This window comes from Rehaibacterium terrae (assembly GCF_014202935.1).
In the GTDB taxonomy this organism is placed as follows: domain Bacteria; phylum Pseudomonadota; class Gammaproteobacteria; order Xanthomonadales; family Xanthomonadaceae; genus Rehaibacterium; species Rehaibacterium terrae.
The window spans coordinates 56,336-111,423 of the sequence record NZ_JACHHX010000006.1; the positions used below are offsets into that span (position 1 = coordinate 56,336).

The 55,088-nt window shown below is 69.7% G+C and carries 51 protein-coding genes, 9 tRNA genes and 1 other RNA gene (1 of these 61 cut by a window edge); 20 read left to right on the forward strand and 41 right to left on the reverse strand.

Going from position 1 to position 55,088, the window contains the following annotated elements:
• The 4 genes in view from HNQ58_RS05630 to HNQ58_RS05645 are tightly spaced (at most 9 nt apart) and all read left to right on the forward strand, a layout consistent with a single transcriptional unit that may run on beyond the window.
• Positions 1–392: the final stretch of an AAA family ATPase gene (locus HNQ58_RS05630; RefSeq protein ID WP_183947858.1), read on the forward strand. 562 nt of this gene lie to the left of the window's left edge; only the last 392 of its 954 coding nucleotides appear in the window; its start codon lies beyond the left edge, outside the window; the stop codon is at positions 390–392.
• A 9-nt stretch (positions 393–401) separates the two neighbouring features.
• Positions 402–1,364, forward strand: coding sequence for a DUF58 domain-containing protein (locus tag HNQ58_RS05635; RefSeq protein ID WP_246417080.1), 963 nt, complete (start codon positions 402–404; stop codon positions 1,362–1,364).
• Positions 1,357–3,336: a transglutaminase TgpA family protein gene (locus HNQ58_RS05640; RefSeq protein WP_183947859.1), complete on the forward strand. Its 1,980-nt coding sequence runs from the start codon at positions 1,357–1,359 to the stop codon at positions 3,334–3,336. The genes HNQ58_RS05635 and HNQ58_RS05640 overlap by 8 nt, the downstream gene beginning before the upstream one ends.
• The gene (locus HNQ58_RS05645) at positions 3,333–3,854 is read left to right on the forward strand and encodes a Slp family lipoprotein (protein WP_183947861.1); all 522 of its coding nucleotides are present in this window, start codon (positions 3,333–3,335) and stop codon (positions 3,852–3,854) included. The genes HNQ58_RS05640 and HNQ58_RS05645 overlap by 4 nt, the downstream gene beginning before the upstream one ends.
• Positions 3,855–3,911: 57 nt before the next feature.
• Here the strand turns inward: HNQ58_RS05645 and HNQ58_RS05650 are convergent, their stop codons facing one another.
• The 4 genes from HNQ58_RS05650 to dnaX all read right to left on the reverse strand — a co-directional run bounded on the left by HNQ58_RS05650 (position 3,912) and on the right by dnaX (position 7,146).
• Complete coding sequence (locus tag HNQ58_RS05650; protein WP_183947863.1) at positions 3,912–4,256, reverse strand: histidine triad nucleotide-binding protein; 345 nt, start codon at positions 4,254–4,256, stop codon at positions 3,912–3,914.
• Positions 4,257–4,341: 85 nt separating this feature from the next.
• Entirely contained in the window at positions 4,342–4,944 is a 603-nt protein-coding gene (gene recR / locus HNQ58_RS05655; protein WP_343057206.1) for a recombination mediator RecR, read from the reverse strand.
• A 156-nt stretch (positions 4,945–5,100) separates the two neighbouring features.
• Entirely contained in the window at positions 5,101–5,421 is a 321-nt protein-coding gene (locus tag HNQ58_RS05660; protein ID WP_183947867.1) for a YbaB/EbfC family nucleoid-associated protein, read from the reverse strand.
• Positions 5,422–5,424: 3 nt separating this feature from the next.
• The gene (gene dnaX / locus HNQ58_RS05665) at positions 5,425–7,146 is read right to left on the reverse strand and encodes a DNA polymerase III subunit gamma/tau (RefSeq protein WP_183947869.1); all 1,722 of its coding nucleotides are present in this window, start codon (positions 7,144–7,146) and stop codon (positions 5,425–5,427) included.
• A gap of 148 nt (positions 7,147–7,294) precedes the next feature.
• Between dnaX and HNQ58_RS05670 the strand changes: the two genes are divergently transcribed.
• Positions 7,295–7,387 (forward strand) — tRNA-Ser (locus HNQ58_RS05670).
• A gap of 103 nt (positions 7,388–7,490) precedes the next feature.
• Positions 7,491–7,587, forward strand: an RNA gene (gene ffs / locus HNQ58_RS05675) — signal recognition particle sRNA small type.
• 251 nt (positions 7,588–7,838) lie between these two features.
• On the opposite strand, the gene HNQ58_RS05680 is transcribed toward ffs, so the two are convergent.
• From HNQ58_RS05680 to HNQ58_RS05705, 6 genes are read right to left on the reverse strand one after another with little or no spacing between them, the layout of a single operon-like run.
• The gene (locus tag HNQ58_RS05680) at positions 7,839–8,258 is read right to left on the reverse strand and encodes a molybdenum cofactor biosynthesis protein MoaE (RefSeq protein ID WP_183947871.1); all 420 of its coding nucleotides are present in this window, start codon (positions 8,256–8,258) and stop codon (positions 7,839–7,841) included.
• A 4-nt stretch (positions 8,259–8,262) separates the two neighbouring features.
• Positions 8,263–8,502, reverse strand: coding sequence for a molybdopterin converting factor subunit 1 (moaD, locus tag HNQ58_RS05685; protein ID WP_183947873.1), 240 nt, complete (start codon positions 8,500–8,502; stop codon positions 8,263–8,265).
• Positions 8,499–8,996, reverse strand: a complete 498-nt coding sequence (gene moaC / locus HNQ58_RS05690) for a cyclic pyranopterin monophosphate synthase MoaC (protein ID WP_183947875.1) — start codon at positions 8,994–8,996, stop codon at positions 8,499–8,501. Before moaC ends, moaD begins: the two co-directional genes overlap by 4 nt.
• A gap of 2 nt (positions 8,997–8,998) precedes the next feature.
• A complete protein-coding gene (gene moaA, locus HNQ58_RS05695; protein WP_183947877.1) occupies positions 8,999–10,030 on the reverse strand; it encodes a GTP 3',8-cyclase MoaA in 1,032 nt (343 codons plus the stop codon).
• On the reverse strand, positions 10,027–10,791 hold the full coding sequence (locus HNQ58_RS05700) for an MBL fold metallo-hydrolase (protein ID WP_183947880.1): 765 nt from the start codon (positions 10,789–10,791) through the stop codon (positions 10,027–10,029). Before HNQ58_RS05700 ends, moaA begins: the two co-directional genes overlap by 4 nt.
• Positions 10,788–11,540: a 3-deoxy-D-manno-octulosonic acid kinase gene (locus HNQ58_RS05705; RefSeq protein ID WP_183947882.1), complete on the reverse strand. Its 753-nt coding sequence runs from the start codon at positions 11,538–11,540 to the stop codon at positions 10,788–10,790. The genes HNQ58_RS05700 and HNQ58_RS05705 overlap by 4 nt, the downstream gene beginning before the upstream one ends.
• Before the next feature lie 46 nt (positions 11,541–11,586).
• Here HNQ58_RS05705 and HNQ58_RS05710 point away from each other — a divergent pair, with 46 nt between their 5' ends.
• Positions 11,587–12,651, forward strand: a complete 1,065-nt coding sequence (locus HNQ58_RS05710; protein ID WP_343057207.1) for a glycosyltransferase family 9 protein — start codon at positions 11,587–11,589, stop codon at positions 12,649–12,651.
• Between the two features lie 96 nt (positions 12,652–12,747).
• On the opposite strand, the gene HNQ58_RS05715 is transcribed toward HNQ58_RS05710, so the two are convergent.
• Complete coding sequence (locus tag HNQ58_RS05715; RefSeq protein WP_183947886.1) at positions 12,748–13,155, reverse strand: DUF6165 family protein; 408 nt, start codon at positions 13,153–13,155, stop codon at positions 12,748–12,750.
• A gap of 104 nt (positions 13,156–13,259) precedes the next feature.
• Here HNQ58_RS05715 and HNQ58_RS05720 point away from each other — a divergent pair.
• Together HNQ58_RS05720 and HNQ58_RS05725 are read left to right on the forward strand one after the other, a co-directional pair.
• Positions 13,260–13,350 (forward strand) — tRNA-Ser (locus HNQ58_RS05720).
• Between the two features lie 190 nt (positions 13,351–13,540).
• On the forward strand, positions 13,541–14,242 hold the full coding sequence (locus HNQ58_RS05725) for a PP2C family protein-serine/threonine phosphatase (protein ID WP_183947888.1): 702 nt from the start codon (positions 13,541–13,543) through the stop codon (positions 14,240–14,242).
• An 18-nt stretch (positions 14,243–14,260) separates the two neighbouring features.
• Here HNQ58_RS05725 and dnaQ read toward each other — a convergent pair whose 3' ends face one another.
• From dnaQ to HNQ58_RS05740, 3 genes are all read right to left on the reverse strand, one after another.
• Positions 14,261–14,986, reverse strand: a complete 726-nt coding sequence (gene dnaQ, locus HNQ58_RS05730; protein WP_183947890.1) for a DNA polymerase III subunit epsilon — start codon at positions 14,984–14,986, stop codon at positions 14,261–14,263.
• 77 nt (positions 14,987–15,063) lie between these two features.
• Positions 15,064–15,546, reverse strand: coding sequence for a ribonuclease HI (rnhA, locus tag HNQ58_RS05735; RefSeq protein ID WP_183947892.1), 483 nt, complete (start codon positions 15,544–15,546; stop codon positions 15,064–15,066).
• A 16-nt stretch (positions 15,547–15,562) separates the two neighbouring features.
• Positions 15,563–16,258, reverse strand: coding sequence for a methyltransferase domain-containing protein (locus HNQ58_RS05740; RefSeq protein ID WP_183947894.1), 696 nt, complete (start codon positions 16,256–16,258; stop codon positions 15,563–15,565).
• A gap of 53 nt (positions 16,259–16,311) precedes the next feature.
• Between HNQ58_RS05740 and gloB the strand changes: the two genes are divergently transcribed.
• The 3 genes from gloB to HNQ58_RS05755 all read left to right on the forward strand — a co-directional run bounded on the left by gloB (position 16,312) and on the right by HNQ58_RS05755 (position 19,167).
• Positions 16,312–17,082, forward strand: a complete 771-nt coding sequence (gene gloB / locus HNQ58_RS05745; protein WP_183947896.1) for a hydroxyacylglutathione hydrolase — start codon at positions 16,312–16,314, stop codon at positions 17,080–17,082.
• Positions 17,079–18,293 carry a transglycosylase SLT domain-containing protein gene (locus HNQ58_RS05750; protein ID WP_183947898.1) on the forward strand — a complete coding sequence of 405 codons (1,215 nt, stop codon included), beginning with the start codon at positions 17,079–17,081 and terminating at the stop codon, positions 18,291–18,293. Before gloB ends, HNQ58_RS05750 begins: the two co-directional genes overlap by 4 nt.
• Before the next feature lie 82 nt (positions 18,294–18,375).
• On the forward strand, positions 18,376–19,167 hold the full coding sequence (locus HNQ58_RS05755; RefSeq protein ID WP_183947899.1) for an enoyl-ACP reductase FabI: 792 nt from the start codon (positions 18,376–18,378) through the stop codon (positions 19,165–19,167).
• A gap of 103 nt (positions 19,168–19,270) precedes the next feature.
• On the opposite strand, the gene HNQ58_RS05760 is transcribed toward HNQ58_RS05755, so the two are convergent.
• The 13 genes from HNQ58_RS05760 to HNQ58_RS05820 all read right to left on the reverse strand — a co-directional run bounded on the left by HNQ58_RS05760 (position 19,271) and on the right by HNQ58_RS05820 (position 28,734).
• A complete protein-coding gene (locus tag HNQ58_RS05760; RefSeq protein WP_183947900.1) occupies positions 19,271–21,214 on the reverse strand; it encodes a SurA N-terminal domain-containing protein in 1,944 nt (647 codons plus the stop codon).
• A gap of 85 nt (positions 21,215–21,299) precedes the next feature.
• Positions 21,300–21,376: transfer RNA gene (locus tag HNQ58_RS05765), tRNA-Asp, on the reverse strand.
• Positions 21,377–21,429: 53 nt separating this feature from the next.
• Positions 21,430–21,504: transfer RNA gene (locus tag HNQ58_RS05770), tRNA-Val, on the reverse strand.
• Between the two features lie 15 nt (positions 21,505–21,519).
• On the reverse strand, positions 21,520–21,792 hold the full coding sequence (locus tag HNQ58_RS05775) for an HU family DNA-binding protein (RefSeq protein WP_183947901.1): 273 nt from the start codon (positions 21,790–21,792) through the stop codon (positions 21,520–21,522).
• 248 nt (positions 21,793–22,040) lie between these two features.
• Entirely contained in the window at positions 22,041–24,485 is a 2,445-nt protein-coding gene (lon, locus tag HNQ58_RS05780; protein ID WP_183947903.1) for an endopeptidase La, read from the reverse strand.
• 182 nt (positions 24,486–24,667) lie between these two features.
• Positions 24,668–25,951: an ATP-dependent Clp protease ATP-binding subunit ClpX gene (gene clpX, locus HNQ58_RS05785; RefSeq protein ID WP_183947905.1), complete on the reverse strand. Its 1,284-nt coding sequence runs from the start codon at positions 25,949–25,951 to the stop codon at positions 24,668–24,670.
• Positions 25,952–26,066: 115 nt separating this feature from the next.
• Positions 26,067–26,690, reverse strand: coding sequence for an ATP-dependent Clp endopeptidase proteolytic subunit ClpP (clpP, locus tag HNQ58_RS05790; RefSeq protein WP_183948033.1), 624 nt, complete (start codon positions 26,688–26,690; stop codon positions 26,067–26,069).
• 50 nt (positions 26,691–26,740) lie between these two features.
• Positions 26,741–28,045: a trigger factor gene (gene tig / locus HNQ58_RS05795; RefSeq protein WP_183947907.1), complete on the reverse strand. Its 1,305-nt coding sequence runs from the start codon at positions 28,043–28,045 to the stop codon at positions 26,741–26,743.
• 96 nt (positions 28,046–28,141) lie between these two features.
• Positions 28,142–28,226: transfer RNA gene (locus HNQ58_RS05800), tRNA-Leu, on the reverse strand.
• Positions 28,227–28,267: 41 nt separating this feature from the next.
• Positions 28,268–28,343 (reverse strand) — tRNA-Lys (locus HNQ58_RS05805).
• A 55-nt stretch (positions 28,344–28,398) separates the two neighbouring features.
• Positions 28,399–28,473, reverse strand: a tRNA-His gene (locus tag HNQ58_RS05810).
• An 18-nt stretch (positions 28,474–28,491) separates the two neighbouring features.
• A tRNA-Arg gene (locus HNQ58_RS05815) sits at positions 28,492–28,568 on the reverse strand.
• A gap of 89 nt (positions 28,569–28,657) precedes the next feature.
• Positions 28,658–28,734 (reverse strand) — tRNA-Pro (locus HNQ58_RS05820).
• A gap of 215 nt (positions 28,735–28,949) precedes the next feature.
• On the opposite strand from HNQ58_RS05820, the gene HNQ58_RS05825 reads away from it, so the two are divergent.
• Together HNQ58_RS05825 and rapA are read left to right on the forward strand one after the other, a co-directional pair.
• Positions 28,950–30,947, forward strand: a complete 1,998-nt coding sequence (locus HNQ58_RS05825) for a M13 family metallopeptidase (RefSeq protein ID WP_183947909.1) — start codon at positions 28,950–28,952, stop codon at positions 30,945–30,947.
• Between the two features lie 98 nt (positions 30,948–31,045).
• Positions 31,046–33,898: an RNA polymerase-associated protein RapA gene (gene rapA / locus HNQ58_RS05830; protein WP_183947911.1), complete on the forward strand. Its 2,853-nt coding sequence runs from the start codon at positions 31,046–31,048 to the stop codon at positions 33,896–33,898.
• 34 nt (positions 33,899–33,932) lie between these two features.
• Here the strand turns inward: rapA and HNQ58_RS05835 are convergent, their stop codons facing one another.
• A complete protein-coding gene (locus HNQ58_RS05835) occupies positions 33,933–34,598 on the reverse strand; it encodes a rhomboid family intramembrane serine protease (RefSeq protein ID WP_183947913.1) in 666 nt (221 codons plus the stop codon).
• 35 nt (positions 34,599–34,633) lie between these two features.
• Between HNQ58_RS05835 and HNQ58_RS05840 the strand changes: the two genes are divergently transcribed.
• Positions 34,634–35,275, forward strand: coding sequence for a 2OG-Fe(II) oxygenase (locus HNQ58_RS05840; protein WP_183947915.1), 642 nt, complete (start codon positions 34,634–34,636; stop codon positions 35,273–35,275).
• A gap of 117 nt (positions 35,276–35,392) precedes the next feature.
• Here HNQ58_RS05840 and HNQ58_RS05845 read toward each other — a convergent pair whose 3' ends face one another.
• On the reverse strand, positions 35,393–35,743 hold the full coding sequence (locus HNQ58_RS05845; RefSeq protein ID WP_183947917.1) for an MGMT family protein: 351 nt from the start codon (positions 35,741–35,743) through the stop codon (positions 35,393–35,395).
• Positions 35,744–35,781: 38 nt separating this feature from the next.
• On the opposite strand from HNQ58_RS05845, the gene HNQ58_RS05850 reads away from it, so the two are divergent.
• On the forward strand, positions 35,782–36,189 hold the full coding sequence (locus tag HNQ58_RS05850; protein WP_183947919.1) for a hypothetical protein: 408 nt from the start codon (positions 35,782–35,784) through the stop codon (positions 36,187–36,189).
• 54 nt (positions 36,190–36,243) lie between these two features.
• Here the strand turns inward: HNQ58_RS05850 and HNQ58_RS05855 are convergent, their stop codons facing one another.
• The 7 genes from HNQ58_RS05855 to HNQ58_RS05885 all read right to left on the reverse strand — a co-directional run bounded on the left by HNQ58_RS05855 (position 36,244) and on the right by HNQ58_RS05885 (position 42,760).
• Positions 36,244–37,491 carry an inorganic phosphate transporter gene (locus tag HNQ58_RS05855; RefSeq protein WP_183947921.1) on the reverse strand — a complete coding sequence of 416 codons (1,248 nt, stop codon included), beginning with the start codon at positions 37,489–37,491 and terminating at the stop codon, positions 36,244–36,246.
• A 3-nt stretch (positions 37,492–37,494) separates the two neighbouring features.
• A complete protein-coding gene (locus HNQ58_RS05860; RefSeq protein ID WP_183947922.1) occupies positions 37,495–38,172 on the reverse strand; it encodes a TIGR00153 family protein in 678 nt (225 codons plus the stop codon).
• A gap of 125 nt (positions 38,173–38,297) precedes the next feature.
• Positions 38,298–39,029, reverse strand: a complete 732-nt coding sequence (gene phoU, locus HNQ58_RS05865) for a phosphate signaling complex protein PhoU (protein WP_183947924.1) — start codon at positions 39,027–39,029, stop codon at positions 38,298–38,300.
• A gap of 19 nt (positions 39,030–39,048) precedes the next feature.
• Positions 39,049–39,825: a phosphate ABC transporter ATP-binding protein PstB gene (gene pstB, locus HNQ58_RS05870; protein WP_183947926.1), complete on the reverse strand. Its 777-nt coding sequence runs from the start codon at positions 39,823–39,825 to the stop codon at positions 39,049–39,051.
• Positions 39,826–39,829: 4 nt separating this feature from the next.
• On the reverse strand, positions 39,830–40,750 hold the full coding sequence (gene pstA / locus HNQ58_RS05875) for a phosphate ABC transporter permease PstA (RefSeq protein WP_183947928.1): 921 nt from the start codon (positions 40,748–40,750) through the stop codon (positions 39,830–39,832).
• Between the two features lies 1 nt (position 40,751).
• Entirely contained in the window at positions 40,752–41,687 is a 936-nt protein-coding gene (gene pstC, locus HNQ58_RS05880; protein WP_183947931.1) for a phosphate ABC transporter permease subunit PstC, read from the reverse strand.
• 74 nt (positions 41,688–41,761) lie between these two features.
• The gene (locus HNQ58_RS05885) at positions 41,762–42,760 is read right to left on the reverse strand and encodes a PstS family phosphate ABC transporter substrate-binding protein (RefSeq protein WP_183947933.1); all 999 of its coding nucleotides are present in this window, start codon (positions 42,758–42,760) and stop codon (positions 41,762–41,764) included.
• A gap of 171 nt (positions 42,761–42,931) precedes the next feature.
• Between HNQ58_RS05885 and HNQ58_RS05890 the strand changes: the two genes are divergently transcribed.
• Together HNQ58_RS05890 and asnB are read left to right on the forward strand one after the other, a co-directional pair.
• On the forward strand, positions 42,932–43,537 hold the full coding sequence (locus HNQ58_RS05890) for an exopolysaccharide biosynthesis protein (protein WP_183947935.1): 606 nt from the start codon (positions 42,932–42,934) through the stop codon (positions 43,535–43,537).
• A gap of 171 nt (positions 43,538–43,708) precedes the next feature.
• Positions 43,709–45,379, forward strand: coding sequence for an asparagine synthase B (gene asnB / locus HNQ58_RS05895; RefSeq protein WP_183947936.1), 1,671 nt, complete (start codon positions 43,709–43,711; stop codon positions 45,377–45,379).
• A 191-nt stretch (positions 45,380–45,570) separates the two neighbouring features.
• On the opposite strand, the gene HNQ58_RS05900 is transcribed toward asnB, so the two are convergent.
• The 3 genes from HNQ58_RS05900 to HNQ58_RS05910 all read right to left on the reverse strand — a co-directional run bounded on the left by HNQ58_RS05900 (position 45,571) and on the right by HNQ58_RS05910 (position 49,433).
• Complete coding sequence (locus HNQ58_RS05900; RefSeq protein ID WP_183947938.1) at positions 45,571–47,679, reverse strand: putative bifunctional diguanylate cyclase/phosphodiesterase; 2,109 nt, start codon at positions 47,677–47,679, stop codon at positions 45,571–45,573.
• A gap of 3 nt (positions 47,680–47,682) precedes the next feature.
• On the reverse strand, positions 47,683–48,606 hold the full coding sequence (locus HNQ58_RS05905; protein WP_409617914.1) for a phosphate/phosphite/phosphonate ABC transporter substrate-binding protein: 924 nt from the start codon (positions 48,604–48,606) through the stop codon (positions 47,683–47,685).
• 74 nt (positions 48,607–48,680) lie between these two features.
• Positions 48,681–49,433 carry an RNA methyltransferase gene (locus HNQ58_RS05910; protein WP_183947940.1) on the reverse strand — a complete coding sequence of 251 codons (753 nt, stop codon included), beginning with the start codon at positions 49,431–49,433 and terminating at the stop codon, positions 48,681–48,683.
• 126 nt (positions 49,434–49,559) lie between these two features.
• Here HNQ58_RS05910 and HNQ58_RS05915 point away from each other — a divergent pair, with 126 nt between their 5' ends.
• Together HNQ58_RS05915 and HNQ58_RS05920 are read left to right on the forward strand one after the other, a co-directional pair.
• Positions 49,560–50,360 (forward strand): inositol monophosphatase family protein, encoded by an 801-nt coding sequence (locus HNQ58_RS05915; RefSeq protein WP_183947942.1) that lies wholly within the window; start codon positions 49,560–49,562, stop codon positions 50,358–50,360.
• 304 nt (positions 50,361–50,664) lie between these two features.
• The gene (locus HNQ58_RS05920) at positions 50,665–51,891 is read left to right on the forward strand and encodes a POTRA domain-containing protein (RefSeq protein ID WP_183947944.1); all 1,227 of its coding nucleotides are present in this window, start codon (positions 50,665–50,667) and stop codon (positions 51,889–51,891) included.
• 306 nt (positions 51,892–52,197) lie between these two features.
• On the opposite strand, the gene secF is transcribed toward HNQ58_RS05920, so the two are convergent.
• Positions 52,198–53,181: a protein translocase subunit SecF gene (secF, locus tag HNQ58_RS05925; RefSeq protein ID WP_183947946.1), complete on the reverse strand. Its 984-nt coding sequence runs from the start codon at positions 53,179–53,181 to the stop codon at positions 52,198–52,200.
• Positions 53,182–53,204: 23 nt separating this feature from the next.
• Positions 53,205–55,079: a protein translocase subunit SecD gene (gene secD, locus HNQ58_RS05930; RefSeq protein WP_183947948.1), complete on the reverse strand. Its 1,875-nt coding sequence runs from the start codon at positions 55,077–55,079 to the stop codon at positions 53,205–53,207.
• Positions 55,080–55,088: the final 9 nt, after the last annotated feature.

The window sequence follows — 55,088 nt, forward strand, 5'->3', positions numbered from 1 at the left end:
CCGAGGCCGAGCGCGAGATGCTGGCCGGCGAGGATCGCCGCGAGCTGATCGCCCACACCCTGCCGATGCTCACCGCCGAGGACGTGCTGGCCCTGCGCGCCGCCGTCGAGAACATTCACGCCAGCGAAGCATTGATCGCCTACGTGCAGGCCCTGATGGCGGAGAGCCGCCGCCATCCCGGCGTGCGCGTCGGACTGTCGCCGCGCGCCGGCCTGGCGCTGCTGCGCGCCGCGCGCGCACACGCGCTGCTGGCCGGGCGCGAGCATGTGCTGCCGGAGGACGTGCAGGCGCTGTTCGTCGAGGTCGCCGCGCACCGGCTGGTGCCGGAGGCCGACGCCAGCGACCGGCTGGCACTGGCCGACGCCATCCTGCGGGCGGTCAGGCTGCCCTGAGCGCCCGTGCTGGCCGCACTGCGCAGCCGTCGTGACGCGCTCGCCGACCGGCTCGGCCGATGGGCGCGACCGCGCGCGCCGGAACCGTTGCCGATCCACATCGACCGCCGCCGCATCTATGTGCTGCCGACCGGCTTCGGCCTGTTCGTCGCCGGTTTGCTGGCGACCATGCTGCTGGGCGCACTCAACTACAACAACAATCCGGCCCTGCTGCTGGGCTTCCTGCTCGCCGCCGCGGCGCACAACAGCCTGGTGCGCGCGCACCTGCACCTGAGCGGCATCCGCCTCACCGCCCTCGGCGCCGAACCGGTGCATGCCGGCGAGGTGCTGCATCTGCGCCTGCGCTTCGAGGCGGCACCGCGGCGGCGCCGGCACGGCCTGGCCCTGCGGCTGGGCACCGCCGAGGCCTGGCTCGACCTGTCGGGCGACGATGCCGCCGAAGCCTGCCTGGCACTGCCCGCGCCGCGCCGCGGCTGGCAGCGGCTGGACCGCCTCCGTCTGTCCACCCGCCAGCCGCACGGCTTCGCCGTGGCCTGGTGCTGGCTCTGGCCGGACACCCGGCTGCTGGTGTATCCCGCCCTGGAATCACGGGCGCCACCGCTGCCGGTCGACGGCGGCGAGGGCACGCTGGCGCACCGCCGCGACCTCGGCGAGCAGCTGCACCACCTGCGCGACTACCGCAGCGGCGACCCGCTGCGGCAGGTGGCCTGGAAGGCCTCGGCCCGGGCCGACCGCCTGCTGGTGCGCGAGTACGAAGGCCGCGCCGGCCGCGAGGTGCACCTGGACTGGAACACGCTGACCGGACTCGGCCACGAGGAGCGCATCCGCCGGCTCGCGCGCTGGGTGGTCGAGGCCGAGCGTCACGGCCTGCGCTACCGCCTGAGCCTGCCCGGCCAATCCCTCGGCCCGGCCCTCGGACCGGCCCATCGCCACGCCTGCCTGCGCGCGCTCGCGCTGCTGCCCGATGGCTGAGTCCGCACGCCCGCCGTTGCATCCGGATGCCCGCCGCTGGTGTGTCGCGGCCGCTGCGGTCGCCGCCCTGCCGCTGCTGCTGCTGATGCCCGGCTGGCTGGCCGGCACGCTGGCGACGGTCGGCCTGGTCTCCGCCTGGAGCGGCGCGCGCCGTCCCTGGCCGGACTGGCTGCGGCTGCTGCTGACCCTGAGCCTGACCGGGCTGGTGCTGGCGGCGTTCGGCTTCCGCTTCGGCCGCGACACCGGTTGCGCGCTGCTGCTGGCGATGCTGGCGCTCAAGCTGGGCGAGACGCGCTGGCTGCGCGACGGGCGCAGCCTGGTCGGTTTTGCGCTGTTCGCCACCTTCGCCGCCTTCCTGCAGGATCAGGGGCCCCTGACGCTGGCGCTGGCGGTCCCGGCGGTGACGATGGCGCTGGCCGCCAGCAGCCGCATGGCCGAGCACGAGGTGCCGGGCGGTGTGACGGTCCCGGTTGCGCACCGCCTGGCCGGTGCCGTCGCGTGGGTTGCACTGGCGATCCCGCTGGCGGTGGCGACGTTCTGGCTGTTCCCGCGCCTTCCGGCCCCGCTCTGGGGCGTACCCGAGAATGCGCTGGCACGCACCGGCATCAGCGACCGGATGGAGCCCGGACAATGGCTGGACCTGATGAACGACGACGCACCGGCCTTCCGTGCGCGTTTCTTCGGTCCGCCGCCGCCGGTCGAGCAGATGTACTGGCGCGGGCCGGTACTGTGGGATTTCGACGGCCGTGCCTGGACCCGCGCCCCCTGGGCCGCCTCGCTGCCACCGGCGCCGGTCGAGGCGGCCGGCCCCGGGCTGGCCTACGAGATCACCCTGGAACCGACCGACAAGCGCTTTCTGTTCGCCCTGGACCTGCCCACCTCGGCACCGCCCGATGCCGTGATGGGCCTGGACCTGGCGCCTTATGCCCGCCGCGCGGTGTCCAGCCTGCGCCGTTACCGGCTCGAATCCGTGTCGCCGGCGCGCTTCGAGCCGCAACTCCGGCACCAGCTGTGGCAGGCGGCGACGCGGCTGCCGGAGGGCTACAACCCGCGCACGCTGGCACTGGCGCAGCGCTGGCGCAGCGAGGGCGCCGACGATGCCGAGGTCATCCGCCGCGCGCTGGCCTGGTTCCGCGCCGAGTTCAGCTACTCGCTGGATGCGCCGCCGCTCGGCCGCCACAGCGTCGACGAGTTCCTGTTCGTCACCCGGCAGGGTTTCTGCGAGCACTTCAGCTCCTCCTTCGCCGTGCTGATGCGCGCCGCCGGCATCCCGGCCCGCGTGGTGACCGGCTACGCCGGCGGCTTCCGCAACCCGATCGGCGACTACTGGCTGATCCGTCAGTCCGACGCCCATGCCTGGACCGAAGTCTGGCTGGAGGGACGCGGCTGGACGCGCATCGATCCGACCGCGGCGGTCGACCCCGAGCGCGTCTTCCTGCGCAGCGGCTTCATCGGCGGCGGGCTGGCCGGACTGGGCGAGGGCCTGGTCCCGATCGCCACCTTCGCCGACTGGCTGCGGCGCGGCTGGAATGAGTTCGTGCTCGGCTTCGACGCCAACCGTCAGCGTCTCCTGCTGCGCCCGTTCGGCATCGAGGAAGCCAGCGCCGGCCAGCTCGCCCTGGCCTTCGCGACGGGTGTCGGGCTGTCGCTGGCGCTCACCCTGTGGCTGTTGCTGCGGCAATCCTCGCCGCGAACCGATCCACTGCTGGCTGCCTATGCCCGCTTCCTCGCGCGCCTGGCCCGTGCCGGCGTGGCCAAGGCCCCACACGAGCCACCACTGACCTTCGCCGAACGCGCCGCCGCCCGCCTGCCGGCGGACGCCGGCGAGATCCTCGCGCTCAGCTGGCGTTTCGCGGCTTGGCGCTATGCTGGTGCGGTGTTGGACAACGAGGCACGCGCACAGCTGGCGCGTGCCTTGCGCAACTTCCGGCCGCGCGTGCGTGCGCGGCCCCTGCCTGGAGCCGATCCATGAGTCGTCCCGGTCTTTCTCCTGCCTGCGTCACGCTGCTGGTTGCCAGCCTCGCACTGGCGGGCTGCGCCACCGCACCGACCCCACTGCGCGGCGACTACGCGCCGCTCACCCCGGCCGACGCGGCCAGCACGGCCGCCATCGGCGCCAGTGTGCGCTGGGGCGGCACGATCGCCGCAGTCGAGCCGCGCCGCGACAGCACCTGCCTGCAGATCGTCGGCCGCGACCTGGGCAGCCTGGCGCGCCCCCGCAGCGACGACAGCACCACCGGCCGCTTCCTGGCCTGTCGCGCCGGCTTCTACGATCCGGAAGTGTTCGCCGCCGGCCGCGAAGTCACCGTCGTCGGTCGCATCGACGGCATGGAAACGCGCCTGATCGGCGAATACGAGTATCGCCATCCGCGCGTGGCCGCCGATGTCATCTATCTGTGGCCGCCACGACAGGAGGTCGACCCGCGCTGGCGCGACCCGTGGTATCACCCCTACCCGTACTGGTACGGTCCGCGCCGCTGGTGGTGGTGAGACCCGGCCCCTTCCACGGGCCATGCGCGCGTCTGAGCGACTGACTCCCTCGGCCGCTCAGCCGGGCGGCCAGGCCATCTGCCGCCCGGCCAGCAGGTGCAGGTGGATGTGGTAGACCGACTGCCCACCGTCGCGATTGCAGTTGAGAACGGTGCGGTAACCGTTTTCCGAAAAGCCCTCCCGCTTCGCGTAGTCCACGGCAGCCAGCACCAGCCGGCCGACCAGCGCCGCGTGTTCCGGCGTCAGGTCGTTGAGCGTGGCGATCGGCTGCTTCGGCACGAACAGCACGTGCACCGGCGCCTGCGGGTTGATGTCGCGGAAACCCAGCACGTGCTCGTCCTCGTAGACGATGTCGGCCGGGATCTCGCGGCGGATGATCTTGCCGAAAATGGTGTCGGACATAAGAACGGGAATCGGGAATCGGGAATCGGGTGAGAGCATCGAGGCTCGGCGTCCGGGATGCAAGCCGGCGCCCGCCGTGCGCCACTCAGGACGGAATTTCGCTGCGCGAACCGAAGGCGTGGGCCAAGGTGCCGCGGTCGATGTATTCCAGCTCGCCGCCCAGCGGCAAGCCGTGCGCCAGCCGGCTCGGACGCACGCCGTGCTGGCGCGCGAGCTGGGCCAGGTAATGCGCGGTGGCCTCACCCTCGACGGTCGGGTTGGTGGCGATGATCAGCTCGCCCACATCGCCGGCGGCGAGCCGCGCCGCGAGCAGGTCCAGGCCGAGCTCGCGCGGGCCGATGCCGTCCAGTGGCGACAGCCGCCCCTGCAACACGAAGTACAGCCCACGGTAGCCGGTGGCAAGTTCGATGGCGAGACGGTCGGCGGGCGTCTCCACCACGCACAGCAGCTGCGTCTCGCGCGCGGGGCTGGCGCACAGCGGGCACACCGGCACCTCGCTGAAGTCGCGGCAACGCTCGCAGTGGCCGATCTTCTCCATCGCCTCGGCCAGGCGTGCCGCCAGCCGCACCCCGCCCTCGCGATCGCGTTCGAGCAGGTGATAGGCCATGCGCTGCGCCGACTTCTGCCCGACACCGGGCAGGCAGCGCAGGGCTTCGATGAGCTGGTCGAGGAGGGGGGAGGCGCTCACGGGCATCGAGGATAGGGAGCTGAAAACTGGGCGGTGAGCGGTACAACCTGCGCTCGCGCTTGAAGTGCGTCGACACTCATGCGCTCAGCGTTCGCGGAGACGCTCGGCCACCGCTGCCACGCCCATGGAGACGATCGCTCATCCCCCAGCCCTGCTTCAAAACGGCAGCTTCATGCCCGGCGGCAATGGCATGCCGGCGGTCACCTTGGCCATGTACTGCTGGCTGAGCTCGTTGGCCTTGTTGACCGCATCGTTGAAGGCGGCGGCGACCAGATCCTCCAGCATCTCGGCATCGCCGAGCGCCTGCGGATCGATACGCACCCGGCGGGTTTCCATGCGGCCGGTCAGGGTCACCTGCACCATGCCGCCACCGGCCTGGCCGGTGACTTCGAGCCTGGCGAGTTCTTCCTGCGCACGCTGCATGTTTTCCTGCATGCGCTGCGCCTGCTGCATGAGTTGGGCGATGTTGCCTCGCATGGTTCAGTTTCCTTCGGCGTGGTTTTCGGAAAGCGGCCGGATCGAGCCGGGCACGAGCTGCGCGCCGTACTCGTCGATCAGCCGCCGGACGGTCGGATCCTCGAGGAATGCCGCTTCGGCCTGCCCCTGGCGCTCGCTGCGCTCACGCGCGGCGCGGGCGTGCAGGGTTTCGGCGCTGGCGGGGACGGATTTTTCGAAGCGGATTTCCGGCATGCACCCGAGCACCGGCTCCAGTGCCTGCGCCAGCGAACGGGCCAGCGACTCGGTGCGCAGCGCCTCCATGTGCTCGGGCAACGCGAGCCGCAGCACGCCATCGGCGTAACCGCAAAAGGCGGCATGCGATGCAAGCTGCTTGGCCGGTGGACGCACATCGGCGCGGGCGACCAGATCGAACCAGTCCTGGGCCTTGGCCAGGGTGACGGCGGCGGGCTTGGCCGGAGCCGGAGTCGGCGCTGGCGCTGGAGGCGACTCGGGCGGCCTGGACGCCGTTGTCGCAATCGGTGCGCCTGGTCCGCCTGTCGCCGGCCGGGCCCCGTCGGACGCGGCATGCGGCGTGGCGCCCGTGGCGCTGGCCGCCGCGGGCGATGGCGTGCGGCGATGCGGCATGCCGCTCCCCGATGCCGGGGCGGCTGCACCGTCGGCCGAGCCGGCCGGGCGGAATGCCAGCATCCGCAGCAGTGCCATCTCGAAGCCGGCGCGCGCGCTGGGCGCATACGGCAGGTCGCGGCGGCCGGTGATCGCCATCTGGTACCACAGCTGCACCAGTTCGGGCCTGAGCTTCGCCGCCAGCGCCGCGGTGTCGAGCCGCGCCTCCTCGCCGGCCATGCCGGGGACGAGCTGGCACAACTGGATGCGGTGCAGTGCCGCGGCCAGCTCATCCAGCACGCTGCCGAAGTCGGGTGAGAAGCCAGCCAGTGTCTCGATGCGCGCCATCAGTGCGACGCCGTCGCCATCGGCCAGCGCCTCCAGCAGCGCGCCGACCTGGCCGCGGTCGACGGTGCCGAGCATCGCCCGCACCGCATCCTCGCCGAGCTGACCGCCCGTGTAGGCGATGGCCTGGTCGAGCAGGGACAGGCCATCGCGCAGGCTGCCGTCGGCGGCGCGTGCCAACACCTCGATTGCACCCGGCTCGTAGGCGATGCCTTCGGCGGCGAGGATCTTCTCCATCTGGCCGCGGATCTGCGCCTCGTCCAGCCGCTTGAGGTTGAACTGCAGGCAGCGCGAGAGCACCGTCACCGGGAGCTTCTCCGGATCGGTGGTGGCGAGCAGGAACTTCACGTGCCCCGGCGGCTCCTCCAGCGTCTTGAGCAGCGCATTGAAGGCCGGCTTGGACAGCATGTGCACCTCGTCGATGAGGTACACCTTGGTGCGCCCGCGCGAGGGCATGTACTGGGCGTTGTCGATCAGTTCGCGGACGTTGTCCACGCCGGTGTGGCTGGCCGCGTCGATCTCCAGCAGGTCGACGAAGCGGCCGGCATCGATGTCGGTGCAGGCGCCGCACTCGCCGCACGGCTCGGCCGAGGTGCCGCGCTCGCAGTTCAGGCTCTTGGCGAAGATGCGCGCGATGGTGGTCTTGCCGACGCCACGGGTGCCGGTGAACAGGAAGGCATGGTGGACGCGGCCGCTGTCGAGCGCATTGCCGAGCGCGCGCACCACGTGCTCCTGCCCGACCAGTTCGGCGAAACGCTTCGGGCGCCATTTGCGGGCGAGGACGAGGTAGGACATCGGCGGGCCGTCGCGGAGGATCGGCCCATTGTGCCAAGCCCCCCGACCCCGGCCAAGCGCGAAACGGCGTTTACTTGTCGCCCGGGAGGGTGGCCGGTATCATTTCGCCTCTTGTTTCAGGCGAGGCGCAGGATGCGCCGTCCTCTGCGGAGAGGTGTCCGAGTGGTTGAAGGAGCACGCCTGGAAAGTGTGTATACGGCTAAACCCCGTATCGCGGGTTCGAATCCCGCCCTCTCCGCCACTCACATGCGGGCCCCTTGGCAACGGCCGCGCGCATTCATGCGCGGACTTTCCAGAAGGCTCCCAGGCCGGTGCGATGCCGGCTTTCACGTCTATGGCGGCCCCCGTCGGCCCCTCGCGACGATAGGTCGAAAACCCCGCCAGGTCCGGAAGGAAGCAACGGTATCGGCTGATTCGGGCGCCGAGGCCAGCCGGCGGGGGTTCGCCACCCGTCGTCAAGTTTCCGGACCTGGGCCACGGCCAGGTTCGGCTTCCTGCCTCACCAGGCCGCCCGCCTTCGGCATCCTGCCTGCGGCGCTCGTCGGCGCGCGCTCAGCCACCGGCTGAGCGCAAGCGCGCCTTCTCGCCCGGAAGGAAGCAACGGTATCGGCTGATTCGGGCGCCGAGGCCAGCCGGCGGGGGTTCGCCACCCTCGCCCGCCTCGGAACGCCCGCGGCGTCCGCAGCGGGCGTTCAGGTGTCCGGATGCAGCCAGCCGGCCACGCCGTCGGCGTAGCGCTCGTGCTTCCAGATCGGCACCCGCGCCTTCACCTCGTCGATGATCCAGCGGCAGGCGGCGAAGGCGGCATCGCGATGGCCGGCGCTGACGCCGACCCATACCGCCAGCTCGCCCAAGGCCAGGTCGCCGACGCGATGCACGCAGCGTGCCTGGACGATGTCGAAGCGCCGCATGGCCTCGTCCAGGATGCGCTCGCCTTCGGCTTCGGCCAGCGCGGCGTAGGCCTCGTAGCGCAGGCTGTCCACCGGGCGCCCCTCGTTGCGGTCGCGCACCCGGCCTTCGAAGCCGGCATAGGCGCCGGCGCGATGATCCAGCAGCGACTCGCGCAATGGCGCGATGTCGAACGGTGCGTCGGCCAGCGAGAACCGTTTCATCGGCTCAGCCCCCCGACACCGGCGGAATGAAGGCGATCTCGGCACCGTCGCGCAGCGGTGCGTCCCAACCGACGAAGGCCGCATCCACCGCCACCCGCAGCCGCTCCGCCGGGAAGGCGAAACCGTGCCGGGCTCGCAGCGCGGCGTACAGCTCGCGCAGCCCGGTTGCCGCCGTCTCGACCTGCTCGGACTCGCATCCGGCCGCATCGCGCAGGCTGGCAAAGTACAGCACGGTCACCTTCATGCCCGCACCGCCTCACCAAAATCGCGCTTGCCGCCGCGCTTGCCGAGCAGCCTCGCCGGGCCGAGCACGATGCCGTGCGACAGCGCCTTGCACATGTCGTAGACGGTGAGCGCGGCGACCGTGGCGCCAGTCAGTGCCTCCATCTCCACACCGGTGCGATGGGTGACGCGCACGGCGCAGCGGATCGTCAAGATCGTGTCGGCCGTCCATTCGACAACGAACCGGCAACCCTCGATCGGCAGCGGGTGGCAGAACGGGATCAGCTCGTGGGTGCGCTTGACCGCCATCGTGCCAGCGATGATCGCGGTGTCGATCACCGCGCCCTTCTTGGTCGCCATCTTCGCGTCGCGCAGGTCTGCGGCCACGGCGGCGGGGAAACGCACCCGGCACTCGGCCAGCGCCTCGCGCACGGTCGCCACCTTGGTGGATACGTCGACCATCGCGGGTCGGCCCGCGGCATCGACATGGGTCAGCACGGACTTTTTCTTCGCCATCCTCAGCCGCCTATCAGGTACATCTCGATCTTCTTCGCCGCAGTCGAACGCGGGCCGCGCAGTTCGCTGTAGCGATCGGTGCGTCGGCGCCAGACCTGTGCGATCCGCGCTGCCAGCGCTTCCTCGCCTTCACCGGGCAGCGGCCGGACATCATGGCCCTGGCCAGCGAACAGGCAAGTGAACAACTGGCCATCGGCCGACAGCCGGGCGCGATGGCAGTCGCCGCAGAACGGCTCGCTCACCGAGCTGACGAAGCCGACCTCGCCGGCGCCATCGGCGAAGGCGTAACGCTCGGCGACCTCGCCGCGATAGCCGGGCGAGAGCGCGCGCAACGGCCAGCGTGCATGGATGCGGTCGCGCAGCACGGCCGAGGGCACCACCCGATCCGGCCGCCAGCCATTGCAGCTGCCCACATCCATGAACTCGATGAAGCGCACCACGTGCGGCGTGCCGCGGAAGCGCTCGACCAGGGGCAGCACATCGTCCTCGTTGACACCACGCTGGACCACGCAGTTGATCTTGATCGCCGTGAAGCCGGCCGCCTCGGCGGCGGCGAAGCCTGCGAGCACTTGGTCCAGTTCGCCGCGCCCGCCGGTGAGGATGCGGAAACGCGCCGGATCCAGCGAATCGATGCTGATCGTGAGCCTATGCAGACCGGCTTCGCGCAGTGCTCCGGCTTGCCGCGCCAGCAGCGAGCCGTTGGTGGTCAGGGCCAGATCGTCTACGCCCGGGATCACCGCCAGCCGCGCCACCAACGCGGGCAGATCCTTGCGCAGCAGCGGTTCGCCACCGGTCAGGCGCAGCTTGCGCACGCCCAGGCGGACGAGGGCGCGCGCCAACCGCTCGATCTCGTCGAACGACAGGCGGCGTGCGCGGTCGGGTGCACCTTCACCGTCCGCCACGTGCTCGGCCGGCATGCAGTAGGGGCAACGGAAGTTGCAGGTCTCGATCACCGAGATGCGCAGGTCGTGCAGCGGCCGTCCCAGACGGTCGCGCGGTGCAGCAGCCAGCGGCAGCGGATCGGGCATCCTCATGGTGTCGCCGTCACGCGTGCCTCGACCGGCGCGGGGAGCGCGACCACCTCGTCCCGGCGCGCCACGCGGTAGCCGCGCGCGGCCAGCACTTCGCCATCGGCGTGCGAGGCGTAGTGATAGATCAGCAGGCGATCGAGCAGCTCGCGCGGGTACTCGCGCTCCAGCTCGTCGATGCCACTGTGCGAGGGATTGCCGTGCAGCGCGCAGTCGTGCGCCACCAATTCGCCGGCATCGGCGAAACGCGCCAGCATCTCGGGAATCGGCCGGGTGTCGCCGGTGAACACGAAGCTGCCGCGCAGCCGCAGTCCGTAGGCGGTCTCGGGCAGGTGGTGACGCACCGGGAACACTTCGTGCCACCAGCCGGCGTGCCAGAAGCCGCGCGTCACCGGCACCAGCCGGAAGGCGTCCCAGAAATTGGCGCCGCCCTCGGCCAGCACGCCGGGATAGTCGGCCACCCGGGCCTGCAGATGCGGCACGATCGCGGCCGGCACGTACAGCGCCACCTGGCCCCGGCGTGCCGGGTCGAACCAGACCCGGAAGAACAGCTGCTCCATCCCGCCGACGTGGTCCATGTGGACATGGGTGATGAACACCGCGCGCGGCGGTTCCACATAGCGCCGCAGATAGGCCGCGAGCGCCTCCAGCCCGCAGTCGATCAGCAGATGCGGGCGGCCGTCGTGCTCGATCACGGCACTGGCCGAGCCCAGCTCGCCGGCGGCGCCGGCATTGCCGACACCGAGGAATCGCATCGCCCAGCTCATGCCGCCTCCCCGGCCCAGGCCGACTCGTAGCCTGCGACGATGACGCGATGGCAGCGCATCACCGCTTCGACCGCATGAATGCCCCGCAGTTTCAGCAAGGATCGCTGCAGGCGACGCAGGTTGGCATGGCGCCAGTCGTCGGCGACACGGCGGCGCCGACCGCGGTCGAAATCGATCAGCCATACCGCGCACTCCGGATCGATCAGGATGTTGTGCGCGTTCAGATCGGCGTGGCAGACGCCCGCGCGGTGGAAGGCCGCCAGCACCTCGCCGACCCGCGCCCATGGGGGCGCATCCAGGTCGTCCCCCAGCAGCTCGGCCAGCGAACGCGCTCCGGGAATACGCTGGACGAGGATGTCCGCGGTGTAGGTCAGGCCCCGACGCCGATAGCCGGCGGCGATCGGCGCCGGCACCGGCAGGCCGAGACCGCGCAGCTCCGCCAGCAGCCGGAACTCGGCGAAACTGCGGGTGCGGTCGGCGCCGCGCCACAGGTAGCGGTCGCGATTGAAACGCGCCACCAGCCCGCCGCGCCGGTAATGGCGCAGCACCGCCTCGCCGAACTCGCCGCGCACGAACCAGGCAGCACCGCGTCCGCCGCGCTCGCCGACCGGCCGGGCCTCCCCACCCCAGGCCGCCGGCTCGAACAGCCCATAGCCGGCTTGCGGCAGGCGTGCGCGGTCGAACACAATCGCCGCCTCGCCATCGGCGTGCTGCAGAAGCTGCAGGCTCTCGGCAATGGCCGTGGTCATCGGTCCCGGGGCACGGTCGTCATCACTTGAGTCTAACAATCCCGACGTGTCCGCCGCGCCCCGCTCGCTCTGTCTGCTCCGCCTGTCCGCCCTCGGCGACGTCACCCACGTCGTCCCGGTGGTGCGCACGCTGCAGCGGCACTGGCCGGACACCGCGTTGACCTGGGTGATCGGTCCCGGCGAACGCAAGCTGCTCGACGGACTGGAAGGCGTCGAGTTCGTCGTCTACGACAAGAAGACCGGCTGGCGTGGCATGCGCGCCTTGTGGCGCCAACTCTCCGACCGCCGCTTCGACGCACTGCTGCAGATGCAGCTGGCCGCCCGCGCCAACCTGCTCTCGCTCGGCATCCGCGCCGAGCGCCGGATCGGTTACGACCGCGCGCGCAGCAAGGAGGGTCACGGCCTGGTCGTACGCGAACGGATCCCGGCCGGCGGCCGCCATGTGCTCGACGTGCTCGGCCGTTTCCTGGAACCGCTGGGTCTGCATCAGGACCGCGTCGAGTGGAATCTGCCGGTGCCCGCCGAGGCGCGCGAATGGGCGCGTGCGCAGCTGCCCGACGGTCAGCCCACCCTGCTGGTCTCACCCTGCTCCAGCCACCCGCTGCGCAACTGGCGCCCCGAGCGTTACGCGGCCGTGGCCGACCATGCCGCCGCACGCGGCTGGCGCATCGCGCTGTGCGGCGGGCGCAGCGGACTGGAGCGCCGCACCGGCGACGCGATCCTCGCCGCGATGCGGGCGCCGGCCATCGACCTGATCGGGAAAGACACGCTCAAGCAGCTGCTGGCCCTGCTGGAACGCGCCACCCTGGTGCTCAGCCCGGATTCCGGCCCGGTGCACATGGCCAACGCCATGGGCACGCCGGTGCTCGGACTGTACGCCTGCACGGATGCCGAACGCAGCGGCCCCTACTCTGACCGGCGCTGGACGGTGAACCGCTACGATCAGGCCGCCCGCCGCTTCTTCGGCAAGCCGGGAGATGCACTGCGCTGGGGCAAGCGCGTGGAGCTTCCCGGCGCAATGGACCTGATCGGTGTCGAGGAGGTCATCGAACGGTTCGATGCGTTCGTGGCTGCGGGGATGGCGGGAGCCGCCGCGAATCCTGGCGGGTGAATCGGACCCGGCGCCGGGCTCGCGGAAGCGGCCATCACCGCGGCCCCGATCGCAGTGGCCGATCGATCGCGGCCGTGGCCGCTCCGGCGACGACGCCTACGGCGCCGCGCCGGCCCGGTAGTCCTGGTAGGACTTCTCCTCGACGTAGGCCGAGCCCAGCTTCAGGTTGATGTCCTTCTTGATCCGCGCCCGCTCGTCGTTCTCGAAATACACCGAACGCGCCAGCCGGATGAACTCGTCATCGAAGGCCTGCGCCTTCTCCTTCAGGCGGATGTCGTCCTCGATCGCCCACAGCCGCTCGTTGACCGCCTTGAGCGCCGCCCGCAGGTCGGCGATGTCCTCGCGCGAGGCCGGATGCGCGGCCCAGGTGGCCTCCAGCGCGTCCAGCTCCTTGCGCACGTTGGCCAGCTTGGCCGGGTCGCCGATGCGCTCGGACTTGATCTGCAGGATGGCGATCTTGTCGAGCAGTTCGCCGTAGGAGACGGGGACGAGGATTTCGCTCACGGGGCTTCCTTCGCTGGGGGGGCGCCGCCTTGCCGGAGGGCGGCCGAGGCCGTATTATGCCCGGCTCGCCCCGGATGGTTCACACCATCCGCCGCGCCGCTTCCGGAGAGGTGGCAGAGTGGTCGAATGCGCCGGATTCGAAATCCGGTGTACGTCTCCGACGTACCGTGGGTTCGAATCCCACCCTCTCCGCCAGATCGCACCGACGCCCCCGCCAGGGGGCGTCGGCGTTTCCGGAGGGGCCGCATCCGGACGATGGCGCTGGCAACGCCCGGCAACGGCCGCGCAGCCCCGGGGGATCGGGCCGCTTGTCGGCCGTCCGCTCCGTCCGGCACCATGCCGGTTCTTCGTTCTCTCCGATGACACACCCTGACAGCGGGCCCGCATGATCGAATTCGGTCACCTCAGCCACGTCGGCCTGCGGCGCGAGCTCAACGAGGACACCTATTACGGCGACGCGGAGCTCGGTCTGTGGTTGGTGGCCGACGGCATGGGCGGCCACGAATACGGCGAGATCGCCAGCGCGCTCGCGCGCGAAGCGGTGGTGCGCGAGGTGCGCAACGGGCATTCCTTGCACGAGGCGATCCGGATCGCCGACGAGGACATCATCCGCCATTCGCGTCGGCGCGCGGAGGCGCTGCCGATGGGCACCACCGTGGCCGCCGTCCGCGTCAGCGGCGACCGCTTCGAGCTCGCCTGGGTGGGCGACAGCCGCGCTTATCTGTGGAACGAGCGGCTGTGCCAGCTTTCCCAGGACCACAGCTACGTGCAGGAGCTGATCGACCAGGGCGTGATCACCGCCGAGCAGGCGCGCACCCATCCGCACCGCAATGTCGTCACCCAGGCGCTCGGCGTCACCGCCCCGCAGCACCTGAAGATCGAGACCGTGCAGGGCGAGCTCAAGCCCGGCATGCAGCTGCTGCTGTGCAGCGACGGGCTGACCGAGGAGGTCGACGACCACCAGATCGCGCGCATCCTCGCCCGCACCGAGCTGTCGGCGCAGGAGTGCGTCGACCATCTGATTCACGCCGCCCTGCAGGGCGGCGGCTCGGACAACATCACCGCGGTATTGATCCGCCGGTTGTGATTCCGGGCGCCGCCGCGCTCAGGCGATCTCGACCTCCGCCTCGGGCACTTCCGCCGGCCACAGGCAACGACCGGCCTTGGCCGCGATCCGCTCCAGCCGCGCGCGGTGGGCGGCGGTTTCCTCCGCCGAGGCGCGCAGCACGCGACGCGGCAGATCGGCAGTCGCGAACGTGCGCTCGAACGCCGTGGCGCCCGACTCGACCACGACCCCGAGGCCGAGATCGCCCTGCCCCGAGGTCAGCGCCAGATACACCTCGGCGAGGAGTTCGGCGTCGAGCAGCGCGCCATGCAGCTTGCGGTGGGCGTTGTTGACGCCGAGGCGCTTGCACAGGGCGTCGAGCGAATTGCGCTGCCCGGGGAAACGCTCGCGCGCCAGCGCCAGCGTGTCGACCACGCTGCAATGCTCCTCGATGCGGCCCAGGTGCGGGCCGAGCAGCGACAGCTCGTAGTTGAGGAAGCCGACGTCGAACGCGGCGTTGTGGATGATCAGCTCGGCGCCGCGGACGAAATCGAGGAATTCGTCGACCACTTCCGCGAAGCGCGGCTTGTCGGCGAGGAACTCCAGCGTCAGGCCGGTGACTTCCTGCGCGCCCGCTTCCATCTCCCGTTCGGGATTGAGGTGCTTGTGGAGTTGCCGGCCGGTCAGCCGTCGCTCCAGCAGCTCCACGCAGCCGATCTCGACGATGCGGTTGCCCTTCTCCCAGGACAGGCCGGTGGTTTCGGTATCGAGGACGATCTGACGCATGGACGGGTGACGGGTGACCAGTGACCAGTGGCGGGAAGGGTAGCCCGAGGGAGGACTGACGGAAACCGCCTACCCGCTCACCGATGTCCGGCTCCCGATGCCCGGTTCCCGATGTCCGGTTCCCGATTCGCGGCCTTCAGGGCGGCGGCGCGCGCCAGTGCGTCCACCCGCTCGTTGTCGGCGTGACCGGCATGGGCTTTCACCCAGTGCCAGTGCACGCGGTGACGCCGGGCGGCGGCATCCAGCCGCTGCCACAGGTCCCGGTTCTTGACCGGCTCACCGCCAGCGGTCTTCCAGTCGCGGCGGATCCAGTTCGGCATCCACTCCGAAATACCTTGCTGGACATACTTCGAGTCGGTGTGCAGATCGACCTCGCAGCTTTCGCGCAAGGCTTCCAGTCCCATGATTGCCGCCATCAGCTCCATGCGGTTGTTGGTGGTCTGCGCCTCGCCCCCCGCGAGTTCGCGTTCGTGGCCCTGGAAGCGCAGCAGCGCCGCCCAACCGCCCGGGCCGGGGTTGCCGAGGCAGGCGCCGTCGGTGTGGATCAGGACCCGCTTCATCGCCACGCGCCCGGCCTCACCCCGGATACATGCCGGGCTTGAGCGCGACGGACGCGGTGCGCTGCAGCCGCAACGGCGTGAGCCCGACCTCGCGGCGGCGGGCCTGGAGCAGGTAGGACGAGCGGAAACGGTCGATCATGGTTTCCTTAGGGCGATCGGAGGGCGGCAGCCGGTCGTGTCCCGACCACAGTGCACCGAGATAGCGGCAGCACTGGACCTCCAGGCCGGCTTCGCGCACCCAGGCGGCGAGGCTGCCGACGCCGGTCGCGCGCAGGTCGCTTCGCAGCCAGCGCAGCCGCGCAAGCCCGTAAGGATTGAACACGACGAACAGCGCCACGCCTTCCGGCTTGAGCACACGCGCGATCTCGCCGACCAGGGCCGCCGGCGCGCGAGAACTCTCGATCACGTGCTCGGCGTAGACCAGCGCGCAGCTGGCGCCAGCCAAAGGCAGCGCGCCATCCTCGCAGCGCAGGTCACCGGCCAGACCGTCGCCGGCCCGGTACAAGGACAGCACCGTGCGCAGCGCGCTGCCCGGCACGGCTGCCGCCAGCGCGGGCGCGGGCCGCAGGAACAGACCGTAGCGGCCGAAGGCGCGTCCCAGGTCGCTGGCGACCTGTCGCTGCTCCTCGCGGAGCAGACGCTGCACGGCTTCGCGGGCGAACCAGGCCTCGGCCGGGTACGCGGATTGACGGGCTGCGACGAAGGCGGGCATGGTGGGAATTGTGCGGCAAATGGCCGCCCCGGTCACTGGCCGCTGCCCGACGCATGCTCGCACTTCACGCACTGCCCGCCTTCCAGGACAACTACGTGTGGACGCTCACCGACGAACGCGGCCATGCGCTGGTCGTCGATCCCGGCGAGGCCCGCCCGGTGCTCGAAGCCGCCCGCCGCGGCCTGCGGCCGGTGGCGATCCTGCTTACCCATCACCACGCCGATCATGTCGGCGGCGCGGCCGAATTGCTGGCGCACTTCGCCATTCCCTGCTTCGCGCCGGCCGACGAGCGCATCGACATCCCCGGCGAGCGCGTGGCGGAAGGCGAGCGCGTGCGGATCGACGCGCTCGGTCTCGACTTCGACGTGCTCGAAGTGCCCGGTCACACGCGCAGCCACATCGCGTTCCACGGCCATGGCCATCTGTTCTGCGGCGACACCCTGTTCAGTCTCGGTTGCGGCCGCCTGTTCGAAGGTTCGCCGGCCCAGATGCTCGACTCCCTCGACAAACTGGCCGCCCTGCCGGAGGACAGTCTGGTGTGCTGCGCCCACGAATACACCCTCGCCAACGCCCGCTTCGCGCTCACCGTGGACCCCGGCAACGCCGCCCTGCGCGCGCGCGCCGACCAGGCCCGCGCGCAGCGCCAGCTCGCCCGCCCGACGCTCCCCGTCCCGCTGGCGAGCGAGCGCCAGTGCAACCCATTCCTGCGCTGTCACGAAGCGGCGATCCGCGAGGCGGTCGCCCGCCACACCGGCAGCATGCCGGAGGACCGGCTGGCCACCTTCGCCGCGCTGCGGCGCTGGAAGGACGGCTTCCGCGCATGATGCGCGCCTTCGCCGCCGCCGTGCCGCTGCTCGCGGCCCTGCTGCTCGCCGCCTGCCAGACGCCGCCCCGGCGCACACCAGCGCCCGCTGAAGGTCCGGCAACCGTCGCCGCCCCGGCGCCATCGTCGAAGCCGGCCAAGCGCAAACCGCGCCAACCCGCCACCGTGGCGGACGACGCGCCGCATGCCACGGCCGCGCCGGCACCACCCGCCGACACGCTCACCGGGGATGAGGTGTTCACCCGTCTGATCGCCCGCCTGGAAACCCCCGCCTGCGGCGGCGGCGCCAGCGCCGAGTTCTGGCGCAAGCGCTACGCCGGCCACCCCGACCGCTTCGCCGAACGGCTGACCGCCATCCTGCCGCTGCTGGCCTACGTCACGCTGGAGGTCGAGCGCGCCGACCTTCCCGGCGAGTTCGCGCTGATACCGATCGTCGAGAGCTGGTATCGCCCGGATGCGCTCGGCGCGGGAGGGCCGGCCGGCATGTGGCAGATGGTCGCCGGCACGGCACGCGGCAACGGCATCGTCATCGTTCCCGGTTACGACGGCCGTTTGTCGCCGCTGCAGTCCACCGAGGCTGCACTCGCCCACCTCGCCGATCTGCTCGAACGCTTCGGCAACTGGCGGCTGGCGGCGATGGCGTACAACGCCGGCGAACAGCGCGTGCAGCGGATCGTCGCCCGCGACGACTCCGCGGCCTCGGGCGACCGACGCCGTCCGGCCGGCCTCGCCGGTACCACCTACGAGTACATCAGCAAGCTCAAGGCCCTCTCCTGCCTGCTGGCGGAGCCGGAGCGGCACCGGCTGCGTCTGCCCGGCAGCGCGGTGGTGCCGCGGCTGGAAGCGATCGACGTGCCGCCCCGCGTGCATCGCCTGGACTCCGTCGCCGCCAGCCTGGATCTGCCGCCCGGCGAGCTCCGCCACTTCAACGCCGGCCATCGTCACGGGATCATCGCCGCCGACGCCCCGCGCAGAATCCTCGTACCCGCCGCCACGCGCCCGCACTGGCCGTCGCTGGCCGACCTGGTCGAGGCACCCCCGCCCGCGCCGAAGTCCCCGTCACAGACGACCCACACCGTCGTCAGCGGCGACAGCCTGTGGTCGATCGCGCGCCGGCACGGCCTAAAGCTCGACGAACTGATGCGCTGGAACGGCCTGACCGCCAGCTCGGTCCTGCGCCCAGGCCAGGTGCTGCGGCTGACGCCGCCCTGACCGGCGACTGGCGGCCCCGGCCGGTTTGACGGCAAACTAGAGCCTTTGCTCGACCGGCGACGGTCACCGATACGGAGGCTACATGGGATTCCTGCAGGGCAAGCGCGCGCTCATCACCGGCATCGCCAGCCAGCGCTCGATCGCCAGCGGCATCGCCGAGGCGATGCACCGCGAAGGCGCCGAGCTCGCTTTCACCTACCAGAACGACAAGCTCAAGTCGCGCGTCGAGGACGCCGCCAGAGAGTTCGGTTCCGAGATCGTGCTGCCGCTCGACGTCAGCGACGACGCGCAGATCGACGCCCTGTTCGCGGAGCTCGGCAGGCGCTGGGACGGCTTCGACATCCTCGTCCACGCCATCGCCTACGCCCCACGCGAAGCCATCGGCGGCGAGTTCCTCGCCGGCCTCGACCGCGAGGCCTTCCGCATCGCCCACGACATCTCCGCCTACAGCCTGGTCGCGTTGGCCAAGGCCGCCCGGCCGATGATGAAAGGCCGCAACGGCGCCATCGTCACCCTCAGCTACCTCGGCGCCGAGCGCGCGCTCGCCAACTACAACGTGATGGGCGTGGCCAAGGCCAGCCTGGAAGCCTGCGTGCGCTACCTGGCGCTCAACCTCGGCGCCGAGGGCACCCGCGTCAACGCGATCTCGGCCGGTCCGATCAAGACCCTCGCCGCATCCGGCGTGGCCGATTTCCGCAAGATGCTGCACCACGTCGAGAAGTACTCGCCGCTGCGCCGCAACGTCACCATCGAGGATGTCGGCAACGTCGCCGCCTTCATGTGCTCCGACCTGGCGGCCGGCGTCACCGGCGAGGTCACCTACGTCGATGCGGGCTACAACATCCTCGGCATGACCGGGCTCGACGTCGACTGATCCGGCCCGGACGCGACAACGGACGCGATAACGGATGCGATAATCGGAAAAGGCCCGGCATTGCCGGGCCTTTTTCTTGCTTCCTCGGCGACGGCGGCCGCGGTCAGAGCCGCTCCTCGGCCACCGAGACCGGGAACTGCCTGCGCAGCGCATCGATGTAGGCCTGGACCTCGATCGCCGACTGGGCGCGCGCCAGCTGCTGCTTGAGCGCACCGCGGAACGTGGCGTCCAAGGCGGTCGGATCGCCGTCGCGCACACCCGACACGGCGAGCAGCACGTAACTGTCGCCGCCGAGGGCGACGGAACCGACGCTGACCTCCCCCTCGGCAGGACGCGGCAGGCGGAATGCCTCGTCCACGATCGCCCGGTCCAGGCCACCCGTGACGCGGTCGATGTCGCGCACCTGCCGCAGCTCGGCGCCGACTTCCGCTGCCAGCACGTCCAGTGCTTCGCCCGCGCGGGCGCGTGCCAGCAGTGCCTCCGCCTGCTCGCGGGCCGCCTCCGCGCGGCGCTCGGCGCGGATTTCGTCCTCGATACGGTCGCGCACTTGCGCCAACGGCAACGGCTCGGAAGGTTCGTGCTCGGCGACGCGGATGACGACGATCCGGTTCGGACCGAGTTCGATCGGGCCGCTGGTGTTCCGCTCCTCCAGCACGTCGCGCGAGAACGCTGCCTCGATCACCGCCGGATTGGCGGCGATCCCGGTGCCACCGTCGCGGCCGAACGGCCCGGTGCGCTTGAGTTCGAGCCCGAGCGCTTCCGCGGCTGGCGCCAGCGAGGTCGGATCGCGATAGGTCTGGTCGAGCAGGCGGCCGCCGAGTTCGCTGAAGGCGCGTTCGCGCTCGGATTCGAGCAGCTCCCGCTCCAGCGCGTCGCGCACCTCGGCGAATTCCCGCACCTCGCCCTCGCGCACGTCACGCAGCAGGATCACATGCCAGCCGTCGCTGCTGCGCACCGGCTCGCTCACGCCGCCGACCTCCAGGGCATACAGCGCGCGCTCGAAATCCGCATCGAGCAGGCCCTGCTCGATCCAGCCGAGATCGCCGCCATCGTTGCGCGAACCGATGTCGTCGGAATGCGTGCGGGCCAGGTCGGCGAAGTCGGCGCCTTCGCGCGCCTGGCGGGCGAGATCGGCGGCCCGGTCACGCGCGCGCTGCTCGGTCGCAGCGTCGGCATTGGCGGGCACCTGGATCAGGATGTGCGAGGCCAGGCGCTGCTCCGGCTCGACGAAGCGGGCGCGCTGCTCCTGATAGCGGTCGCGCAGAGTCTGCTCGTCGATCGTGGTCGGCACGGCGATGTTCGAGGCATCGATTTCGACGTACTCCAGCGTGACGCGCTCAGGACTGCGGTAACGGTCCGTACGCTCGGCGTACCAGGCCTGCACCTGCTCGTCGGTCACCGTTTCGTCCACGTCCCGCGGCACGGGCAGTGCCAGATAGTCGATATCGCGGCGCTGGTCGCGCAGGCGGATGAAGGCATCGAGGTCGGCATCGCTCACGAAGGCGGAGCGCGCGATCTGGTTCGGCAGCAGCTGGCGCACCAGGTCCTCGCGCAGCTGACGCTCGAAACCGCTTATCGTCATGCCCTGCGATTGCAGCAGCAGGCGGTACTGGGTCTGATCGAAACGCCCATCCACCTGGAAAGCCGGGATATTCATGATCTCGCGCGCGACCACCGCATCGGGCACGACCACGCCGTTGCGTTCGGCGGCGATCAGCAGCAGCTGCTCCTCGATCAGCGCGTCCAGGACCTGCCGCTTCACGGTGATGTCATCGAACTGGCGCGGGTCGTAGGCGTCGCCGAGCGTCTGCCGCATGCGCTGCCGGTATTGCTCGAAACGGCTGCGGAACTCGTCCTGCGAGATCTCGCGGGTGTCCTTGCCGAGCTGCCACCAGGGCGCGGGAACCTCGATCTTCGCGACCCAGGTCGCCACCTGCGCCGAGAAGTAGTTGTTCACGCCGAAAAAGGCGAACGGGATGATCAGCAGACCCACGATGACGAATGCCAGCCATCCCGACGTGGTCTTCTCGCGCAGCTTCTGGAGCATGATCGGACTTACCCGTGCTGAGCGGGCCCGGGGCTACCGGGCCCGGAAAAAAAGAGGGCGCCTTTGCGGGGCGCCCTCGGTGTAGTGGCGGAGTGGACGGGACTCGAACCCGCGACCCCCGGCGTGACAGGCCGGTATTCTAACCGACTGAACTACCACTCCGCTGTCCTGTCGATGAAGGCTGCGCATTGTACGCAGATTTCACCGTTTGTAAATGGTGGGTGCTGAGGGTTTCGAACCCCCGACCCTCGCCTTGTAAGGGCGACGCTCTACCGCTGAGCTAAGCACCCTTTGGCGCGAGCCGCTCAGTTTACAGCGTCCTTGAGCGCCTTGCCAGCCTTGAAGCCGGGCACCTTCGAGGCCTTGATCTTGATCGTCTGGCCGGTGCGCGGATTGCGACCGGTACGGGCGGCGCGCTTGCGAACCTGGAAGGTACCGAAACCCACGAGGGTCACGGAATCACCCTTCTTGAGCGCCTTCTTGATGACTTCGATCATCGCGTCGACCGCACGACCTGCGTCTGCCTTCGACAGCTCGGCGGCGCCGGCAACCGCACCAATGAAATCGGCTTTGTTCATTATCGGACTCCCTGAGCGAGTTCTACCCGCAGTTCGTTCCAACCGGGCTCCCCCCATCCGGTCTCCCCGACGGTTCACCCGATCGACCTGAGCCGCGATTCCTGCGTTGCGAGCAGCTACCGCGGTTGCAGCGATTTATACCAGTGCCCCCCATGGGGCGCAACAAGAAAACCAAGGTTTCATGCGGCTTCCAAGGCATCCGGATCACTTCGTCGAGAGGCGCGCGATCCGGATAGGCGCTTGCGCATTCAGTGGGTTCGTGCCGCGGCGGCAGGGTCGCGCAGCTTGGCCGCATCGCCCTCGTCGCCGGCCTCGGGCGTCTTGCCCTCGCCAGGCGTCAGGGGCCGCTCGAGCGCGATGTCCAGCACTTCGTCGATCCAGCGCACGGCCACGATCTTGAGATCGCTGGTGACGTTCCTGGGAATGTCCGCGAGATCCTTCTTGTTCTCTTCGGGAATGATCACCGTGCGGATACCGCCGCGCAGTGCCGCGAGCAACTTCTCCTTGAGTCCACCGATGGGCAGGACGCGTCCACGCAGGGTGATCTCGCCGGTCATCGCCACGTCGGCGCGTACTGGAATCTTGGTCAATGCCGACACCAGCGCAGTCGCCATCGCGATGCCCGCGCTCGGGCCGTCCTTGGGCGTCGCGCCCTCCGGCACGTGCACATGCAGGTCGAGCTTCTGGTGGAAGTCCGGATCGATTCCCATGCGCTCGGCGCGCGCACGCACCACGCTGAAGGCGGCCTTCACCGACTCCTGCATCACGTCCCCCAGCTGACCGGTCAGGATCATGTTGCCCTTGCCGGGCACCAGCGTCGCCTCGATCTGCAGCAGATCGCCGCCGACCTCGGTCCAGGCCAGACCGGTGACCAGACCGATCTCGTTCTGCTGCTCGGCACGGCCGAAGTCGTAGCGACGCACGCCCAGGTATTTCTCCAGATTCTTCGGCGTCACCTGCAGCGCCATGTCGCGCGCCTTGCCCTTCCTAACCGGCTTCGGCCCGGCCAGTGCGATCTCCTTCACCACCTTGCGGCAGATCTTGGCAATCTCGCGCTCGAGATTGCGCACACCGGATTCGCGCGTGTAGTAGCGCACGATGTCGCGCAGCGCGGCCTCGCTCACCTTGAGCTCTTCCGGCTTCAGACCATTGGCCTTGAGCTGCTTGGGCAACAGATAGCGCTGGGCGATGTTGAGCTTCTCGTCCTCGGTGTAGCCGGGAATGCGGATGACCTCCATGCGGTCCAGCAGCGGGCCGGGGATGTTCAGCGAGTTGGAGGTCGCGACGAACATCACCTCGGACAGGTCGAGGTCGACCTCGAGGTAATGGTCGTTGAAGGCGTGATTCTGCTCGGGATCGAGCACCTCCAGCAGCGCCGACGACGGATCGCCGCGGAAGTCCATGCTCATCTTGTCGATTTCATCGAGCATGAACAGCGGGTTCTTGGTCCCCACCTTGCACAGGTTCTGCACGATGCGGCCCGGCATCGAGCCGATGTAGGTGCGGCGATGGCCGCGGATCTCGGCCTCGTCGCGCACGCCGCCGAGCGACATGCGAACGAACTTGCGGTTGGTGGCCTTGGCGATCGACTGCCCGAGCGAGGTCTTGCCCACGCCGGGCGGGCCGACCAGGCACAGGATCGGACCGCGCATCTGCCTCACCCGCTGCTGCACGGCCAGATATTCAAGAATGCGCTCCTTGACCTTCTCCAGGCCGTAATGATCGGCGTCGAGCACGTCCTGGGCGGCCTTGAGGTCCTTGCGCACCTTGCTGCGCTTCTTCCAGGGCACAGCGACCAGCCAGTCGATGTAATTGCGCACCACGGTGGCTTCGGCCGACATCGGCGACATCTGCTTGAGCTTGTTCAGCTCGGCGCGCGCCTTGGCTTCGACCGCCTTCGGCATGCCGGCCTCGGCGATCTTCTTGGCCAATTCCTCCAGTTCGTTCGGCGTGTCGTCCAGCTCGCCGAGCTCCTTCTGGATGGCCTTCATCTGTTCGTTGAGATAGTACTCGCGCTGACTCTTCTCCATCTGCGACTTGACGCGGCCGCGGATGCGCTTTTCCAGCTGCTGCACGTCGATCTCGCCATCGACGAAGCCGATCAGCAGTTCCAGGCGGGCGCCGACCTCGATCGTTTCGAGCAAGCGCTGCTTGTCGGCGAGGCGGATGCCCAGATGCGCCGCCACCGTGTCGGCCAGCCGGCTGGGGTCGTCGATGCCGGCGAGCGTGGTCAGCAGCTCGGGCGGGAGCTTCCGGTTCATCTTCACGTACTGTTCGAACAGCGACAGCAGCGAGCGCACGGTGACATCCAGCTCACGCTCGTCGCGCTCGTAGACCGGCTCGACCACGGTGCCGGCGGCGGTCAAGGCCCCGCCGTGCTCGCCGAAGCGATCGATGCGGACCCGCGAGACGCCCTCGACCAGCACCTTGATGGTGCCGTCCGGCAGTTTGAGCAGTTGCAGCACGTGCGCCAGCGTGCCGACCTCGAACAGGTCGGCCGCCACGGGATCGTCGGTTTCCGGACTCTTCTGCGCGACCAGCAGGATCTGCTTGTCGCCCTCCATCGCCAGGTCCAGCGCGCGCACCGACTTCTCCCGGCCGACGAACAGCGGGATGACCATGTGCGGGTAGACCACGACATCGCGCAGCGGCAACACCGGCAGGTCGACGCGGGTGCGGGTGTTCTCTTCCATGGGGGTCTCCTGGCCGGCGCCGGAGCGCCGGCGGTTGTCTCGTGCGGGCGCATGACGCGCCCTCCGGCTCAGGTTATGGGGGCCGCCGACCCGGCTTGCAAGGGAAGCCTGCACCTGCCGGCGACGGCCGGCAAGCGGGCTTTGAAATCAACGGGTTGCGCGCCGCACGGCGCGCGGCGGCCTCACTCCGCCGCGGCCTTGGGCTGAGTCTGGGCCCCCTGGTAGATCAGGTAGGGCTCGGCCTGGTTGTTGATGACCGACTCGTCGACGACGACCTTGGTCACGTTCTCCAGCGACGGCAGCTCGTACATGGTGTCGAGCAGGACCGACTCTAGGATCGTGCGCAGGCCGCGAGCGCCGGTCTTGCGCTTGAGTGCCTTGCGGGCGATGGCGGTCAGCGCGTCGGGACGCACCTCCAGCTCGACGCCTTCCATCTCGAACAGCTTGCGGAACTGTTTGGTGATGGCATTCTTCGGCTCGGTCAGGATCCTGACCAGCGCCGCCTCGTCCAGCTCCTCGAGCGTGGCGACCACCGGCAGGCGGCCGACGAACTCGGGAATCAGGCCGAACTTGATCAGGTCCTCGGGTTCGACGTTGGCCAGCACCTTGCCGATTTCGGTCTTGCGGGTCCGGCTCTTGACCTGTGCGCCGAAGCCGATGCCGCCGGCCTCGGTGCTGCGCTGCTGGATGATCTTGTCCAGCCCGGCGAACGCGCCACCACAGATGAACAGGATGTTGCGGGTATCGACCTGCAGGAACTCCTGCTGCGGGTGCTTGCGCCCACCCTGCGGCGGCACGCTGGCGACGGTGCCTTCGATCAGCTTGAGCAGCGCCTGCTGCACGCCTTCGCCGGACACGTCGCGGGTGATCGACGGGTTCTCGGACTTGCGCGAGATCTTGTCGATCTCGTCGATATAGACGATGCCCTGCTGCGCCTTCTCGACATCGTAGTCGCACTTCTGCAGGAGCTTCTGGATGATGTTCTCGACGTCCTCGCCGACGTAGCCGGCTTCGGTCAGCGTGGTGGCATCGGCGATGGTGAACGGCACGTTGAGCAGGCGCGCCAGCGTCTCGGCCAGCAGCGTCTTGCCCGAGCCGGTCGGACCGATCAGCAGGATGTTGGACTTCGCCAGTTCGACGTCGTCGCTCTTCTGCCGGCTCTCGATGCGCTTGTAGTGGTTGTACACCGCCACCGAGAGGGTTTTCTTGGCGCGCGACTGCCCGATCACGTACTGGTCCAGGACCTCCATGATCTCGCGCGGTTTCGGCAAGTGGCTGCGTGCCGCCTGCGCCTTCTCCTCGAGCTCTTCGCGGATGATGTCGTTGCAGAGCTCGACGCACTCGTCGCAGATGAACACGCTGGGGCCCGCGATCAGCTTGCGCACCTCGTGCTGGCTCTTTCCACAGAAGGAGCAGTAGAGGATCTTGCCGCTGTCGCCGGATCGGCCCTGACGGTCTTCGCTCATGCTTCAGGCGCCTCGAAAAGGGTGGTTCGGGTCGGAGAATAGCACAGCCCTGACGCCACAAGCCCCGCGCCGGCAGGACGGAGCGAGGGGGCGACGGGCGGCGCGAATCGGGGAATCAGGAGGGCTGGATGCTCTCGTCGGGGCGCCGGACCAGCACCTCGTCGACCAGGCCGTAGGCCTTGGCCTCCTCGGCGCTCTTGAAGTTGTCGCGGTCGGTGTCCCTGGCGATCTGCTCGATCGGCTGGCCGGTGTGCCGGGCCATGATCGCGTTCAGCTTGTCGCGCAGCGAGAGGATCTCGCGGGCATGGATGTCGATGTCGGTCGCCTGGCCCTGGAAGCCGCCGAGCGGCTGGTGGATCATCACCCGCGAGTTGGGCAGCGAATAGCGCTTGCCCTTGGCACCCGCGGCCAGCAGCAACGCGCCCATGCTGGCCGCCTGACCGACGCAGATGGTGCTCACGTCGGGCTTGATGTACTGCATGGTGTCGTAGATGGCCAGCCCCGCGGTGACGATGCCGCCCGGCGAGTTGATGTACAGGCTGATGTCCTTCTCGGGGTTGTCCGCTTCCAGGAACAGCAGCTGGGCGACGACCACATTGGCCATGTGGTCGTCGATCGGACCGACCAGGAAGATCACCCGCTCCTTGAGCAGACGCGAATAGATGTCGTAGGCGCGCTCGCCGCGGCTGGTCTGCTCGACCACCATCGGAACGAGATTCAGTGCAACGGTGGGATCCATCTTCGCGCTCATGACTCGTAGGGTCTCCTGATCGTCCAGCCGGCAGCCTATCAGGCCGCCTGGCCGGGGCGCATCACTTCGTCGAAGCTCAGCGTCCGCTCGGTGGCGTCGGCGTGCGAAGCGATCCAGTCGATCACCTGTTCCTCCATCACCCGCGCCTGCAGGTTCTGCATCAGCTGGGCATCCTGACGGTACAGATCGACGACCTGCTGCGGATCCTCGTAGGTCGACGCGATCAGCTGCAGGGTCTCGTTCAGGCGCTTGGGATCCAGACGCAGGCCGTGCTGGCGGGCGATCTCGCCGACCAGCAGACCGGCGGCGACACGCTTGCGCGCGGCCGGCAGGAAGACCTCATGCGAAATGGTCACGCCCTGCTGACCCTGCTGGCGCGCCTGCTGCTCGGCCTGGCGGGCCATGCCGCGGGCCTCGTTCTCGATCAGCCTCGGCGGGAACTCGATGCCCTCGTAGGCAGCCACCAGCTTCTCGACGACCTCGCCGCGCAGGCGGGCCATCAGCGCCCCCCTGAGCTCGCGCTCCAGGTTGGCGCGAACTTCGGCACGGAACCTGTCCAGGTCGCCGCCACTGACGCCGAAGCTCTCGATGAACGCCGCATCGACCTCCGGTACCCGCGCCTCGGACACGCGTACGGCCTTGATCCGGACCTGCGCGGTCTTGCCGGCCAGGGCCTCGACGCGCCAATCGGCCGGGAAAGCGACCTCGACGGTCTTCTCATCGCCAGCCGACATGCCGATCAGCGCCGCCTCCAGCTCGGCGATCATCACGCCCGAGCCGACCACGGTGGCACCGCGCTCGGCGCCTTCCGCAGGCACGCGCTGACCGTCGGCCTCGGCCCAGGTCTCGACCATGACCAGGTCGCCACTCTGAGCGGCGCGCTCGACCGGCTCCCAGGTGCGGCGCTGCTGGCGCAGGGTCTCGATCATGCGGTCGACGTCGGCGTCCTCGACGCTGGCGACCACGCGCTCGATCTTGAGCTTGGCGACATCGATCTGCCCGAAGTCCGGCACCACCTCGAAGGTGGCCACGTAACGGAACTCGCCAGCTTCGGCGTTGCCGGCCTGGATGTCGGGAGCGGCGGCTGGGCGCAGGTTCTCGCGGCTCACCGCCTCGTTGAAGGTCTCGCGGATCAGCTCGCCCAGCGCCTCGGAGCGGACCTGCTCGCCGTAGCGCTGCTCGATCACCTTCGGCGGAACCTTGCCCGGGCGGAACCCCTTGATGCGCGCGGTGCGCGCGATCTCGCGCAGACGGGACTTGACTTCGCCCTCGAGGCGCTCGGCCGGCAGGCTCACCGTCAGGCGGCGCTCGAGGTTACCGACGTTCTCAATCGAAACTTGCATGATCACTCCTGCCTACCCGCACCCCGACCGCTCGGCATGGCGCGGACATGAAAAAACCCGTGGAGCCCATTGTCGCCCCGCGCCCACCACGCCGGGTGGTGCGAAAGGAGAGACTCGAACTCTCACGGGTTGCCCCACTGGAACCTAAATCCAGCGCGTCTACCAGTTCCGCCACTTTCGCCTTGCCGCGGGAAGTTCAAAACAGGTGCGGCTGGAAGGATTTGGTGGGCCGTCTAGGATTCGAACCTAGGACCTACTGATTAAGAGTCAGCTGCTCTACCAACTGAGCTAACGGCCCAAAACCTTTCCTGCCTCACGGCAGCGGACGCGCACATTATGCAGCATCCGGGAACTGGGGTGGAAGACGGGGATCGAACCCGCGACACCTGGAGCCACAATCCAGTGCTCTACCACTGAGCTACATCCACCATCGAAACTTTCGGAGCTGGCGCGCCCGACAGGACTCGAACCTGCAACCGTCGGCTTAGAAGGCCGATGCTCTATCCGGTTGAGCTACAGGCGCGTCGGTCGAACTATACCGGCCTCCGGCCGCAGCCGACCGCGAGCACCCCGTCCCGAGCCGGCGACCCCACCCGCGGGAAGCGCGCAGTCTGGTCGGGGTAGAGGGATTCGAACCCCCGACGTCCAGCTCCCAAAGCTGGCGCTCTACCAGGCTGAGCTATACCCCGAAGGATCGGCTCCCGGCGCTGCCCGAAGGCGGCTCCAAAGGTCGGAGATGTTACAGCCGCCATCCAGTTGCCGTCAACGTACCGCAGCGACATCCGGCACGCCCGCGGAGCCCGCGCCGACCCGCCTCGCGGCTGCGTCGCCGGGCGCCGGCGTTCAGTCGCCGCATTGGCGCGGTTGCTACACTTCGCGGCCCACCAGCGACTCCGAAACGATGATGGTCTTCAGTCCGCACCGCGTCCGCCTCGTCCTCGTCCTGACCGCGATTTGTGCAGGCGCCGCGCTCGCCGGGGACGGCCCCGCCCCCGAGGATCTGGATCCGCGCACGCCCGCCTGCCAGGACTTCTACCAGCACGCCAACGGCGGCTGGCTGGCACGCACAGCGATTCCCGCCGGACGCGGCAGCTGGAGCCGTTTCGACGAACTCAACCAGCGCGCGCTGGAGCAGCAGCGCGCACTGCTCGATGCCGCCGCCGCCTCGCCTGCCGACGACACCGAGCGTCTGCTCGGCGACTTCTGGGCCAGCGGCCTGGACGAAGCCGCCATCGAGGCCGCCGGTGCGCAGCCGCTGGCGCCGCTTCTGGCCCGCATCGACCGGGCCGGGCGCCCGCGCGACCTGCCGGCGCTGATCGCCGACCTGCATGCGCGCGGCATCCCGGTGCTGTTCAACTTCGGCGCCGACATCGACCTGCGCGATTTCGGTCGCCGCATCGCCTATGCCACCCAGGCCGGCCTCGGGCTGCCCGACCGCGACTATTACCTGCGCGACGACGAGGACGCGCGCGCGCTGCTCGGCCGCTACCGCGCCCACATCGAACGGCTGCTGGCGCTGACAGGCACGCCGACGGGTGAACTGTCCACCCGCTCGGCGCAGGTGCTGGAGATCGAGATGCGGCTGGCCGCGGCCTCGCTCGGCCTGGTCGAACTGCGCGATCCCTACCATGCCTACCGGCCGACGCCATTGCGCGAGCTGGACAGGCGCTATCCCGCACTGCGCCTGGCCGACTTCGCCCGCGCGCAGGGGCTGCGCCAGCTCGACAGCGTCTCGCTGGCCCACGAGCGCTTCTTCCAGGCCGCCAACACCCTGCTCGCCACGCTGCCGACGGCGCACTGGCAGGCCTATCTGCGCTTCCACGTCGCCAACGCCCTGGCCCCGCACCTGTCGCAGCCGTTCCGCGACGCGCACCACGCGCTGTACGGCGAGCTGCTCGCCGGCCAGCCCGAACCGGCGCCGCGCTGGCGGCAGGTGCTCGCCACGCTCGATGCGGCGGTCGGCGACGCGCTCGGCCGCAAGTACGTCGAGCGGCATCTGCCGGAAGCGGCGCGCGCCGAGGCCGAAGCGGTCGTGATCGGTGTGCGCGACGCGCTGGCGCGGGCCATCGACACCGTCGACTGGCTCGGCGACGAAGCCAGGACCGCCGCGCGCGAGAAACTCGCCACCCTGCGCGTGGAGGTCGGGGCGCCGACCCACGTCCACGACCACGCCGGACTGCGCTTCGACCGTCGCGACTATGCCGCCAACGTGCTCGCCGCCGCGCAGTGGCGCCATGCGCGCGAACTGGCCGGCATCGGCAGACAGGTGCCGCTGCAGTGGCGGGTGCCGCCGCATACGCCTGACATCGCCTACGATCTGGCGCTGAACCGCCTGACCGTGACCGCGGCGTTGCTGCAGCCGCCGGTCTTCCATGCCGGCGGCGAGACGGCGCTCAATCACGGTGCGCTCGGCACGCTCGCCGGCCAACAACTCACCCACGCTTTCGACGCCAAGGGCCGCACCATCGACGGCAGCGGCCGCTTCCGCGACTGGTGGAGCGCGGAGGACGCGCAGCGCTTCGAGGCGCGGGTCGCGCCGCTGGTGGCGCAGTACGACGGCTACCTCGCGCTCGGCCCGGTACGTGTCAACGGTCGCGTCACCCGCGACGAGAACATCGCCGATCTCGGCGGCGTCGAGCTGGCCCTCAGCGCCCTGCGCGCAGCCAGTGGCGACACGCTCGATGCCAGGCAGGCACAGCGCTTCTTCCTCGGCTACGCCACCCTCTGGCAACGCAAGTACACCGAGGAGGAGCTCCGGCTGCGCCTGGCGACCGGCGTGCACGCACCGGCCAGGTTCCGCGTCAACGGCCCGCTCGCCAACCTGCCCGCTTTCGCCGAAGCTTTCGGCTGCAGGGCCGGCCAACCGATGGTCAACCGCGCCGCTGTCGCGCTCTGGCGCTGAACCGCCTACGACGGCAGGCGTGCCGCGCACCGGCAACGCCTGCCTATATCGCGCGTCCGCCAGCCACGCCCCTGCCCCGTTCCACACCGCACACGCCCATGGAAAACTTCGTCCCCGGCCAGCGCTGGCTGAGCACCACCGAACCCGAGCTCGGGCTGGGCACCGTCATGCGCCTGACCGGGCGCAGCGTGCAGATCGTGTTCACCGGTTCGGGCGTGGTGCGCCAATACGCCTTCGGCAGCGCGCCGCTGATGCGCGCCGCATTCCGTCCCGGTGACCGCATCCGTATCGATGGCGTCGAGACGGTCGTCGAGCGCGTGGAGGCCGAAGACGGCTTGCTGGTCTATGTCTGCGGTGCCGAACGCTATCCGGAAGGCATGCTCGATGCCCAGCAGCCGGTCTCGCAGGCCGACACCCGCCTGCTCGCCGGCCGCGTCGACCGCAGCGACCAGTTCGACTTCCGCTACGAACTGCTGCAACGTCGCGCCGCTGCCCGCGCCCATCCCGGCTGGGGCCTGCTCGGCGCGCGCGTCGACCTGATCCCGCACCAGCTCCGCGTCGCCGAAATCGCCGCCCAGCGCCGCCCGCCACGACTGCTGCTGGCGGACGAAGTCGGCCTGGGCAAGACCATCGAGGCCTGCCTGATCGTCGCCCAGCAGCTTGCCGCCGGCCGCGCCCGCCGCGTGCTGGTGCTGGTGCCCGAGAGCCTGGTCAACCAGTGGTTCGTCGAACTGCTGCGCCGCTTCAACCTCGCCTTCGCGATCTACGACGAGGAGCGCTGCGAATCGCTGGAACTGACCGAGCCGCACCGGAATCCGTTCGAGGACGAGCAGTGCGTGATCGCCAGCACCGACTGGCTGGCGCGCAACGACAAGCGCGCGCGCCAGGCGCTGGCCGCGCAGTGGGACATGCTGCTGGTCGACGAGGCGCACCACCTGGTCTGGACACCCGACTTCGCCAGCCCCGACTACCGGCTGGTCGAGGCGCTGGCGGCGAAGACGCCCGGCCTGCTGCTGCTCACCGCCACCCCCGAACAGCTCGGCCTGGGCGGCCATTTCGCCCGTCTGCGCCTGCTCGACCCGGCGCGCTACCACAGCCTCACCGCCTTCGAGGCGGAAACGCGCCGCTACCAGCGGCTGTCGCGGGTCGTCGAGGCACTGCAGGCCGGCGCGCCGCTGTCGCTGGCCGAAACCGAGGCGCTCGGCGAGCTGTTCGAAGGCGAGGCCGACACCCTGCCCGCGCTGCTCGGCGCGATCGCCCAGGGTGACGATGGCGCCCGCGCGCGCCTGATCGACGCCCTGATCGACCGCCACGGCACCGGCCGGGTGATGATCCGCAATCGCCGCGCGGCGGTCGGCGGCTTCCCGCGGCGGGTCAAGCACATCACCGTCCTCGACGGCAACACCGCGAGCGACCCGACCCTGCACGGCCGCCTGCTGGCCGAGTTCCTGCATGACGTCGGCGAGCAGGAAGCCGAGCCCGAGCACGACTACACCCGCGACCCGCGCATGGACTGGCTGCTGGCGCTGCTCGACCGCATCGCTCCGGCCAAGGCCCTGCTGCTGTGCCGTTCGCGCGCCAAGGTGCAGGCGCTGGAGGAGGCGCTGCGGCTGCGCAGCGGCGTGAAGGCCGCGCGCTTCCACGAGGACATGAGCCTGCTGCAACGCGACCGCAATGCCGCCTGGTTCGCCGACCCGGAGGGTGCGCGCCTGCTGATCGCCAGCGAGATCGGCGCCGAGGGCCGCAACTTCCAGTTCGCCCAGCACCTGATCCTGTGGGATCTGCCGCTCGACCCGGACATGCTCGAACAGCGCATCGGCCGGCTCGACCGCATCGGCCAGCGCGGCGACGTCAACATCCACGTCCAGGCGGTGGCCGGCAGCCCGCAGGAGACGCTGCTGCGCTGGTACGACGAAGGGCTGGATGCGTTCTCGCAGATCCTGGCCGACGGTCGCGAACTGCTGCGCTGTTTCGGCGACGACGTGGTGGCGCTGGCCATCGGCGAAGCCTCGCCGCGGCGCGATGCCGACATCCACGCCCTGCTCGCCCGCAGCCGCGAAGTCCATGCCGAACTGGCGCGGCTGATCGCCGAAGGCCGCGACCGCCTGCTGGAACTCGGCAGCCAGCGCGGCGCCGGCGAGAGCGAGCTGCTCGCCGCGCTCCTGGCCGACGACCAACGCGCCGCACAGGACGACTTCCCGTTGCGGCTGCTCGAACGGATCGGCGTGCATCACGAGGAGCTTGGCGGCGGCCTGTGGCTGCTCGATCCCGAGCACATCGCCGTCGACGGCTTCGACGAGTTCAAGAACGGCCCGCGGCCGGCCACCTTCGACCGCGCCACCGCTCTGGCACGCGACGACGCGCTCTACCTGCGCGACGACCACCCGCTGCTGCTGTCGGTCGGCGAACTGCTGCTGTCCGGCGAAACCGGCAATGCCGCCTTCCTGATCGACGAGCTGCCGCCGCGCACGGTGATCCTCGAAGCCGTGTTCGTACTCGAATGCGTCGCCCGCCGCGCACTCAACGCCGAGCGATTCCTGCCGCCGACACCGCTGCGGGTGGCCATCGACACCCGCCTGCAGCCGCGCAGCGACTTTACGCCCAGCGAACGCGCCCGCCTGCGTGCCGGCGAGCGCCAGATCGACCTGTCACCGATGCGGAAAGTACTGGCCACGCTGGTGCCGCCGATGCTGGAACGCGCGCGCCAAGAGGCGGAGAGCCGGGCCGCAGCCCGGATCGCCGACGCGGTCGCGGCGGCGGACTCGCTGCTCGGACGCGAGATCGTGCGCCTGGAAGCACTGGCCCGGATCAACCCGGCGGTGCGCCAGGAGGAAGTCGCCCGTCTGCGCGAGGAGCGCGAGCGGCTGGTCGAGGTCCTGCCCGGCGCCCGTCCGCGCCTGGACGCCCTGCGCCTGGTCGCCAGCCCGGACTTCCTGTCGCTGCGGCGGTAGGTCACGGGGAGCGCTTTCGCCGCATCCTGTCGCTTCAGTGCGGCCGCCACGGCCCGCCCCGGCCACGCGGTGGACTGAACGGCCAGCGGCCGCGCCAGTACTGGATCAGCAGGAAGCCGAACAGCATGCCGCCCAGGTGGGCGAAGTGCGCCACGCCCTGCTGGGTGCCGGTGACCCCGAGGAACAGCGCCAGCGCGCCGAACACGATCACCAGCGTGCGCGCCTGCATCGGGATCGGCGGGAACAACAGCATCACCCGCTGGCGCGGGAACAGCATGCCGTAGCCGAGCAGCAGGCCGTACACGCCGCCGGAGGCGCCGATGGTGGGATAGGCGCCATAGCCCTGCTGCACCGCCAGCGTGCCGACGATCAGCTGGATCACGCCGGCGCCGACCACGCAGGAGAAGAAGAAGATCGCGTACCGGCGCTGCCCCCATGTGTACTCCAGCGGCGCGCCGAACATGAACAGCGCCAGCATGTTGAAGAACAGGTGCCCGAAGCCGCCGTGCAGGAAGCCGTAGGTCACCAGCTGCCAGGGCAGGAACAGGTTGCCGACCTGGCCCATGCCCAAGGGGTAGTCGCCGAGCGGCCACAGCATGAAATGGAGGAAGAACTCGTTGCCCAGCAGCAGCTGCAGCAGGAACACCGCGCCGTTGCTCAGCAGCAGCGCCTTGGTGACGGGGGGCAGGTTGTCGAACATGCGGACTCCTTTCGGCTCGCCGCTATCATAGCCGGATGTCCGACCGCGCCCGGCTGCCGCTCCCCGAAACCGCCATCGACGCGGCCTGCGACGCATTGGCCGCCCAGGGCTGGGCCGCGCTCGAGGACGCCTTCCCGCCGCCCCTGCTGCATCGGCTTCGCGCAGAGGCCGATGCCCTGGCAAGTACCGGCCGGCTTCGTCCGGCCGGCATCGGCCGCGGCAGAGGACACCAGGCCCGGCACGATCTGCGCGGCGACGCCACCTGCTGGCTCGACGACCCGGCCTGCGGCGCACCGGCGCGCGATTTCCTCGCCGGGATGGACGCGCTGCTCACCGCGTTGAACCGTCGACTGCTGCTCGGCCTGGCGTCGCTGGAGGCGCACTACGCGCTCTACCCGCCCGGCGCGCGCTACACCCGGCACCTCGACCGCTTCCGCGACGACGACAGCCGCACCCTGTCGCTGGTGCTGTACCTCAATCCCGACTGGCGACCCGGTGATGGCGGCGAACTGCGGCTGTTCCTGCCGGAAGGCGAACGCGACCTGCCGCCGCGGTTCGGCCACGCCGTGCTGTTCCTCTCCGACCGGATCGAGCATGAAGTGCTGGTCACGCGCATCCCGCGCTACAGCATCGCCGGCTGGTTCCGGCGGCGGCCGCTGGATCCGCTGCGGGCGTGACCGCAGAGGCCGCAGGGGAATCGCAGAGATCGCCAGGGAACGGTTTTTTGCGGGCGCGGCCTCCGCCGCTCCGGCGCGCATCCGTTCTGCGGCCTCGACGCATCCTCCGCGGCGCCTCTACCGCTCTTCGGGCGCCCACAGCAGCGCATCGAGATCCGCCGCCGTGCGCGGCCGCCGCGCGCGGCCGTTCTCGACGCGCACGCCCTCCGCCCGCAGACGGCGCGACTGTTCGCGGAATCCGGCGCTGTCCGGCGGGAAGGCGATGCGCCCGTCCGCGCGCAGTACGCGATGCCAGGGCAGGGTCGGGTCGTCGTTGCCGGCGAGGATGCGTGCGACCAGCCGCGCGCGGCCCGGCAGGCCGGCACGGCGTGCGACCTCGCCGTAGCCGGCCACCTGGCCGCGGGGAATGGCGCGCACCACGGCGAGAATGGCGGCGGCCGCGCGCCCGGCGGGAGACTTTGCTGGCATCGGGCGGTAGCATACCGGCACTCGCCCGAGACGCTCCCATGCAGAACTTCGAACAGATCCGCACCCACGTCGCCGCCAACTACCGGGTGACCGCCAGCGAGCCCTACCTGGTGTGCGTCGAACTCTCGCTCGAGAACGGCACCCGCCACCAGAGCATCTTCCTGGCCGAGCTGGAGAACGAGGACGGCCGCAGCTACCTGCGCGTGAGCACGGCGGTGGCGCCGATCACCGGCCTGGACACCCGCCGCGCACTGGTCTTCAACTGGGAGAGCCGGGTCGGCTACCTCGCCATCAGCGATCTCGACGGCGTGCCCTATCTGCACCTGTGCGAGAACCGCCCCTACGAGGCGCTCACCGCCGCCGAAGTCGACCGCCTGATCCTGGAAATCGGTGGCGTCGGCGACAACATGGAGCGCATGCTGTCGGCGGGCGGGGATCTGCTGTAGCGCCAGGCCTCGGACTTCGGGGATCCGCAGAAGCGGCCGGAGCCGCCCGCGGGATCACAGCACCGCCCTCAGTACGAAGAAGAACACCACTGCCAGCAGCGCGCCGGCCGGGACGGTGACGATCCAGGACAGGAAGATATCGCGGATCACGTACAGGTTGATCGCCGAGATGCCGCGCGCCAGGCCGACGCCCAGCACCGCGCCGACCAGCGTGTGCGTGGTCGAGATCGGCAGGCCGGTGCCCGAGGCCACCACGATGGTCGTGGCCGCCGACAGCTCGGCGGCGAAGCCGCGACTCGGGGTGAGCGCGGTGATCTTCTCGCCGACCGTGCGCATCACCTTGCGTCCGTAGGTGGCCAGGCCGAGCACGATGCCGCCACCACCGAGCAGCAGGATCAGCGGCGAGACGGTCGCACGCTGCTCGACCATGCCGGTGGTCGCCACCGAAATCACCGCTGCCACCGGGCCGATGGCGTTGGCGACGTCGTTGGAGCCGTGGGCGAAGGCCATCGCGCAGGCCGTCACCACCATCAGCACGCCGAACACGCGCTCGACGGTGGCGTAGTGGAACTGGTGGTCGGCGCCGGGCTCGACCCGGATGCGGTCGATGATCAGCTTGCCGACGATGGCGACCACGATGCCGACCGTGACGGCGGAGAGGATCGTCTGGCTGGGCCCGAGCTTGAGGCCGACATGTTGCAGGCCCTTGATCAGCGTCACCAGGGTGATGTTGAAGGCGGTCAGGAACATGTAGACCGGCACCCAGCGGCGCGCCTGTCGCAGCGGGTCCTCGCGGTCGAAGATCAGCAGCTGCACGCTGCGGAAGATCATGAAGGCGATGGTGCCGGCCACCAGCGGCGACACCACCCAGCTCATCACGATGGTGCCGACCTTGTTCCAGTGCACGTAGTCCATGCCCACGCCGACCGCGGCGAAGCCGACGATGGCGCCGACGATCGAGTGGGTGGTGGACACCGGCCAGCCCATGGCCGAAGCGAGATTGAGCCAGGCGGCCGCGGCCAGCAGCGAGGCCAGCATGCCGAAGATCAGCAGCTCGGGGTCGTCCACGAACAGGCTGGTGTCGACGATGCCGCTGCGGATGGTCGAGGTGACCGCGCCGCCGGCCAGTACCGCGCCGGCGAACTCGAAGACTGCGGCGATGATCAGCGCCTGCTTGAAGGAGATCGCCTTGGCGCCGGTGGAGGTGGCCATCGCGTTGGCCACGTCGTTGGCGCCCAGGGCCCAGGCCATGTACAGGCCGAAGATCGCCGCCAGGACGATGTAGAGGGTCATCGTGTCCATGGATCAGCGCGCCAGCATCCGGAGCAGGCGGCTGCCGACCCGCTGGGCGAAGTCGCCGACTTCGCCGATCCATTCGATCGCCTGGTACATGAACACCACGTCCACCGGCGGCAGCGATTTCTCCTGCGCGAACAGACGCGCGCGGACCTCGATCTGCAGGCGATCGGTGTCGTCCTCGATGGCGTCGAGCTGGTCGATCATCGACTCGACCAGCTTGGCCTCGGCGCCGCGGAAGCCGGTCTCGAACAGTTCGTCGAGCTCGTTGACGCTGCGCTCGGCCTGGTTCACCGCGTCGACGCAGCGGCTGACCAGGGCGGTCAGCGGCTCGGCCACGTCGGCCGGGAAGCTCATCCTGCGTCCGATCACCAGCCCGGACACGTCCTTGGCGGTGTTGGCGACGCGGTCCTGGATCATCAGCAGGTCGAGCAGGTCGGCGCGCGGTACCGGCATCCACAACCCGCCGGGCATGTTCAGGCGGATCTGCTTCTTGAGCTCGTCGGCCTCGTGTTCGAGCTGCTGGATGCGCTCGCGGGCGGCGGCGGCCGACTCCCAGTCGCCGGCCAGCGCGGCCTGCAGGAACGGGACCAGCTCGCGCGCGCAGGCGGCGGCCTTGGCGATGTGGTTCTGCAACGGCCGCACGGGCGAGCGACCGAAGATGTTGGCGACGAAACTGCCGGCCATGCCGTACTTCCCCAGGCGGATGCGGCGTCGGGAGCGACGCCGGGACCGCAATTATCCGGGACAGGCGGGGACGGCGAAACCCCGGGCGAGGCCCGGAGCCTGTCGGACCGGGCCGGAGCGGCGGGCTACTCGCCCTTGCCGCCGGCGTCCGGGTTCATCGCCGGGTTGGCCTTGGGATGGCGCACGTCGCGGCCTTCGACCAGATAGAACACGTACTCGGCCACGTTCTTGGCGTGGTCGCCGATGCGCTCGAGCGCCTTGAGGGCGAACATGACGTGCACCGAAGCACCGATCGAGCCCGGCTCCCTGGCCATCTGCGCCTTGAGATCGGCCAAGGCCGCGTCGTAGGCATCGTCGAGCCGGTCGTCCTCCTCGCCGACCTGGCGGGCGCGCTCCAGGTCCAGCCGCACCAGCGCGTCGAGCGCGCCGTGCAGCATGCTCAGCGCGTAGCGGGCGGTGGTGGAGACGTGGGCCAGCCCCGGCACGCCGCCGTGCTCCTCACGGCCCTCGTCGAGCCGGATCGCCGCCTTGGCGATCTTCTTGGCCTCGTCGCCGATGCGCTCCAGGTCGTTGACGGTCTTGGACAGCGTCAGCACGGTGCGCAGATCGACGCCGAGCGGCGTGCGCAGGGCGAGCAGCTGGGCGACCTCCTCGTCGGCGCGGATCTCCATCCGGTCGACATCGCGGTCGCGCTCGACGACCTCCAGGGCGACCGAGGGCTCGCCGCGCTCGAGCGCGCCGACCGCGCGCGAGACCTGGTCCTCGACCAGGCCGCCCATCTTGAGGACGAGGTCGCGCAGGGTGGCCAGCTCCTCGTCGAACTTCTTGAGGGTGTGGGCGCTGTGGGTGATCGACATGGTGGTCTGCCCTCCCGGCTCAGCCGAAGCGGCCGGTGATGTAGTTCTCGGTCTGTTCCTTGGCCGGCTTGGTGAAGATCTGCTCGGTCTCGCCGAACTCCACCAGTTCCCCAAGGTACATGAACGCGGTGTACTTCGACACGCGGCCGGCCTGCTGCATGTTGTGGGTGACGATCAGGATCGTCACCTGCCGCTTGAGCTCCATGATGAGCTCCTCGATGTTGGCCGTGGCGATCGGGTCCAGCGCCGAGGTCGGCTCGTCGAACAGCAGGATCTCCGGCTCGGTGGCCAGGGTGCGGGCGATGCACAACCGCTGCTGCTGACCGCCTGACAGGCTGGTCGCCAGCGAGTGCAGACGGTCCTTGACCTCGTCCCACAACGCGGCGTCGCGCAGCGCCTTCTCGACCTTCTCGGCCAGCACCGCCGGGCGCTTCTCGCCCATGATGCGCAGCCCGTAAGCCACGTTCTCGAAGATCGACTTCGGGAACGGATTGGGCTTCTGGAACACCATGCCGATGCGCATGCGCGTCTCGATCGGATCGACCGAGCTGTGCAGCAGGTTGACGTCGTCCGGAAACAGCCGGATCTCGCCCTCGTAGCGGCTGCCCGGATACAGGTCGTGCATCCGGTTGAAACAGCGCAGCAGGGTGGACTTTCCGCAGCCGGACGGACCGATCAGCGCGGTCACTTCCTTCTCGGCGACCTTGAAGCTGACGTCCTTGAGCGCGCGGAAGTCGCCGTAATAGAAGTTGAGGTTGCGGACCTCGGCCTTGCAGGTAGCGTTGTGGGCAGTCATCGGGTCACCACTTGATGCGCTGGCGGGCGCGGTAGCGCAGCCAGATCGCGCAGGCGTTCATGAGCAGGGTCATCGCCACCAGCACCATGCCGGCGGCGGCGGCGTTGGCATGGAAGGCCGGATCCGGGCGCGAGACCCAGTTGAACATCTGGATCGGCATCACCGTGAACGGCGAGAACAGCCATTCGAAGTTGAGGAACGGCGGCGTGGCCGTGACCGGCGCCGGCGGCAGGAAGGCGATGAAGGTCAACGCGCCGATGGTGATGATCGGTGCGGTCTCGCCGATCGCGCGCGACAGGCCGATGATCACGCCGGTGAGGATGCCTGCCGCCGAGTACGGCAGCACGTGGTTGCTCACCGTCTGCCACTTCGAGGCGCCCAGGCCGTAGCTGGCCTCGCGGATCGACTGCGGCACGGCGCGGATCGCCTCGCGGGTGGAGACGATCACGATCGGCAGGATCAGCATCGCCAGGGTCAGGCCCGCGGTCAGGATGCTCTCGCCGAGGTTGAGCTGGTACACCAGCAGGCCGAGCGCGAGCAGGCCGTAGATGATCGAGGGCACGCCGGCCAGGTTGCTGACGTTGATCTCGATCAGCTCCGAGATCCGGTTCTTCGGCGCGTACTCCTCCAGCCATACGCCCGCGGCCACGCCGACCGGCACCGCCGCCAACGCGGTCACCAGCATCACCAGGAAGCTGCCGACCCAGGCCGACAGGATGCCGGCCTGCGCCGCGCGCCGCGACGGGAAGCTGGTGAAGAAATCGACGCTCAGCCGCCCCGCGCCATCGATCACCAGCTGCGCGAACAGGGCGGTGAGCACCAGCAGTGCGGCCAGCATGACGATCAGGCCCAGCATCTCGAAGGCCATGTCCTTGAGCTTGTGGCGCCCGATCAGGGCGCGGATTTCTTCCGGTTTCAGCGCCATCTCAGTACGCCTCCCGCCAGCGCTTGCGGATCCAGTGGCCGATCAGGTTGAACACCAGGGTGATCACGAACAGGGTCAGGCCGGCGGCGAAGATGCTCTGGTAGCCGATCGAACCATGCGGCAGGTCGCCCATCGCCACCTGCACGATGAAGGCGGTGATGGTCGCCGCTGCCTCGGTCGGGTTGAAGGTCAGGTTGGGCTGCTGGCCGGCGGCGATGGCGACGACCATCGTCTCGCCGACCGCACGCGAGATGCCGAGGATGTACGAAGCGACGATGCCCGACAGCGCCGCCGGGGTGACCACCCGCACCGCGGTCTGGAAACGGCTGGCGCCCATGCCGTAGCTGGCCTCGCGCAGGTGCATCGGCACCGCGCGCATCGCGTCCTCGGACAGCGAGCTGATGTAGGGAATGATCATGATGCCGATCACGATGCCCGGGCCGAGCATGTTGAAGCCGGGCAGGCCGGGGATGAACTTCTGCAGCAGTGGCGTGACGAACAGCAGCGCGAAGTAGCCGAACACCACCGTCGGCACGCCGGAGATCAGCTCCAGGATCGGCTTGACCACCTCGCGCACCCGCGGCCTGGCGAATTCGCTGAGGTAGATCGCGGTGATCGTGCCCAGCGGCACGGCCACCAGCAGCGCGATCAGGCTGGTGGTCAGGGTGCCGGCCACCAGCGGCAGGATGCCGTAGCGGGCGTTCTCGAACAGCGGCGTCCACTGGGTGTCGGTCAGGAACGTCCACAGCGGGACGTGCTCGAAGAAGGCAGCCGACTCGTAGACCAGGATGATCACGATGGCCGCGGTGATCGCGACCGCCGAGAATGCCGCCAGGAACAGCAGCGCCTCGATCGCCCGTTCGCGCAGCTTGCGCCACGGGCTGGGCACGAAACGGCGCGCCGGCGCGGCGACCTGACTGGAAGTTTGGTTGGACATCGGTTGGGGGATCCCCTGCGGCAGGACGCGGCACCCGAAGATGCCGCGTCCAGATGACCGTATTCCGTTCCGGCTCAGCGCGCTTCGCGCTGCAACAGGTCCTCGATGCGCACGCCGATCTCCGAATGCCCCTCGAACACGGTGCCGACCTTGCCGGCGCGGAACTTCTCACGGGCCAGCTCATAGGCACGCGGCGGCAGCGGGATGTACTTGACCTCCTTGATCAGGTCGATCGCCTCGGTCAGGTAGAACTCCACGAACTCACGCACTTCCGGACGCTCGGCGGCGGCCTTGGCGTTGACATAGATGAAGATCGGACGCGAGAAGGGCTGGTAGGTGCCGTCCATCACCGTCTGCATCGAGGGGCCGACCGCAGGCGCGTCATCGTCCAGCTTGATCCGCACCGCCTTCAGGCGCGAGGCGTTCTCCTCGTAGTAGGCGTACCCGAAGAAGCCCAGCGCGTTGCGGTCCTGGGCGACACCGGTGACCAGCACGTTGTCGTCCTCGCTGGCGGTGAAGTCGCCGCGGCTGGACTTGGCCTTGCCCATCACCGCCTCGGTGAAGTAGTCGAAGGTGCCCGAGTCGGCGCCGGCGCCGAACAGGTTCAGCGGCGCATCGGGGAAGGACGGGTCGATCTGGTTCCAGTTGTTGATCCGGCCCTGCGCGTCCGGCTCCCACATGGTCCGGAGCTGGGCCACGGTCAGCTCCTCGGCCCAGGTGTTGTCCGGGTGGATCACCACGGTCAGTGCGTCGAAAGCCACCGGCAGCTCGATGTACTCCACGCCGGCCGCCTTGCAGGCCGCGATTTCCTCTTCGAGGATCGGCCGCGAGGCGTTGGAGATGGCGGTCTCGCCGCGACAGAACTTCTTGAAGCCGCCGCCGGTGCCGGACACGCCGACGGTCACCTGCACCTGGCCGCGACGCGTATCCATGAACTCCTCGGCCACCGCCTCGGTCACCGGGTAGACCGTGCTCGAGCCGTCGATGCTGATCAGCACGCGCTCGGCACGCTCGGCGCAGCCGGCCAGGGCCGCGGCGGCCGTCAGGGCGATCAGGCTGTTCTTGAGTTTCATCGGATGTTCTCCAGGGCAAACGGAAGGGAGTCTGCGGGGCGGCCCGCGCCGGACGGGTCCAGGCCGCGGAGAACAATATTTCAGTAATGTTTCGGTTGTGTGACAGCACACCGGACCGCGCCCAGCCCGGTTCAACCGGGGTAAAGAGCCGGCCGGACAGACTACCGGACCATGCGCCCCCGCCACCCCACCACCCTGGACCTGCTGCGCGAAACCGCCCGTGGCGAACCCGCCGACAGCCTGGCACTGGCCGACCTGCTGCAACGTTTCCGCGAGCGGGCGTTCGGCGTGCTGCTGCTGGCCGCCACCCTGCCCGCCTTCATTCCGCTGCCGCTCGGCGTGGGCGCGATCGCCGGACCGCTGGTGATGCTCGTCGGCCTGCAGCTGCTGCTGGCCTTCCATCAGCCCTGGCTGCCACGCGGCCTGCGCACGCGGGGGCCGCAGCGCGAGACCGTGGCCCGCTTCCTGCGACGCAGCGAGCCGTTGCTGCGGCGACTGGAGCGTCTGGTGCGGCCGCGCTGGGAGGTGCTGGTCACCCACCCCCTCGCCCTGTGCCTGACCGGCGCCCTGCTGCTGGCGCTGGGCTTTCTGCTGGCGCTGCCGATCCCGTTCACCAATTACCCCTTCGGCCTGCTGCTGTTGCTCTACAGCGTCGCCCTGATCGAGCGCGACGGGCTGTTGCTGAGCGTCGCCTGGCTGCTCGGCGGCGGGGTGATCGGCGTCTTCCTGCTGGCCTCGGAGGCGGCCGCGGGCTGGGTCGGACGGATGCTGGCCTGAAGGGGACCCGGGTCCCGGGAAAGAGCCTCGAAAGATCGTCACCCCGGCGCGAGCCAGCGCCCCTCCCCCACCCGCCGAAGCCGGGGCGAGCCAGGCCAGGTCGGGCAAGTGCAATTCCTGTTGCGATGCACAACAATCAGCCGGTCGCCCCCATCACCGACCGCCCCGCGCATGTGCTCGATCCTCGGCATCCTCGAACTCCAGACCGACCCCGTGCCGCTGCGCGCCCGCGCGCTGGAGCTGTCCCGGCGCATGCGCCACCGCGGCCCGGACTGGTCCGGCGTGTATGCCGACGGCCGCGCCATCCTGGTCCATGAGCGGCTGGCCATCGTCGGCGTGGACAGTGGCGCGCAGCCGCTGCTCAGCCCCGACGGCAAGCAGGCGCTGGCGGTCAACGGCGAGATCTACAACCACCGTGTCCTGCGCGCCCGCTTCGAGGGCGAGTACGGCTTCCAGACCCACTCCGACTGCGAGGTGATCCTGCCGCTGTACCGCGAGCGCGGCGCCGGTTTCGTCGACGAACTGGAGGGCATGTTCGCCTTCGTGCTGTGGGACGCCGAGGCCGGCCGCTGGCTGGTGGCGCGCGACCCGATCGGCATCATTCCGCTCTATTTCGGTCGCGACGAACACGGCAACCTGTACTTCGCCTCCGAGCTGAAGGCGCTGGCCCCGGTCTGCCGCGAGGCGCAGGAATTCCCGCCCGGCCACGTCTGGGCCAGCGGCCAGCCCGAGCCGCAGCGCTACTACCGGCCCGACTGGCGCGAGTATGCGGCGGTCGCGGGTCGCCCGGCCGACCGCGCCACGCTGCGCAGCGCGCTGGAAGCGGCGGTGAAGAGCCACCTGATGAGCGACGTTCCCTATGGCGTGCTGCTGTCCGGCGGGCTGGATTCCTCGCTGATCGCCGCCATCGCCAAGAAATACTCGGCACGCCGGGTCGAGGAGGACGGCAAGACCGAGGCCTGGTGGCCGCAGCTGCACAGCTTCGCCATCGGCCTGAAAGGCGCGCCCGACCTGAAGGCCGCGCGCGAGGTCGCCGCCCACATCGGCACCATCCACCACGAGCTGCATTTCACCGTGCAGGAGGGGCTGGACGCCCTGGACGACGTCATCCACCACCTGGAAACCTACGACGTCACCACCGTGCGCGCCTCCACGCCGATGTACCTGATGGCGCGACGGATCCGCGCCATGGGCATCAAGATGGTGCTCTCCGGCGAAGGCTCGGACGAGCTGTTCGGCGGCTACCTGTACTTCCACAAGGCCCCCGATGCCCGTGCGCTGCACGAGGAGACGGTGCGCAAGCTCGACCAGCTGCACCTGTACGACTGCCTGCGCGCCAACAAGGCGATGGCGGCCTGGGGCGTGGAAGCGCGTGTGCCCTTCCTAGACCGCCGCTTCATCGATGTCGCGATGCGGCTGGACCCGGAAGCGAAGCTCTCGGGCAGCCAGCGCGGCCGGATCGAGAAGCAGCTCCTGCGCGAGGCCTTCGCCGGCTACCTGCCCGACAGCGTGCTGTGGCGGCAGAAGGAACAGTTCTCCGACGGCGTCGGCTACGCCTGGATCGATTCGCTCAAGGCGCATGCCGAGGCCAGGGTGAGCGACCGGCAGCTGGCCAATGCCGGCTACCGCTTCCCGCACAACACGCCGCAGACCAAGGAGGCGTACCTGTACCGGGAGATCTTCGAGCGCCACTTCCCGCAACCGTGGGCCGCGCAGTGCGTGCCGGGCGGCCCGTCGGTGGCCTGCTCCACCGCCGCCGCGCTGGAGTGGGACCCGTCGCTCAAGGCCGTGCTCGACCCGTCCGGCCGCGCGGTACGCAGCGTGCACCGGCAGGCCTACTGAGCCGCCTTTGAGCCGCCTTTCCCGGCACCGCCACAAAGCCGAAAAGCACGCACGGAGGATGCGGAGAACAATCGGAGAAGGCGGAGATGAGTCGATTGTCTCCGTTCTGCTCCTGTTGTTCTCTGCTTACTCCGTGCGTGCTTTGGCTCTTTCCGCTTTCCCGCCCTGCCTGCCCGCCGCGGAGCAACCGCTCAGCCCGCCAGCCGGCGCATCAGCTCCTGCATCGCCATCGGCCGCCCCAGCCAGAAGCCCTGGGCGAGGTCGCAGTTGCGCTCGCGCAGCACCGCGTACTGGCCTTCGTTCTCCACACCCTCGGCCACCACGGTGATGCCGAGCGAGTGGGCCATGGCGATGATGGCGGAGGTCAGCGCCAGGTCGTCGGGATCGCGCAGCACGTCGGCGACGAAGCTGCGATCGATCTTCACGCCGTCCACCGGCACCCGGCGCAGGTGGCTCAGTCCGGAAAAACCGGTACCGAAGTCGTCCAGCCAGATCTTCACGCCCAGGGCGCGCAACCGTGACAGCAGGGCGCTGGCCTGCACCTCGTCTCCGAGCACGGCGGTCTCGGTCAGCTCGATGTGCAGCCGTTCCGGCGCCAGGCCGGAGTCCTTCAGGGTGGCGGCCACCACCTCGGGCAGATCGCCGCCGCGCAGCTGGCGCGCGGAGATGTTGACCGACACGAACGGCGCCTCGCCTTGCTCCACCTGCCAGCGCTGCGCGTCTTCACAGGCGCGGGCCAGCACGTGGCGACCGAGCGCCTCGATCAGCCCGCTCTGTTCGGCCACGTCGATGAACACCGCTGGCGGAATGACGCCGTGCAGCGGGTGCTGCCAGCGCAACAGCGCCTCGGCACCGACCAGGGCCCCGTCGGCGAGCCGGAATACCGGCTGGTAGTGCAGACTCAGTTCGCCGCGCTCCCAGGCGCCGCGCAGATCCTGCTCCATCTGAACGCGCCGCTCCACCGCCTGGTTCATCGCCTTGCTGTAGAAGCGGTAGCAGTTCTTGCCGGCGACCTTGGCCTGGTACATGGCGATGTCGCCGTTCTTCAGCAGCAGCCCGGCGCCGGCCGCATCGTGCGGGAACAGGGTGATGCCCACCGAAGCACCGAGGAAAACCTCGCGACCCAGCACCTCGATCGGCTGCTGCAACTCCAGGATGATCGCATCGGCCAGACGGCTGGCCGTGGCGCGCATGTCCTGGCCGAGGATCAGGGCGACGAACTCGTCGCCGCCGAAACGCGCCACCTCGGCGCCATCGCCGCCGATCCGCTCCACGCACTGGCGGATGCGGGTGGCGAACTGCGCCAGCACTTCGTCGCCGGCATCGTGGCCGAGGGTGTCGTTGACGCGCTTGAAGTCGTCCACGTCGAGGAACAGCAGTGCCAGCTCGCCGCCGCTGGCCTGCAAGGTCAGCAGGCGCTGGTCGAGCAACTCGCGGAAGGCCAGCCGGTTGGGCAGACCGGTCAGGCTGTCGCCGTAGGCCATGCGGCGGATGTCGCGGTCGTGGCGGTCCACGCTCTCGCTCATCCGTTTGAAGGCGCGGATCAGGTCGCCCAGCTCGTCGCCGCGGCGAGTGTCGAGCTGGACCCGCTCGTAACGCCCGATCTCGACCGCCCGCGCCGCCTCGGCCAGCTGGCGTATCGGCCGCACCAGGCCGCGCGACACCAGCACGAGCACCGCCACGCCGAGCGCGGTCAGCGCGGCGAGCAGCGCGGCCAGCCAGTACAGATTGCGCTGGGCGATGGCGCCCAGCCCCTGCCGCAGCAAGGCATCGGCGCGCGACTGCTGCTCGCCGACCACGGCGAGCGAGAAACCGAGACGCACACCGCCGATGCGCTCGTCGCCGATGAAGATCGGCTGGGTCACGTCCATCGTCTCGGCCGACCACTGCACCCGCAGCGACTGCGCGGCGATGGCGCCGGCAGCGAACGGGTCGTCCATCGGCTGGCCATACCCCGGGATGTCGCTCGAACCGTCGTGCACGACCAGGCCCTCGGCGTCGAAGACGATCACGTAGGCGACGTCAGGCTGCCGCAATACGGACCGGCTCAGTTCCCCGATCGTGTCGAGGTCGAAGTAGTAGAGCGGGTTGGCGATCGCTTCGGCGAGCTGGCTGGACAGCGCCGCGCCGCGCCGGCGCAGGCCCTCCATCGCCAGCTCGTGCACGGCCTCGCGACCGATGCCGGCCAGCTCTTCCTGGCTGTCCTCGTACTGCCACCACAACGCCGCCAGCACCACCAGCGCGGTCCCCAACACCAGGGCCAGGATGGTGAGCACGCGCGCCTGCAAGCCGTAACGCATGCCCTACTCCAGCTCCGCCCTGACCCGACGCACGCCGGCCCGCAACCGTTCCAGCGCCTGCGCCGTGTCGCCGTCGATCTCGATGAAACGGTTGGTCTGGAAGAAGCTGCGCAGCGCCTCCTGACCGGCCGGATCGTCGGCCGCGGCCAACAGCACCTCGCGCAGGCGCGCCTCGACCGCGACCGGCAGGCCGGTGCGCACCAGCTCCACCGCGCGCGGATACGGCTCGGTCTCGCCGATGATCGTCAGGTCCTCGCGGAAGCGGTCGGGCATGCGCTCCAGATCCTCCCAGTCGAGATTGCTGAAGGCGCCGGCATCGACCACCCGTTTGTGCACCCAGGCGGCGATGTTGCTCTCGCTGCGGGCGAAGACGTAGCCGACCCCGCCGGACTCGGGCCGGTCCCGCGGCGAGAGCATGATTTCCAGCGGCAGGCCCGCCTGCAGCAGCGCCATCGCCGGAGCGAAGTAGGCGCTGGTCGAGGAGGGGCTCTGGAAGGCGATGCTGCGGCCGAGCAGATCCCCGAGCGTGCGGATGCCGCTGTCGCGGCGGGCGAAAAACACGGTCCGGTACAGACGCACGCCGTCGCGCTCGGTGGCCAGCAGGGGGCGGGCGCCGGCGCGCTCCTGCAGGATCGAGGCCATCGCCGCGGTTTCGGTCACCCAGTCGACCCGTCCGCGACGCAGATAGCTCTGCATCTGCTGGGCGTCGCGGGCCATCAGGATGCGGCCCTCGCGGATGCCGACATCGGCCATCCGCGGCACCACGTAGTCGAGCAGCGGCTTGAGCTGTTCGTAATGCCGCTTGGGGTTGTCGCTGATGCGGCCGAGCACCAGCAGGCTTTCGTCATCGCCCGCCTTGGCCGTGCCGGCGCAAAGCGGCAGCGCCAGCACCAACGTGCGAGTCAGGGCGAGGAGGAGCTTCGACACCACGTCTGTGCGAGCCGGGGTTGCAGGAAAACGGCGCCCAGCCTACCCCATCCGGACCGGGCCGCGATAGCCGCTCAGGGCGCCCTGCGCCCGGCCAGCCGCGCCATCCGCTGGACCTCGCTGAGGATGCCGCGCAGGATGCGCACCTCGCGCTGGTCGGGATCGGCGCGCAGGAACAGCCGCCGCAGCCGCTGCATCACCATCTCCGGCGCGCGGCCCTTGTGGAAATCGATGTCGTCCAGCGTCTCGGACAGGTGTGCGAACAAGCCCTCCAGCTCGGCCTGGGTGGCCGGCGGCTCCGCGCGCTCGGCGACGGCGGCTCCGGCCCCGTCCCGCTCGAGCGCCGCCAGCCGCAACTCGTAAGCCAGCACCTGCACGGCGGCCGCCAGGTTGAGCGAACTGAACGCGGGATTCGCCGGAATGTGCACGGCCGCGTGGCAACGCTGCAACTCCTCGTTGGTCAGGCCGGTACGTTCACGGCCAAACAGCAGCGCCACCGGCCCCTGCCCGGCGGCCTCGCGCAGCCTTGCCGCCGCCTCGCGCGGGCTGTATTCGGGCAGACGCACGGTGCGGCTGCGGGCGGTGCAGCCGAGCACGTAGCGGCAGTCGGCCAGCGCCGGCTCCAGCGTCGGGTGGACTGTCGCCGCCGCCAGCAGGTCGTCGGCGCCGGCCGCCAGCGCGACCGCTTCGGGATGCGGGAACTGCTCGGGCGCGACCAGCGTCAGCCAGCCCAGCCCCATCGTCTTCATCGCGCGCGCGGCGCTGCCGATGTTGCCGGGGTGCTGAGTGCCGACCAGGACGAAGCGGATGGAATCGAGAAATGACATGGCTCGGGGTGGTTCGGTTCGGGTCGGGCATCGGGCCGGGCAGGACGCAGCCAACGGGCGGCTGCTAGAATGCGCCGCCTGCGGCCAGCGGCCGCCCCGCTCTTTTCATCTTTCCACGGTGCGCGCATGCAGAAGCCTGCAGTCAACGTCATGGTCAAGGCGGCCCGTCAGGCCGGCACCCTGATCCTGCGCTACATGAGCCGGCTCGACAGCCTCAACGTCGTCGAGAAGGCCCGCCAGGACTATGCCAGCGAAGTCGATGCGCTCGCCGAGGCCGAGATCATACGCGAGCTCAAGCGCGCCTTCCCCGACTACGCCTTCCTCGCCGAGGAGAGCGGCCAGCAGGGCAAGTCCCGCCACACCTGGGTGATCGACCCGCTCGACGGCACCAGCAATTACCTGCGCGGGCTGCCGCACTTCTGCGTCTCCATCGCCCTGCTCGAAGGCCACGAGCCGATCCACGGCGTGGTGTTCGATCCGCTGCGCAACGAGCTGTTCACCGCCAGCAAGGGCGCCGGCGCCCTGCTCAACGACAGGAAGATCCGCGTCGCCGAGCGCCGTGATCTCGCCGGCAGCCTGCTGATCACCGGCTTTCCGCCACGCGAGCGCAAGCGCGCCGGCATCCAGCTCGACACCGTCAAGACGTTGCTGGAGACCGCCGAGGACGTGCGCCGCACCGGCTCGGCCGCGCTCGACCTGGCCTACGTCGCCTGCGGACGGGCCGATGGCTACTTCGAGGCCGGCGTGCAGCCCTGGGACATCGCCGCCGGGCTGCTGCTGGTGCGCGAGGCCGGCGGCCGCGTCTGCGACTACCGCGGCGGCAGCGACTTCATGCGCAACGGCCAGATCATCGCCGGCAACCTCAAGGTCGCTGACGCCCTGCAGAAGGTCATCGTGCAGAGCGGTTACGCCGCGGCGTTCGACTGAGAGCGGGATCCGGGACTCGGGACTCGGGAAAGGGCATCGAAGCATCGTCATCCCGATCCCGGCGCAAGCCGGGATCCATGTTGCTCTTCCATCGCACGGCACCCGGGCACGACCAGGCCGGCCACGGATTCGCGCCGCCGAGGCGCCCGCGCAGACCGCCCCTTCACCACCCCCGGGTGCGTCGGTCGCGTGCCGCCACCGGGCACCACTCCACTGTTCCTCCGCGGTAGCGCACCGACATAGACTCACAGTCGGGCCTGATTCGCAGACAGGGAGTGACATGCGCTCGGGAGCATTGCTGTTCTTGCTGTTCTTGCTGGGCTCGGCCGGTGCCGCCGCGGCCGAGACACCGCGGGTCACCGAGATCCGCTTCGCCGGCAACGCCGTCACCCGGCCGGAGGTGATGCTGCGCGAGATGAACCTGCGCCCGGGCGACCCCGCCGACCCCGACCGGATCGCGCGCAGCCGCCAGGCCATCCTCGATCTCGGCCTGTTCCGCGAGGTCCGGATCGAGCAGGTTCCCGAAGCCGACGGCGTGGCGCTGGACGTGCACGTGCGCGAGAAGCGCTACGTGCTGCCGATCCCGCGCGCCGACACCAGCACCGACCGCGACTACAGCTACGGCGGCCAGCTGCGCTGGAGCAACATCGGCGGCCTCAATCACAGCATGAACGTGTACATCGAGCAGGGCCGTTTCCGCGACGATCTCAATCGCGAACGCGAGCGCACGGCGCGCCTGGCGTACACCGCCCCCTACGTCTTCGACACCCCCTACAACCTGTCCACCAGCATCGGCCGGCTGGAGCGGGTCAACCCGGGCCAGACCGGCAGCTTCGAGGAAACCTTCCATCACGCCGAACTGCATCTGTCGCGCGACCTGAGCTGGCGCCGCCCGCGGCGCGGCTGGACCTTCGGCGGCGGCCTGCTGTGGCAGACGCAGCGCGCCGAGGGCGAGTTCGCCCCGCCGTCGGACGGCGAGGCGCTCGCGGCGGTGCTCAGCGCGGACTTCCACGACGTCCGCTTCAACGTCTACAGCGAGAGCGGCCGCCGCTTCGTCACGCGGCTGGAAACCGCCAGCGACGCGTTGCTGTCCGACTACGGCTACACCCGCCTGACCGGCCGCTACATCGAGTACCGGCCGCTGGGCGACACCCCGCACCAGACCCTGCACCTGATCGCCGACGGGGGCTGGTATGCCGACGGCCCGCGCAGCCGCAACGCCTTCAGCCTCGGCGGCGCCTCCCGGCTGCGCGGTTACGAATCGGACTGGCTCGAAGGCCAGCGTTACTGGCACATCGCCGCCGAGTATCTCCGGCCGCTCGGCCGCAACTGGCTGCGTCTGCTCGCCGTGGCCGAGGCCGGTGGCACCGATGACGCCGTGCTCGGCCGCCGCGAGGGCGGGCCCTACGCCAGCGTGGGCTTGGGCGTGCGCATCCGCCTGACCTGGTTCGTCGACATCGAGATCGAGGCCGGCATCGCCTACCCGCTGCGCGGCGGCGACGGCGCGCGCTTCTTCGCCCGCGGCAATTGATGGCGAAGGCGGGCCGCGGAGACCACGGAAACTGCAAACGGATGCATCGACGCAAGCCGTGACCGGCAGATTCGGCGCCGGCAAAGCATTTCAGCCTCGGATCTGCGCGGATGCGCGCAGACAAGGCTTTGAGCCAGCGTGATCCGTGTTCATCCGCGCAAATCCGCGGCAAAGAGCGTTGCTGCCTCCGGGCATCCGGTCGCGGCGCACGCCACTCTCACGACTGCAACACATCCCGGAACGCCTCGCGAAAATGCGAAGACCCGCCACGCGGGCGGGTCTCGCGGGGCAGCCGGCGTGAGCGGCTTACGGGCGGCGGGCCAGCTCGGCCTCGTCGCGCGCCTTGGGCATCAGGTCCTGCTTGGTGACGCCCAGCCACAGCAGCACCGGGGTGGCGTAGAAGATCGTCGACAGGGTGCCGACCACGATGCCGACGATCAGCGCCAGCGAGAAGCCTTCCAGCGTGGGGCCGCCGAACAGGTACAGCGCCACTGCGGTGAGCAGGGTCGTCACCGAGGTCATGATCGTGCGCGACAGGGTGCTGTTGATGGCCTTGTTCAGCACCTGCACGCTGTCCGAGGCGCGGGTCGAGCGGAACAGTTCGCGCACGCGGTCGAACACCACGATCTTGTCGTTCACCGAGTAGCCGTCGACCGCCAGGATCGCCGCCAGCACGGCCAGATCGAAGTCCAGGCCCATGATCGCGAAGAAGCCCAGCGTCACCACCACGTCGTGGATTTCGCCGATCACCGTGGCGAGGGCGAACTTCCACTCGAAGCGCATGGCGATGTAGATCATGATGCCGGTGAGCACCACGAACACCGCGACGATGCCGTTGTAGGCCAGCTCGCGGCCGACCTGCGGACCGACGTACTCGCTGCGCTTGATGGTGACCTCGTGGCCGCCGGCGCGAAGTGTGTCCAGCACCAATTGGCCGACCGCGGCGTTGCGCGCATCGATGCTGGTCTCTTCGTCCTCGGTCAGCAGTTCCTCGACCGCCGCCGCCGAATGCTCCGGCGACAGCCGGATGGCGAAGCTGGTCGAATCGAAGCGCTGCACGAGGGGATTGCGGAAGCCGCCGGCCTGCAGCGCATCCACCACCTCGGACTGCTCGACCGGCTTGTCGTACACCACCTCGACCAAGGTGCCGCCGGTGAAATCCAGCGCCAGGTTCAGGCCTTTGGTGGCGATCGCCACGATCGAGCCGAGCATCAGCAACAGGGCGATCGTCACCGACACCCGGCGGATGCCCATGAAGTTGACGTTGCTGTTCGGATTGAAGAATTCCATCTGGGTCGTCTCCGATCAGCCCGTCAGACCGACACGGTCTTGACGCGGCGGCCGTGGCCGTAGATCGCCGTGGCGATGGCGCGGCTCACGACGACGGAAGTGAACATCGAGGTCAGCACGCCGAAGAACAGCACCACGGCGAAGCCGCGGATCGGCCCGGTGCCGAACGAGAACAGGGCCATGGCGGCGATCACCTTGGTGACGTTGGAATCGAGGATGACCGTCCAGGCGCGCTCGTAGCCGGCCTTGATGCTGGCCACCGGCGTGTTGCCCATGCGCAGCTCCTCGCGGATGCGTTCGCAGATCAGCACGTTGCCGTCGATCGCCATGCCCAGGGTGAGCACGATGCCGGCGATGCCGGGCATGGTCAGGGTGGCGTCGATGAAGCTCAGCGCGGCACAGAGCAGGGTCAGGTTGGTGAACAGCGCCACCACCGAGATCAGGCCGAACAGCTTGTAGTAGACGATCATCAGCGCGCACACCAGCAGGAAGCCCATCGTGATCGCCATGGCGCCGGCCTCGATGTTCTCCTTGCCCAGCGACGGGCCGATCACGCGCTCCTCGACGATGTCCACCGGCGCGGCCAGCGAGCCGGCGCGCAGCAGCAGGGCCAGCTCGGCGGCCTCGCGCGGGCTCTCCAGACCGGTGGTCTGGAAGCGCTTGCCGAACACGCCGCGGATGGTGGCGACCGAGATGACCTCCTCGGTGACGCGGGTGGTGCGCACCTCCTGGCCGTCGACGATGCGGACCTCGGGCGTGCGCTCGATGAACACGACCGCCATGCCGCGACCGACGTTCTCCCGGGTGAACTCCAGCATGCGCTGGCCGCCGACGTTGTTCAGCGTCACCGAGACCATCGGCGAACCGTCCTGCGGATCGAAGCCGGAGCGGGCGTCGACCAGCTGATCGCCGGAGGCGATGATGCGCCGCGACAGCAGCACCGGGATCGGCCGGCCGTCGGCGCCGGTGCGACGCTGGTAGTAAAGACGCGCGTCGGGCGGCACGCGGCCGGTCTGGGCGGCGGCATAGGCGTCGCCGTCGACCACGGCGCGGTACTCCAGGGTGGCGGTGGCGCCGAGCACCTTCTTGGCCTGTGCGGTGTCCTGCACGCCGGGCAACTGCACCACGATCCGGTTGGCACCCTGGCGCTGGATGATCGGCTCGGCCACACCCAGCTCGTTGATGCGGTTGCGCAGGGTACCGACGTTCTGCTCGATGGCGTTGTCGATGATGGTCTTGAGCTCGGCCTCGCTGATGCGCGCCACCAGGGCCGCCCCCTCCTCGGTCGTCGTGGTCTGCAGCAGCAGCTCGGGCAGGTCGCGGGCGATCAGGCTGCGGGCACGGTCGAGGTCGGCGGCGTCGCGCAGCTGGATCAGGATGCCGTTCGGACCGCGGTTGACCGCCGTATAAGGCACGCGGTTGTCGCGCAGCAGCGCGCGGATGTCGTCGGCGAAGCCGTTCTCGCGCTGTTCCAGCGCGGCGCGCTGGTCGACCTCCATCAGGAAATGCACGCCGCCCTGCAGGTCCAGGCCGAGCAGCATCGGCGTGGCGCGAATGGCGACCAGCCAGTCCGGCACGGTCGAGGCGAGGTTGAGCGCCACCGTGTAGCGGTTGCCCAGCTCCTCGCGGATCAGGTCGGCGGCCCGCAGCTGGGTGTCGGGATGATCCAGCCGCACCAGCAGGCTGTCCGGACCGACATCGATCCTCTTGGGCGTCAGCCCGGCGCGTTCCAGCACGCCCTGCACGCGCTCCTTCAGCGCCTCGTCGACGACCGCGCCGCGGTTGGGCGTGATCTGGACCGCGGGATCCTGCGGATAGATGTTGGGGATGGCGTAGACGATGCTGACCAGGACGACCAGCACGACCAGTGCGTACTTCCAGCGGGGAAACTCGAGCATGGGCGATCA

Bases quoted from the DNA above. Each gene is read 5' to 3' on its own strand.
- HNQ58_RS05890 (WP_183947935.1), top strand. From the start codon at position 42,932: ATGCGCCCCCGCCACCCCACCACCCTGGACCTGCTGCGCGAAACCGCC.
- clpP (WP_183948033.1), bottom strand. From the start codon at position 26,690: ATGGATCCCACCGTTGCACTGAATCTCGTTCCGATGGTGGTCGAGCAG.
- pstA (WP_183947928.1), bottom strand. From the start codon at position 40,750: ATGGCGCTGAAACCGGAAGAAATCCGCGCCCTGATCGGGCGCCACAAG.
- moaA (WP_183947877.1), bottom strand. From the start codon at position 10,030: ATGAGGATGCCCGATCCGCTGCCGCTGGCTGCTGCACCGCGCGACCGT.
- dnaX (WP_183947869.1), bottom strand. From the start codon at position 7,146: ATGTCCTACCTCGTCCTCGCCCGCAAATGGCGCCCGAAGCGTTTCGCC.
- moaC (WP_183947875.1), bottom strand. From the start codon at position 8,996: ATGGCGAAGAAAAAGTCCGTGCTGACCCATGTCGATGCCGCGGGCCGA.
- HNQ58_RS05755 (WP_183947899.1), top strand. From the start codon at position 18,376: ATGGGATTCCTGCAGGGCAAGCGCGCGCTCATCACCGGCATCGCCAGC.
- moaD (WP_183947873.1), bottom strand. From the start codon at position 8,502: ATGAAGGTGACCGTGCTGTACTTTGCCAGCCTGCGCGATGCGGCCGGA.
- HNQ58_RS05680 (WP_183947871.1), bottom strand. From the start codon at position 8,258: ATGAAACGGTTCTCGCTGGCCGACGCACCGTTCGACATCGCGCCATTG.
- HNQ58_RS05640 (WP_183947859.1), top strand. From the start codon at position 1,357: ATGGCTGAGTCCGCACGCCCGCCGTTGCATCCGGATGCCCGCCGCTGG.
- HNQ58_RS05885 (WP_183947933.1), bottom strand. From the start codon at position 42,760: ATGAAACTCAAGAACAGCCTGATCGCCCTGACGGCCGCCGCGGCCCTG.
- HNQ58_RS05705 (WP_183947882.1), bottom strand. From the start codon at position 11,540: ATGACCACGGCCATTGCCGAGAGCCTGCAGCTTCTGCAGCACGCCGAT.
- HNQ58_RS05650 (WP_183947863.1), bottom strand. From the start codon at position 4,256: ATGTCCGACACCATTTTCGGCAAGATCATCCGCCGCGAGATCCCGGCC.
- secD (WP_183947948.1), bottom strand. From the start codon at position 55,079: ATGCTCGAGTTTCCCCGCTGGAAGTACGCACTGGTCGTGCTGGTCGTC.
- HNQ58_RS05740 (WP_183947894.1), bottom strand. From the start codon at position 16,258: ATGCCCGCCTTCGTCGCAGCCCGTCAATCCGCGTACCCGGCCGAGGCC.
- dnaQ (WP_183947890.1), bottom strand. From the start codon at position 14,986: ATGCGTCAGATCGTCCTCGATACCGAAACCACCGGCCTGTCCTGGGAG.
- HNQ58_RS05835 (WP_183947913.1), bottom strand. From the start codon at position 34,598: ATGTTCGACAACCTGCCCCCCGTCACCAAGGCGCTGCTGCTGAGCAAC.
- pstB (WP_183947926.1), bottom strand. From the start codon at position 39,825: ATGACTGCCCACAACGCTACCTGCAAGGCCGAGGTCCGCAACCTCAAC.
- asnB (WP_183947936.1), top strand. From the start codon at position 43,709: ATGTGCTCGATCCTCGGCATCCTCGAACTCCAGACCGACCCCGTGCCG.
- HNQ58_RS05845 (WP_183947917.1), bottom strand. From the start codon at position 35,743: ATGCCAGCAAAGTCTCCCGCCGGGCGCGCGGCCGCCGCCATTCTCGCC.
- HNQ58_RS05725 (WP_183947888.1), top strand. From the start codon at position 13,541: ATGATCGAATTCGGTCACCTCAGCCACGTCGGCCTGCGGCGCGAGCTC.
- HNQ58_RS05750 (WP_183947898.1), top strand. From the start codon at position 17,079: ATGATGCGCGCCTTCGCCGCCGCCGTGCCGCTGCTCGCGGCCCTGCTG.
- HNQ58_RS05910 (WP_183947940.1), bottom strand. From the start codon at position 49,433: ATGTCATTTCTCGATTCCATCCGCTTCGTCCTGGTCGGCACTCAGCAC.
- tig (WP_183947907.1), bottom strand. From the start codon at position 28,045: ATGCAAGTTTCGATTGAGAACGTCGGTAACCTCGAGCGCCGCCTGACG.
- clpX (WP_183947905.1), bottom strand. From the start codon at position 25,951: ATGAGCGAAGACCGTCAGGGCCGATCCGGCGACAGCGGCAAGATCCTC.
- HNQ58_RS05915 (WP_183947942.1), top strand. From the start codon at position 49,560: ATGCAGAAGCCTGCAGTCAACGTCATGGTCAAGGCGGCCCGTCAGGCC.
- gloB (WP_183947896.1), top strand. From the start codon at position 16,312: ATGCTCGCACTTCACGCACTGCCCGCCTTCCAGGACAACTACGTGTGG.
- rnhA (WP_183947892.1), bottom strand. From the start codon at position 15,546: ATGAAGCGGGTCCTGATCCACACCGACGGCGCCTGCCTCGGCAACCCC.
- HNQ58_RS05760 (WP_183947900.1), bottom strand. From the start codon at position 21,214: ATGCTCCAGAAGCTGCGCGAGAAGACCACGTCGGGATGGCTGGCATTC.
- HNQ58_RS05825 (WP_183947909.1), top strand. From the start codon at position 28,950: ATGGTCTTCAGTCCGCACCGCGTCCGCCTCGTCCTCGTCCTGACCGCG.
- HNQ58_RS05855 (WP_183947921.1), bottom strand. From the start codon at position 37,491: ATGGACACGATGACCCTCTACATCGTCCTGGCGGCGATCTTCGGCCTG.
- secF (WP_183947946.1), bottom strand. From the start codon at position 53,181: ATGGAATTCTTCAATCCGAACAGCAACGTCAACTTCATGGGCATCCGC.
- pstC (WP_183947931.1), bottom strand. From the start codon at position 41,687: ATGTCCAACCAAACTTCCAGTCAGGTCGCCGCGCCGGCGCGCCGTTTC.
- HNQ58_RS05660 (WP_183947867.1), bottom strand. From the start codon at position 5,421: ATGCGAGGCAACATCGCCCAACTCATGCAGCAGGCGCAGCGCATGCAG.
- rapA (WP_183947911.1), top strand. From the start codon at position 31,046: ATGGAAAACTTCGTCCCCGGCCAGCGCTGGCTGAGCACCACCGAACCC.
- HNQ58_RS05645 (WP_183947861.1), top strand. From the start codon at position 3,333: ATGAGTCGTCCCGGTCTTTCTCCTGCCTGCGTCACGCTGCTGGTTGCC.
- HNQ58_RS05840 (WP_183947915.1), top strand. From the start codon at position 34,634: ATGTCCGACCGCGCCCGGCTGCCGCTCCCCGAAACCGCCATCGACGCG.
- HNQ58_RS05850 (WP_183947919.1), top strand. From the start codon at position 35,782: ATGCAGAACTTCGAACAGATCCGCACCCACGTCGCCGCCAACTACCGG.
- phoU (WP_183947924.1), bottom strand. From the start codon at position 39,029: ATGTCGATCACCCACAGCGCCCACACCCTCAAGAAGTTCGACGAGGAG.
- HNQ58_RS05700 (WP_183947880.1), bottom strand. From the start codon at position 10,791: ATGAGCTGGGCGATGCGATTCCTCGGTGTCGGCAATGCCGGCGCCGCC.
- HNQ58_RS05775 (WP_183947901.1), bottom strand. From the start codon at position 21,792: ATGAACAAAGCCGATTTCATTGGTGCGGTTGCCGGCGCCGCCGAGCTG.
- HNQ58_RS05860 (WP_183947922.1), bottom strand. From the start codon at position 38,172: ATGGCCGGCAGTTTCGTCGCCAACATCTTCGGTCGCTCGCCCGTGCGG.
- lon (WP_183947903.1), bottom strand. From the start codon at position 24,485: ATGGAAGAGAACACCCGCACCCGCGTCGACCTGCCGGTGTTGCCGCTG.
- HNQ58_RS05900 (WP_183947938.1), bottom strand. From the start codon at position 47,679: ATGCGTTACGGCTTGCAGGCGCGCGTGCTCACCATCCTGGCCCTGGTG.